This window comes from Pseudomonas sp. SCPG-7, assembly GCF_002156405.1.
GTDB classification, from domain to species: domain Bacteria; phylum Pseudomonadota; class Gammaproteobacteria; order Pseudomonadales; family Pseudomonadaceae; genus Aquipseudomonas; species Aquipseudomonas parakoreensis.
In genome coordinates this window covers 1-57,671 of the sequence record NZ_MVOO01000008.1, presented here as the reverse complement: position 1 = coordinate 57,671, position 57,671 = coordinate 1, and the positions used below count along the sequence as shown (strand labels likewise).

47 protein-coding genes and 1 tRNA gene are annotated in these 57,671 nt (G+C 57.4%); 18 read left to right on the top strand and 30 right to left on the bottom strand.

Annotated features, from left to right (window positions below):
• Positions 1-30 precede the first annotated feature (30 nt).
• Positions 31-360 carry a DUF2790 domain-containing protein gene (locus B1722_RS16335; protein ID WP_033902240.1) on the top strand — a complete coding sequence of 110 codons (330 nt, stop codon included), beginning with the start codon at positions 31-33 and terminating at the stop codon, positions 358-360.
• A 781-nt stretch (positions 361-1,141) separates the two neighbouring features.
• On the opposite strand, the gene B1722_RS16330 is transcribed toward B1722_RS16335, so the two are convergent.
• A complete protein-coding gene (locus B1722_RS16330; RefSeq protein WP_034139959.1) occupies positions 1,142-2,449 on the bottom strand; it encodes an MFS transporter in 1,308 nt (435 codons plus the stop codon).
• A gap of 285 nt (positions 2,450-2,734) precedes the next feature.
• Between B1722_RS16330 and B1722_RS29090 the strand changes: the two genes are divergently transcribed.
• A complete protein-coding gene (locus B1722_RS29090; RefSeq protein ID WP_099169014.1) occupies positions 2,735-2,866 on the top strand; it encodes a YHYH domain-containing protein in 132 nt (43 codons plus the stop codon).
• Positions 2,867-2,970: 104 nt separating this feature from the next.
• On the opposite strand, the gene chrA is transcribed toward B1722_RS29090, so the two are convergent.
• The 5 genes from chrA to B1722_RS16305 form a co-directional block, all read right to left on the bottom strand.
• Entirely contained in the window at positions 2,971-4,329 is a 1,359-nt protein-coding gene (gene chrA, locus B1722_RS16325; RefSeq protein ID WP_033898332.1) for a chromate efflux transporter, read from the bottom strand.
• Positions 4,322-5,266 carry a chromate resistance protein ChrB domain-containing protein gene (locus B1722_RS16320; RefSeq protein WP_044269477.1) on the bottom strand — a complete coding sequence of 315 codons (945 nt, stop codon included), beginning with the start codon at positions 5,264-5,266 and terminating at the stop codon, positions 4,322-4,324. The genes chrA and B1722_RS16320 overlap by 8 nt, the downstream gene beginning before the upstream one ends.
• Positions 5,267-5,398: 132 nt before the next feature.
• A complete protein-coding gene (locus tag B1722_RS16315) occupies positions 5,399-5,875 on the bottom strand; it encodes a hypothetical protein (RefSeq protein ID WP_032894812.1) in 477 nt (158 codons plus the stop codon).
• Positions 5,872-6,081, bottom strand: coding sequence for a hypothetical protein (locus B1722_RS16310; RefSeq protein WP_033898334.1), 210 nt, complete (start codon positions 6,079-6,081; stop codon positions 5,872-5,874). The genes B1722_RS16315 and B1722_RS16310 overlap by 4 nt, the downstream gene beginning before the upstream one ends.
• A 191-nt stretch (positions 6,082-6,272) precedes the next feature.
• Positions 6,273-6,953, bottom strand: a complete 681-nt coding sequence (locus B1722_RS16305) for a competence protein CoiA (RefSeq protein WP_033898335.1) — start codon at positions 6,951-6,953, stop codon at positions 6,273-6,275.
• A gap of 547 nt (positions 6,954-7,500) precedes the next feature.
• Between B1722_RS16305 and B1722_RS16295 the strand changes: the two genes are divergently transcribed.
• From B1722_RS16295 to B1722_RS16285, 4 genes are all read left to right on the top strand, one after another.
• Positions 7,501-7,908: a hypothetical protein gene (locus B1722_RS16295; protein ID WP_140396025.1), complete on the top strand. Its 408-nt coding sequence runs from the start codon at positions 7,501-7,503 to the stop codon at positions 7,906-7,908.
• A gap of 18 nt (positions 7,909-7,926) precedes the next feature.
• Positions 7,927-8,142: a hypothetical protein gene (locus tag B1722_RS29895; RefSeq protein ID WP_007246723.1), complete on the top strand. Its 216-nt coding sequence runs from the start codon at positions 7,927-7,929 to the stop codon at positions 8,140-8,142.
• Between the two features lie 518 nt (positions 8,143-8,660).
• Positions 8,661-8,828, top strand: coding sequence for a hypothetical protein (locus B1722_RS29600; protein WP_010203399.1), 168 nt, complete (start codon positions 8,661-8,663; stop codon positions 8,826-8,828).
• A gap of 94 nt (positions 8,829-8,922) precedes the next feature.
• Positions 8,923-11,136: a hypothetical protein gene (locus tag B1722_RS16285; protein ID WP_010203400.1), complete on the top strand. Its 2,214-nt coding sequence runs from the start codon at positions 8,923-8,925 to the stop codon at positions 11,134-11,136.
• Between the two features lie 336 nt (positions 11,137-11,472).
• Here the strand turns inward: B1722_RS16285 and B1722_RS16280 are convergent, their stop codons facing one another.
• The 11 genes from B1722_RS16280 to rpsU all read right to left on the bottom strand — a co-directional run bounded on the left by B1722_RS16280 (position 11,473) and on the right by rpsU (position 28,895).
• Positions 11,473-12,024, bottom strand: coding sequence for a hypothetical protein (locus tag B1722_RS16280; RefSeq protein WP_086793446.1), 552 nt, complete (start codon positions 12,022-12,024; stop codon positions 11,473-11,475).
• A gap of 115 nt (positions 12,025-12,139) precedes the next feature.
• On the bottom strand, positions 12,140-14,305 hold the full coding sequence (locus B1722_RS16275; protein ID WP_086793444.1) for an AAA family ATPase: 2,166 nt from the start codon (positions 14,303-14,305) through the stop codon (positions 12,140-12,142).
• Positions 14,302-14,775, bottom strand: coding sequence for a hypothetical protein (locus tag B1722_RS16270; RefSeq protein ID WP_086793442.1), 474 nt, complete (start codon positions 14,773-14,775; stop codon positions 14,302-14,304). The genes B1722_RS16275 and B1722_RS16270 overlap by 4 nt, the downstream gene beginning before the upstream one ends.
• Positions 14,762-15,430 carry a hypothetical protein gene (locus tag B1722_RS16265; protein ID WP_034139555.1) on the bottom strand — a complete coding sequence of 223 codons (669 nt, stop codon included), beginning with the start codon at positions 15,428-15,430 and terminating at the stop codon, positions 14,762-14,764. Before B1722_RS16265 ends, B1722_RS16270 begins: the two co-directional genes overlap by 14 nt.
• A complete protein-coding gene (locus B1722_RS16260) occupies positions 15,427-18,663 on the bottom strand; it encodes a hypothetical protein (RefSeq protein WP_086793440.1) in 3,237 nt (1,078 codons plus the stop codon). Before B1722_RS16260 ends, B1722_RS16265 begins: the two co-directional genes overlap by 4 nt.
• Positions 18,656-20,071, bottom strand: coding sequence for a site-specific integrase (locus B1722_RS16255; protein WP_034139553.1), 1,416 nt, complete (start codon positions 20,069-20,071; stop codon positions 18,656-18,658). Before B1722_RS16255 ends, B1722_RS16260 begins: the two co-directional genes overlap by 8 nt.
• 163 nt (positions 20,072-20,234) lie before the next feature.
• Positions 20,235-20,311 (bottom strand) — tRNA-Ile (locus B1722_RS16250).
• 137 nt (positions 20,312-20,448) lie between these two features.
• Positions 20,449-24,195 (bottom strand): bifunctional diguanylate cyclase/phosphodiesterase, encoded by a 3,747-nt coding sequence (locus tag B1722_RS16245; RefSeq protein WP_086793438.1) that lies wholly within the window; start codon positions 24,193-24,195, stop codon positions 20,449-20,451.
• A 126-nt stretch (positions 24,196-24,321) separates the two neighbouring features.
• Positions 24,322-26,169, bottom strand: a complete 1,848-nt coding sequence (gene rpoD, locus B1722_RS16240; RefSeq protein ID WP_041070030.1) for an RNA polymerase sigma factor RpoD — start codon at positions 26,167-26,169, stop codon at positions 24,322-24,324.
• Between the two features lie 67 nt (positions 26,170-26,236).
• On the bottom strand, positions 26,237-28,201 hold the full coding sequence (dnaG, locus tag B1722_RS16230; RefSeq protein WP_041070033.1) for a DNA primase: 1,965 nt from the start codon (positions 28,199-28,201) through the stop codon (positions 26,237-26,239).
• A gap of 478 nt (positions 28,202-28,679) precedes the next feature.
• Entirely contained in the window at positions 28,680-28,895 is a 216-nt protein-coding gene (rpsU, locus tag B1722_RS16225; RefSeq protein ID WP_002551877.1) for a 30S ribosomal protein S21, read from the bottom strand.
• Positions 28,896-29,094: 199 nt separating this feature from the next.
• Here rpsU and tsaD point away from each other — a divergent pair, with 199 nt between their 5' ends.
• The gene (tsaD, locus tag B1722_RS16220; RefSeq protein WP_041070038.1) at positions 29,095-30,120 is read left to right on the top strand and encodes a tRNA (adenosine(37)-N6)-threonylcarbamoyltransferase complex transferase subunit TsaD; all 1,026 of its coding nucleotides are present in this window, start codon (positions 29,095-29,097) and stop codon (positions 30,118-30,120) included.
• 23 nt (positions 30,121-30,143) lie between these two features.
• Here the strand turns inward: tsaD and plsY are convergent, their stop codons facing one another.
• On the bottom strand, positions 30,144-30,713 hold the full coding sequence (gene plsY / locus B1722_RS16215) for a glycerol-3-phosphate 1-O-acyltransferase PlsY (RefSeq protein WP_041070041.1): 570 nt from the start codon (positions 30,711-30,713) through the stop codon (positions 30,144-30,146).
• A gap of 74 nt (positions 30,714-30,787) precedes the next feature.
• Here plsY and folB point away from each other — a divergent pair, with 74 nt between their 5' ends.
• Complete coding sequence (folB, locus tag B1722_RS16210; RefSeq protein ID WP_041070044.1) at positions 30,788-31,144, top strand: dihydroneopterin aldolase; 357 nt, start codon at positions 30,788-30,790, stop codon at positions 31,142-31,144.
• Complete coding sequence (gene folK / locus B1722_RS16205) at positions 31,135-31,650, top strand: 2-amino-4-hydroxy-6-hydroxymethyldihydropteridine diphosphokinase (RefSeq protein ID WP_086793434.1); 516 nt, start codon at positions 31,135-31,137, stop codon at positions 31,648-31,650. The genes folB and folK overlap by 10 nt, the downstream gene beginning before the upstream one ends.
• 91 nt (positions 31,651-31,741) lie before the next feature.
• Here folK and B1722_RS16200 read toward each other — a convergent pair whose 3' ends face one another.
• The 11 genes from B1722_RS16200 to B1722_RS16150 all read right to left on the bottom strand — a co-directional run bounded on the left by B1722_RS16200 (position 31,742) and on the right by B1722_RS16150 (position 45,893).
• Positions 31,742-32,965, bottom strand: a complete 1,224-nt coding sequence (locus B1722_RS16200; protein ID WP_086793432.1) for a multifunctional CCA addition/repair protein — start codon at positions 32,963-32,965, stop codon at positions 31,742-31,744.
• Between the two features lie 64 nt (positions 32,966-33,029).
• Positions 33,030-34,592: a SpoVR family protein gene (locus B1722_RS16195; protein ID WP_041070053.1), complete on the bottom strand. Its 1,563-nt coding sequence runs from the start codon at positions 34,590-34,592 to the stop codon at positions 33,030-33,032.
• Entirely contained in the window at positions 34,589-35,860 is a 1,272-nt protein-coding gene (locus B1722_RS16190) for a YeaH/YhbH family protein (RefSeq protein ID WP_041070055.1), read from the bottom strand. The genes B1722_RS16195 and B1722_RS16190 overlap by 4 nt, the downstream gene beginning before the upstream one ends.
• A 205-nt stretch (positions 35,861-36,065) precedes the next feature.
• Entirely contained in the window at positions 36,066-37,988 is a 1,923-nt protein-coding gene (locus B1722_RS16185) for a PrkA family serine protein kinase (protein WP_003228848.1), read from the bottom strand.
• A gap of 294 nt (positions 37,989-38,282) precedes the next feature.
• Positions 38,283-38,612, bottom strand: coding sequence for a thiosulfate sulfurtransferase GlpE (gene glpE / locus B1722_RS16180; RefSeq protein WP_041070058.1), 330 nt, complete (start codon positions 38,610-38,612; stop codon positions 38,283-38,285).
• Positions 38,613-38,645: 33 nt separating this feature from the next.
• Positions 38,646-39,527: a symmetrical bis(5'-nucleosyl)-tetraphosphatase gene (locus B1722_RS16175; RefSeq protein ID WP_041070062.1), complete on the bottom strand. Its 882-nt coding sequence runs from the start codon at positions 39,525-39,527 to the stop codon at positions 38,646-38,648.
• Positions 39,527-39,907, bottom strand: a complete 381-nt coding sequence (apaG, locus tag B1722_RS16170; RefSeq protein ID WP_041070065.1) for a Co2+/Mg2+ efflux protein ApaG — start codon at positions 39,905-39,907, stop codon at positions 39,527-39,529. Before apaG ends, B1722_RS16175 begins: the two co-directional genes overlap by 1 nt.
• Before the next feature lie 113 nt (positions 39,908-40,020).
• Complete coding sequence (gene rsmA, locus B1722_RS16165; protein WP_086793429.1) at positions 40,021-40,839, bottom strand: 16S rRNA (adenine(1518)-N(6)/adenine(1519)-N(6))-dimethyltransferase RsmA; 819 nt, start codon at positions 40,837-40,839, stop codon at positions 40,021-40,023.
• On the bottom strand, positions 40,836-41,825 hold the full coding sequence (pdxA, locus tag B1722_RS16160) for a 4-hydroxythreonine-4-phosphate dehydrogenase PdxA (RefSeq protein ID WP_086793427.1): 990 nt from the start codon (positions 41,823-41,825) through the stop codon (positions 40,836-40,838). The genes rsmA and pdxA overlap by 4 nt, the downstream gene beginning before the upstream one ends.
• Positions 41,822-43,138, bottom strand: coding sequence for a peptidylprolyl isomerase SurA (gene surA, locus B1722_RS16155; protein ID WP_086793425.1), 1,317 nt, complete (start codon positions 43,136-43,138; stop codon positions 41,822-41,824). Before surA ends, pdxA begins: the two co-directional genes overlap by 4 nt.
• Positions 43,119-45,893: an LPS-assembly protein LptD gene (locus B1722_RS16150; RefSeq protein WP_086793423.1), complete on the bottom strand. Its 2,775-nt coding sequence runs from the start codon at positions 45,891-45,893 to the stop codon at positions 43,119-43,121. Before B1722_RS16150 ends, surA begins: the two co-directional genes overlap by 20 nt.
• 130 nt (positions 45,894-46,023) lie before the next feature.
• Between B1722_RS16150 and B1722_RS16145 the strand changes: the two genes are divergently transcribed.
• The 3 genes from B1722_RS16145 to B1722_RS16135 are packed head-to-tail and all read left to right on the top strand — an operon-like array spanning position 46,024 to position 48,480.
• A complete protein-coding gene (locus tag B1722_RS16145) occupies positions 46,024-47,043 on the top strand; it encodes an aminoglycoside phosphotransferase family protein (protein WP_041070081.1) in 1,020 nt (339 codons plus the stop codon).
• The gene (murU, locus tag B1722_RS16140) at positions 47,040-47,711 is read left to right on the top strand and encodes an N-acetylmuramate alpha-1-phosphate uridylyltransferase MurU (protein WP_086793421.1); all 672 of its coding nucleotides are present in this window, start codon (positions 47,040-47,042) and stop codon (positions 47,709-47,711) included. Before B1722_RS16145 ends, murU begins: the two co-directional genes overlap by 4 nt.
• 1 nt (position 47,712) lies before the next feature.
• The gene (locus B1722_RS16135) at positions 47,713-48,480 is read left to right on the top strand and encodes a TerB family tellurite resistance protein (RefSeq protein WP_041070087.1); all 768 of its coding nucleotides are present in this window, start codon (positions 47,713-47,715) and stop codon (positions 48,478-48,480) included.
• A gap of 101 nt (positions 48,481-48,581) precedes the next feature.
• Here B1722_RS16135 and B1722_RS16130 read toward each other — a convergent pair whose 3' ends face one another.
• Positions 48,582-49,571, bottom strand: coding sequence for an alpha/beta hydrolase family protein (locus B1722_RS16130; protein WP_041070089.1), 990 nt, complete (start codon positions 49,569-49,571; stop codon positions 48,582-48,584).
• Between the two features lie 74 nt (positions 49,572-49,645).
• Here B1722_RS16130 and B1722_RS16125 point away from each other — a divergent pair, with 74 nt between their 5' ends.
• The 6 genes from B1722_RS16125 to B1722_RS16095 all read left to right on the top strand — a co-directional run bounded on the left by B1722_RS16125 (position 49,646) and on the right by B1722_RS16095 (position 57,579).
• Positions 49,646-52,042 (top strand): PAS domain S-box protein, encoded by a 2,397-nt coding sequence (locus B1722_RS16125; RefSeq protein ID WP_086793419.1) that lies wholly within the window; start codon positions 49,646-49,648, stop codon positions 52,040-52,042.
• An 85-nt stretch (positions 52,043-52,127) separates the two neighbouring features.
• Positions 52,128-52,757 carry a response regulator transcription factor gene (locus B1722_RS16120; RefSeq protein ID WP_003228820.1) on the top strand — a complete coding sequence of 210 codons (630 nt, stop codon included), beginning with the start codon at positions 52,128-52,130 and terminating at the stop codon, positions 52,755-52,757.
• Positions 52,758-53,098: 341 nt separating this feature from the next.
• Entirely contained in the window at positions 53,099-54,223 is a 1,125-nt protein-coding gene (locus B1722_RS16115) for an ABC transporter ATP-binding protein (RefSeq protein ID WP_086793416.1), read from the top strand.
• A 49-nt stretch (positions 54,224-54,272) separates the two neighbouring features.
• A complete protein-coding gene (locus B1722_RS16110; RefSeq protein ID WP_041070096.1) occupies positions 54,273-55,316 on the top strand; it encodes an ABC transporter substrate-binding protein in 1,044 nt (347 codons plus the stop codon).
• Between the two features lie 178 nt (positions 55,317-55,494).
• Complete coding sequence (locus tag B1722_RS16100; protein WP_086793411.1) at positions 55,495-56,742, top strand: ABC transporter permease; 1,248 nt, start codon at positions 55,495-55,497, stop codon at positions 56,740-56,742.
• Positions 56,743-56,754: 12 nt separating this feature from the next.
• On the top strand, positions 56,755-57,579 hold the full coding sequence (locus B1722_RS16095; protein ID WP_041070101.1) for an ABC transporter permease: 825 nt from the start codon (positions 56,755-56,757) through the stop codon (positions 57,577-57,579).
• Positions 57,580-57,671: the final 92 nt, after the last annotated feature.

The window sequence follows — 57,671 nt, the reverse complement described above, 5'->3', positions numbered from 1 at the left end:
AAATTCAAACTAAAGGGTGTGGGTTACGACATGAAGACTATTAAGATTTCAGTTTTTATCGCGCTTGCTTTTGCGTCGCAATTTATTAATGCGCAAACGCAATCGAAGACAGACGTTGAAAGGGTTGAGCGCGCCAACAAGGTTGCGCTCGAGAATTATGCCAGCAAAGTCGGCGAACCAGTTCCTGAAGTTAAGGATTATGTGTATGGCATGAAGCTAGACGTTGCCAAGACTATACATGTTTCCCCACCAGTAAAATATTGTGGAAATGTCGATAGCTATATGAGTTATCAGGACTCTCAAGGAAAGCTTCACTCCATTCGATATATCCTGCAGGGCGACTGTCCCCAAAAGCGTTAACGCAATTTTTTACCATGACCCCTCGGCTACGCTTCACTGCCTATTTCGCCGTTATCAGCCTCCATCGCAAATCCTTTCATGGCATGTGGTAGGCCGAGGGTTAGCGGACTGCTCATATGCACGCCGACAGTGCGTTTCTATCGGCTCGCCATATACCGGTTGGCGCTAGTTTGAATTCGAGCATGGAGACGTGAGTTCTCGGCCTTACTGATCCCCCCTAAACACATTCCCCTCTAATTTGATCCTCCCCTACCATCAAATAGACCGTACAAAGAGTAGCACCATTCGCTTGATGCCAATGCTTACTGCCATGTCCGCTGCGTCGAAGCTGATGACGGCCAGTTAAGCCAGCACCAGGCTAGAAGGCTTGCATGCAGCGGGAAGCGGTTTCGTATGTGGTGCTCAACATGATTGGAGGCCTGCCTCGCAACAAGCGCGTCCTTTCGTTTGGTCAAAATTGTGTAGGTTCCTCCGTTCAAGAATAAGCGTGTGTCATTTCTCCGTGTCTACGACAACCGACTTTGCCGGTATAGCACGCACTTTTCGTTTCGCGCCTACCAGGGCTAACGTTTCCAGCAATGCAAGTCGCCGGTAGTGCCGAGCGATGTAGCGGGTACAAAAGAAAATCAAAAAAAACTGTTTCAATCGGGTGAGGTTCATGATCCCCCAAAGCCTCTCGCTTACCTATTTTCTGATCATCATCCAGTTGTATGTGACAGCTCTTGTCGATGCATCACTAAATTTTGCTCTGGACTCGAAGGCTTGAGAACTCTTCGCTCCATCAGCGTGGCCACCGACGATGTAGATCATCAATCACATACGGGTGTTCATGCCTTTCTGCGTTGGTGTCGTCAACATGGGCACGATTGTCTGATAGTTCATCATGAGTGTGCTCGACGATTTCTCGATCATGAGCTGGTCGCCAGATGAGGCTACTCATGATAAGCGAGCCTGCTGCCAAGACCGCTAGCGCAATGAACGATGCGGCCAGGCCGTAGTGTGCTCCCAACCATCCCGCCAGAGGGTAAGTGATTAACCAGCAGGCATGGGATAAGGCGAACTGGGCAGCAAATAATGCTGGACGATCCTCAGCATGTGCTGAGCGACGCAAGATGCGACCGCTAGGAGTCTGGGCAAGGGAGTAGCCAACCCCAAGCACCAACCATAGTGGTAGAAGCAAGTTATAAGTGGTGACGTTAATGCCAACCGCTAAACCCGCGACCAATATCCCTCCGCCGAACAGCATGGCAGTTCGGTCTTTGATGTTTTTCAGCAGCCTGGGCAAGACCAAGGCTGACACCATCGACCCTCCCCCAAACGCTGCCAGGGCCAAAGCAGTGGAACTCTGAGGCAGAGCGAAGCGCGACTGCACCAGAACTACTGTATTGACGATCACCATGGCGCTAGCGGCAGCTACCGTAAGATTGAGCGCCAACAGTCCCCGTAACCGGGGCGTAGCTAGGAATATGCGCATACCACGGGTGGTTCGTTCATAAATGCTGCGTCGTGGTACCTGTTTCGCTTTGGGTAGCAGCACCGTAGCGACTAGAGCCGCAGAAGCAAGGAAACCAATGACCGTACCCGCGAACAGATTATGAAAGCTGATCACGGTCAGCAGTGCAGCGGCGAGCATCGGACTGGCAACACTTTCGAGATCGTAGGCCAGACGCGATAGTGACAAGGCACGGGTGTAGTCATCCTCATCCGGCAGGATGTCTGGAATGGTCGCCTGGAACGTCGGAGTGAACGCTGCCGAAGCGGACTGAAGGACGAAAATCAGCACGTAGATTTGCCAGATTTCCGTTACAAACGGCAGTGCAAGTGCGACCAGTGCTCGCACAAGATCCAGTGAAACCAGCATTGCCCGACGCGGTAGACGTTCTGCAAAAGCCGCTGCAATCGGTGCAACGCCGATGTATGCCGTCATCTTGATTGCTAACGCCGTACCTAGGACGGCGCCGGCTTGGGCTCCTGCGAGGTCGAACGCCAGTAGTCCTAATGCGACAGTGGCAAGACCAGTCCCCACAAGCGCAATCACTTGTGCGAGAAAGAGGTGGCGGTAGGTTCGATTGGCTAAGATTTTCAGCATGAGAAATCTCACATAAGGACACACGCGCCCAGTTGGTTGCCGAGCTTTTCTCGAATTAACAAAGCGACGAGTTGTTCGCTTATCGAGGATTCGTATCCCCCTGGGGGGGATATGAAGTCATCCTAAACTAGAGCCGGCATTAGCTCAAGAAGCAGCCGATCAGTCGCTCATCGAATATTTGCGAAATCAAGCAGGATGCGCTTGCTCGGTGAAGGCACTTAGCCATACGCTGCCGGGCGTGAGACCTCTCACGGATATAAAAATATGAGCAAGGAGCAGACCCTGATGAAGCTGTCCGCCATTTTGATCGCCGCTTTACTTTCGATTACGTCCGTTGCTGCCTTCTCGCACAGCGGCGGTACTGATTCAAAAGGTTGCCATCGAAACCATAAAACCAACGACTACCACTGCCATTAAATGGCAAAAGCCCAGCGTCAGGCTGGGCTTTGGTGTGAGCTGGTCACTTCAGATCTGAAGGGGCCTGGGTGTCTGACGGACGCTGTTTAATCCGCTCGTGATAGCTAGCGCAACAGATGTACTGCTAGACCAGCGAGCGCACAGGCCATCAGTACCTGAATGACGCCGCGCTTGAAGCGGAACAATGCTATTGCCGCTGCGATGGCGATTACTGCTGAAGGCCAGTCGAGGTTGCCGCTGAAGCCTTTCGGCCAAAGCACGTGATACCCGAAGAAGCACGCCAGATTGAGGATCACCCCAACTACGGCGGCGGTGATGGCGGTAAGCGGTGCAGTGAACTTGAGTTCGTTGTGGGTCGACTCAACCAGAGGGCCACCCGCAAGGATGAACAGGAACGAAGGTAAGAAGGTGAACCAGGTCACCAGGGCAGCTGCGACAGCTCCGGCCAGAAACACCTGATCAGCCCCGAACACTTGCGAGACATAGGCCCCGACGAAGCCGACGAAAGCCACCACCATGATCAGCGGCCCTGGCGTGGTTTCCCCCAGCGCAAGGCCGTCGATCATCTGTGTCGGGGTTAGCCAGCCATAGTGACCGACTGCGCCTTGATAGACATACGGCAGTACGGCATAAGCCCCGCCGAAGGTCAGCAATGCAGCTTTGGTAAAGAACCAGCTCATCTGGGTCAGGGTTCCTTCCCACCCAAAGAGCGCGGTCAAAACACCCATCGGCAAAGCCCATAGCACGGCACTAATCAGTGCGAGTGAGGCCAATTTCAACCAGCTGAACCGAGCATGTTCGGGGGACGGCGTGTCGTCATCGATTAAGGCCGGGCCGAAGGATTTTTTGGCGGCGCTATGGCCACCGGCTCTGAATTTTTCGGGTGCCATTCGCCCCCCGAAATAGCCAATCAACGCTGCCCCTAAGACGATCAGCGGGAACGGAACATTGAATGCAAAGATGGCGGCAAATGAAGCCGCTGCTATCGCCCACAGCCAATTATTCTTCAGTGCCCGAGAGCCGATTCTATGCGCCGCCTGCACCACGATGGCCGTCACGGCGGGCTTGATGCCGTAGAAAAGTCCGGCTACCACGGGTACTTCGCCGAACGCGATGTACATCCACGACAGCGCGATCAGGATGAATAGTGAGGGCAGCACAAACAGCGCGCCGGCGACCACGCCTCCCCACGTTCGATGCATCAGCCAACCAATGTAAGTCGCCAGTTGCTGAGCCTCGGGCCCTGGCAACAACATGCAGTAATTGAGGGCATGTAGAAATCTGCGTTCTGAAATCCAGCGTCGCCGCTCCACCAACTCCTGATGCATGATCGAGATCTGGCCCGCAGGCCCGCCGAAGCTAATGAAACCGAGCTTCAACCAGAACCAGAACGCCTCACGCAGACTAATCTGTTCAGGCCTCAACGGATTCGCTTCAACCTCTGGTGCCATAACTTTACTCATTGGGTTGCTCCTCTTTCACAAACCCGGCGAGCAGGCCGTCGAAGATGGCGCTCGCGGCAGCCAGAAGTTGGTCGTCGTCGGAAATGGTCTCTCGCAGCCCAGCAAGCACCCGCTCAATCCCGGCAGCCTCCACCGGCTGAATATCGCCAACATCGAGGTAATGCACAAGGGCAGCAATGCGACCTAGACCTTGTATCTGGATTTGAAAACTGGCCTGTAGGGTTTCAAAGGTGACGCGGTTACCAACATGGCTGAAGGTTGCGTCATCAAAATCAAACCCCAAGGCGTTGACTGGGCAGTCCTGTGGAGTGTTCAGCCAGACGATCTGAGCTTGCGGGTCGATGAAGCGGCGGATCAACCAGGCACAGGCGAGCCGGTCGACCCAGGGACGTTTACGCGTTGCCCAGATACGGCCCTGATAATCGCTGAGATTGAGTACCGATATCGGTTGATTACTGCTGTGCGGCTCATCCGGCGACAGGGCTCTACTGACTGCCGTCTCTAACTCCTGTAGAGCCGCATCAATCTGGTGCTTTGGTTCACCTGGGAAGTAATCGATGCTCGCTATCTGATCGTAGGCTTTGCGCAGCTTGCGGATTTGTTTGGTCGTCGCCAGCGCATTTTCAGCATTCAACTGCTCACGGCAGCCTTCGATCTCTCCACCAAGTTTGGTGTAGTCATCCTTGCGGTCGAAAAACTCGATAAAGCGCTCACCGTTGGGATCAACTACAGGCAGGAGGTAGGCGGTGCCATTGATGGCCAATATGTCTCGTTCGACAGAAGTCAGAGCTTCGCGGCAAGCGCTGGTATCAGGGAGCAGGTAAACACCGTCACGGAGTACAGCGGCACCTGAAGCTTTCAAGGCACGCCAGGCTCGCATGCGCTCGGTGGCGTTGGCGGTGGGTAAGCCAAGGATCAATGCGAGCCAATTTTTCATGTAGGAATATCTACTCGATATGTAGTAATCGCTACGCTACTCCTTGCTGCAAGGCTTGGGAAGCGGTGCTCAACAAAAGCAGTTGTTCAGAGGGCATTCGGAAGAAGGAACAGACACGCAGACTTGCGGTGGTCATTGCGAGCGAAGCCAAGCTTCCATTTTTTGCAACCTTCCTCTACGTAAAAGCACCGGTTTCCCTAAATCCAACATCACCAACAATCCCTGCCTTTCGCATGTTGAAGGGAACCAATCAGCGATTTCGACGTTGCAGCGTTTGGCGTCACCTACCGCCCACTTAATAATCATGTCTGCTGCGGCACGGTAGTGATCCGCCATGAACAGCCTTTTGCCGTCTTCTGACCAGCCTCTCATCGCAAGCTCGTCGGTTACGTCGATGAGTCCAGCGTCTCCAAAGAAATCGGTCGTATCTGGATAATGAATACCTGCCAAGGACACCTTGGCCACGCCGGATTTTCGGTCGAAGTAAGACAGGAAATGCCATCCTCCCGTTGTACTACCTGGATCTGGAAAATTGATCGCAGCTTTGCCAGTGATGTAGTGCGTGCGGGAAACGCGTTTGAGATCAAAATCGAAAAGCGGCTGGTTCATGGGAGTGTTTTGAGCCGGGCCAGCCCCTGTTTGATATGACCAGCGTTCTCACCAATTGTGTAAAGCGCACCACGGACGTTGTCGCCGACTTCCGCATGTCCCTGGGCTTCCACCTGGAGGGTCAGCTCCATGAGCGCAGCCTCAAGGGCCAGCTGGTTTTGGTACATCCTTTCCAGCACATCTGATAGCGAGTATTCACTGGGCATCTACATGGACTCCTTGATGTCGACCCAGCATAGCTCGATGATGAGTCAGCAAGTGTCTTGCGGGTATAGGCATACCCTGAGAGCACCTTATGAGCGTCCCGTCCCTAAGTAGTCTCAAGGTGTTTGATTTGCAAGCTAGAACAGCAAGAAGCCCGAAGGACAGAGATGCCCGCTAGACACTTGGTCGGTTTTTATTGACCCGCCGTACCGGATTTATCAGAGGCCGGGCCTCCATTGAAGCTAAAATCGGTGGTGCCGTTGGTGATCCATTCGACCAGCTTTTCCTTGTGAGTGTAAGCCACCACTCCACGTTTTTGAGTCGGATCGAATCTTAAGACGCGCCATATACCGAAATCGGGGCCGAAGTCGATGAACACGGGTTTGGAAACCCACCAGCGAGCAAAAAGCTTGCTGCGGGAATGCCAGCTAAATGAAGCCAGTCCATTCTCCGACACTTTCGACAAACCCATTCTGAAGTTGTACCTGTCGAACTCAGTCCGCGTGCCATCGATCACCCAGATCATATTTTGATAGTAGTTTTGCCTCGCGATTACCTCTTCAGGATGTATCGTCGATCTCTGAAACTCAATAACCATCCCTGAAGGCGTTCGGACATCTGCTATATGTCTCTCCCCTGAGGACGCTTGCAACACAACTTCCTGCCACTCGGTTGGGAACATATTCTTCCAATCGCGATGCCATGCCGTTTCCGTTTCCCACCACGGATCGCAATTGTCCAAACGTTTATGAGCCCAATGCCAGACGACATGGTTCCCGCATTTAGCGACAGTCTGGGAACCACAAAAACTGCAAACACCACGTGCTTTTGGAGTGGCCTCTACACGAGCGCCTTCAAGCAATGAGTATTTCATTTTCTTCCTTGATGATAAAAATGAGGGGCGGTAGCTCTTAACTTCCTAGTTGTCAGTACCTTGTGACCCACAGGACGAAAGACAAATATCTGAACACGGTAGTCGTCGTGTCGCTCTGGCCTCTTTCAACAATTGCTCAGCGTACATAGCCGGATCATCATCTGGCAGCGGGTAGCCTGCAGCAGATAGAGCTTCGGCGCGCTCTTCAATGAGCAGACGCTCGGGATCGCGAACCGTTTGGTAGGCTCTGCCTGGTACGCGTCGAGTCGTGTCCATTCTCGGCTCCCCAGAAGGCTGATGGCTAAGAGCGACTAAATTACTTTTAGAACGATAACAGAACGCTCTGAATAGCGATGCTCCGCTGCGAGTCACGAGGGAGGGTGCGTTACGATCTATGTTTCACAGAGACGCAAACACCAAGCAAGCGGAGCGCGCAGGCGTGAGGGATGCGAGCCCGCAGGGTCGAGACACGCCTTGGCGGGGCTCGATTTACGGCAGCCTGACGCCGCAGGCGGCACGCCATCAACGCCAACAAGAGGTAACTCAAATGCCCGACGATGAACTCCGCGAACTGGAAGCCAAGAGACGAAAGGCTTTGTGGATGCTTGCGAACACATCTCCTGGCGATTCGAAGGCGTTCGATGCCTTATCCATCCTTGATGACCTTGACCTTCAAGAACGGAAATACTTCCCCAATGCTGACAAGACACTTGAGCTCAACCAGCTTCGGGATTGTGTCACGGTGCAGCATCACCACTCCGGAATCGACATCATTTTGGAGCAGACTATCCCCCAGCCCTGGAGGGAGCGCTTCAATCAGGCGAGTATCGGGTCGACCAGATTGTTAGATGGGCCTTACGCTGCGGACTGGTATAAATTCCTGGCTTGTTGGGAATCAGAGATGCAGCACCTCGAGGCACACAGAACTGCCAGAAGTAAGCCCAAGCTGGATTGATGCAGACGGAGAATAGACGTGGAACGAGACAGCGATGACACCGTGTATTGCGACATCCAAATGCCGGTGGCTCAAGGGCGTGAGCTATTGGCGTTAGTGAATGCCCTGCGAGAGTCGAAAGCTCATCCAAGTCTCGACAGAGTTTTTGAACACATGCAGGACGAGCTCAGCACCTCAATCGACATCGTTAAGAATCCGCCATCGTGGGGCCCATGGGGGCCGACGCATAACTGAGCCTTTAGTCGGCTATCCTTTCCATTCAGACGAGCAAACGCTGACTGGGAGCATGGAAGACTCAAAAAACGTCGCTCCGGCGCCCTATAACGGGGCGAAAATAACGGCAAAATACACTTTAAGTGGGTGATTGCCATATGCCATACTCGGTTATCAACGATTTTTCGCCCAGCTTGGCCACCTCCCTGATGGAGGTTTTAGTCGCTATGGTAACGACTAGCAGGAGAAGAGCCTTAATGGCGTTCCTGAGAAGCGGAGCTGTGACGGGGCTGCCGTTTGCCGAGTTCTGAGGCTGCTTGTTTATTGAACCTTGGGGGCTTTCGCCAAGTCTGAACTATAGTCGTAAAGCCGCTTGTCGGCTGACGGCAGGTACTGCTTGTGAAGCTTGGTGAACGAGCTCGATAATCCGCACCGCTTTTGCTAGCGAGGCAGTATTACGTTTTTTTCCATTGAAAGCAGTGGTCGCGCATTGGAATTCGTTGATGCACCGTGGAACAAAATTCTTAGAGGATGGAGCTATGACTCTTGAGCGTATGATCGAAGAGGCCCGTAACCGTAACGGTTCTCATGAAGCCAGCCTAAAGGCGGCTCGTGATCGCATGGCCGCGACTAACCACCGTCTGGCACGTGAATTCGCTAAACAAGAAGTCACTGCGACGCTGCTTGCCAAGACCTGCAGCCTCTAATAAATCCCTTCATCCGAAAGCAGCCTAATGGGCTGCTTTTTTTTGCGCGATCACAATGACTCCATACCTCATCACCAGCTTCGAAGAGGCGACGATGGCAGCGTTGATTCATGAGCCATACGGCTATGATCACGCTGACATCTTCAAAAAACCTCAGATCAAGTACATCTATAACTACTTGAAGTCCTTCATGCCCGAGATTCCGAAGGGTAAGAAGACGGTAGGAAGCATCCTGCTTGAGCACGAATACATCGACCGAGACTTCCTCGAGGACTACTCGCGTTTTTACCTGGGGCGTTTCGGCAACGATGGCTACAAGTGCGCTCGGCTTCACTTCTTCAGTTGCGATCTGACTCACAAGCGGCTCGACGCTCTACTGGCGGGTGACGTGGGAGAAATGTTAGATGATGCTGAGGATGACAATGCTGTAAAAACTCTAGAGCAACTCCAGTCGCACTACCTCGGTTTCATGGTTATCAAACCTCTCACCAGGACATTCGTGGGGAAAACCTGCCTTCGTGTCAGTGGTGACCGAGGTGTGGGCAAGAAGAAAATTGACAAGCCTTATGATGTGAATCTCTTTGGCATCAAGCTGACAATCGACTCAATTGCATTCCAAGAACAGGACAAGGTGGTTGCCGCGTGTGCTACCACCGCCATTTGGACAGCGTTGCACAGTTCGCCTGGTCGTAGTGTTAAGGACATTAAATCCTGCAGTGAGATCACCACCGCCGCCCTGAATTTTGTGGACGGTTCCAGTAATGGATTCCCAAATAAAGAGCTTACCAATAAGCAGATCCAGCGAACGCTTGATATTGAGGGGCTGCGATATCACAACAATAGCCTTGAGGAATCAACTCCTGAATCTTTCCGAGAGTCCCTCGTTGCTCACATTAATAGCAACCTGCCCGTCATTTTGACGGGAAAAGTATACGGCGTGGAACCCAACGAAGCTGGTGAGTACGTCAAAGCTGGGCACGCAATTACCGCCCTTGGTTATGACTTCCGGGGTGATTCGAAATGGGTATACGTTCATGACGACCGACTCGGGCCGTACGCACGAGCAGAAATGGTCATGCTTGACGAATTTTTCGGGGAATCCACTCCTGAGGCCGTAAAAGGTCGTTGGGGGCTGGCGATGTCCATTCGAGAACCGGATGCCACTAACTGGGTGGCTCCCCATGAGATTATTGTTCCAGATATCTCGATCATCCCGGCAGATAGAAAGACGCGCATCGACTTCAAGTTCGCTCATGGCACAGCAGAGCGTATTCGTGATCAGGTATTGGGATACCTGGAAGATGAAATGTGTCCTCTGCTTGAGATCCCGGTTCCTTCGGTCAGGTACGAGATCAAACTGGCATCGATTGCTCAAGCGCGAGACGATGTCCGTAAACATTACACCCACCGCAAGGTCAATGACGTGTTGGGTACTTACACCCTCGATGAAGAGAGAATGATTCGCTGGCGTAAGGAAAAACTCAGTTTCTTGACTGGCAGCCTCGCACGCTTACAGTGGCAAATTGATGTCTACTGGGATTCCGAGTGTGCTTTCCAGGTGTTCTTGGATGCGACTGACATTCCCTTGGGCAACGCTGTATCTGGCATTTACATTCATGACCCAATTTATGCAGATGCGATGCTGGCCGGCTTCAAGGGGCAGGAGAGCCAGATCGCCGGTCTAGATGATCAGCACTTCTTCCCGGCGTTCACCAGGGCTGTGAAGCAGCGCCGAGATGACTACGAAAGTCATCTCAATAGCATGTATGGGACATTGCGTGCGCCCAACCACATTAAAGAGAACGAGGTCTCGCGGAACGGAAAAGGCACCAACAAGACCGCGAAAAAATTCTGGGATCCGCAACAAATCCGTTTGGTTGATGTTCACGAGGCCTACAAGAAAGTGGCCGATTCAGTGGCTAACGACCCATCCTCTGAGAGTAAGCTTATCTGGGCCATAGGTAAGGACGGCGTGTTATTCGTCGCTGAGGACATTCCAAAACCTGATGAGCTCGGTCACCCAAGTATGACTGGGATGCAGGCCGCTCGGATTGCGGGAGAAATACGGCCAAAGGCTGGCTATTGGGAGGTCAACTTCTTCTCTGGAAGGTACAGCGGTGATTACGCCGATATAGAGAAGACTCAGTTTCTTACAAACGCCGTGTACAAAATTCAGTCACTCTTCCCGTATGACAAGTTTGAAGCTTTTTACCCTTATGCCCCTTCCTCCCAAGGTCTGGTTTCGCCTGATCTAGCGGCACAGGGAGGCGGTGACGATACGGCGGAACCCGCTGCTGTGCTCGCTTAATCCGAATAAACCCGGCTTCAGGGCATCGCCCTCGGTCGGGTTCACTCCTATCAAGCTGTTCACCGCACTGGTGAATGCCCTTTTCTCAGCCTGCATCCAATCTGGGCGTTTATCCCTTCAGAAAGCCAGTGCCAGACTCACGTTTGACTTTTCAATGGATCAGAATGTGCGAGCTACAGGCACTGTCCAGGGAGGAACTGATCTCTGCATACCGCAAGCGGAGCGCGCAGGCGTGCGGGATGAAAGCCCGAAGGGCCGAGACGCAGGCTTTGCCAAGGCTCGGTTCACGACAGCCGCTACCCGCAGGGGCACGCCGTGACCGAAAACTCAGGGTCATCAGAGCTCCGCATTCCATGCATCCATAGCCTCGCTCACAGCCGCGTACCACTGGAGATCATCGAGCTGTAGGGCATTCGCGATTTGCCTGTTGGTATTGCCGTCGACCCAAGTCGGGAGACTCTCCATGGCCTCTCTGAACAGACTGGCTGTAGCGACAGCGAATCGCCCCGTACTTGTAGACTGGAGGCACACGTAGCGCACAGCAGCGCCACTATGGAGCCGACGCCAAGCCACCACCTCAATACAGTCCTGCAGCTCTACAGGGGCCTCAGCAGCGGGGTAAGCCTTCTGCCCCACCTCGTTCTCTGCCACAGGTTGGAATGGCCTGCTTGGCTTTCCTGGCTGGTGGACAAGGTGCTGCAACTGCTCGCGTGCCGCGATTATCTGATCTCGGAGTTCTTCGGGATCGATGGACATTCCGCCCTCTGGTGTCACCTTGAGGGTCTTCAAGGAGTTCGCCGCTAGGATGAACTCGCGTTCACGCGCTTTCTCACGCTCGGGGCGGCGGTCGGGGCGGATGACGCTCCAAAGCGTTGTGAGCAACTTCAATGAATTCTCCTACCTGAGGCATTGGGCGCGGATCCCGCGATCATACAAGCAAGGTAAGGCGCCTGAAGCGAAAGCCCTGCCCACAATATTGTAGGGCTAACAACCTGTTTGGTATTCAAACCGAGAAGCCCACACAGAGGGTGTCACTTCGGTTCGGGCGAGCTACCCCCTGCTGCATGATGTCATGCGTGCTTAGGATCAAGGCCAGCCGCTTAGATCGTGAGACGGCTGTGTAAAGCATGCTTCGTTCCACAAATTCGCTTTGACTCAGAGTGCAAAGGATCGACGTCTCGTACTCGCTGCCTTGCGCCTTATGAATGGATATGGCGTAGGCAAGTTTCATTCCCAGCCCGAACAAGTCCATCCTGGAGAGGGTCACTTCGAGCCCATTGAAGAAAAACACACCTGAAGTCTGGCCATCGATTGACGTAATGCCAGTCATGATCCCGGTGTTGCCGTTGAACAGATTATGCTCGTAGCTATTCTGAGTGACGATGACGGGGTCGTTAACGCGCAGCCAGTATTTGCCCATCCAGATACCCTGCGTCTCGTCTGTATGCTGGAGGGCGCTTTGCAGGTGTTTGTTTATCTTGTGCCCGGAATCCGGCATGCGATCAGACATGTGTGGCGTCAGGATCTGAGCGTCAGGGATGATCTGCTTGATCTTCGCGAGGTGTGTCAGCATGTCCTGCGTGTTTGTGCAGGGGATCAGATAAACCCCATCGCTCTCGCCATTCCAGAATGGCAAGGTGTCCAGGTGACCAGATCTAATCTTCATGGCGATGTTCTGAAGATGACTGTTGCCGGTAGACCTGTGAACCTTGATCAGGTGGGTCGACGGTATCGCCTTCGATTTGGCCAGTGCATGGAAGAAGATTCCATAACCAACCGGAGATAGCTGACCGGTATCGCCTACTAGCAAGAGAGACAGTTCTTTCTTCGCAAAGGCATTCAGCAGTTTCAGCATCAAGGCGATGTCTACCATGCTGGATTCATCGATAATTACCAGAGGGTCGCCTCCAGTGCTGAGCCCTGAGCTTGCAGTGCTGATTTTGATCAAGAAACTGTGGATCGTGTAGGTGTCTCGGCCAACAGACTCCTTGGCCCGCTCCTTGGCTTTTCCGCTCAGTGCTAAGACATGCACAGGGCGGTGCTGAGAGGCTATATCAACGATGGCTTTCAGCACCGTTGTCTTGCCCGTACCGCCAAATCCAGTCAGCGTGCTGATGCGATTAGTAAGCGCCATCAGCACTGCGCTTTTCTGGTCTCGGGTGAGTGAGTGTCCAGGCACGCTCTTACCGTGTGCGCAGTAATCTTCAATCGCTTGCTCCAGTTCCTGCGGAGAACCGTGAAGCAATGAGGCCTGAGCGGACAGTAGACTCGCGACTCGCTGCTCGAGTTTACTTTCGACAAGGGCCGCTCCCAGTGGCTGGATAAGCGTCGTCCCTTGATACTTCTTAACGCATACAGCACGCCTTTGTAGGGCGCATTCGATAGCTTGGTCTACCAGTCTGGCGGATGGAAGCTTCTGCATCAGGGCGGCTTTTAGCTCTTCTATTTCGTATGCGGTATGGCCCTGATCCAAGCGCACATAGAGCAAATTCTCCACAAGGCCGGCCAGCCTGCGTGGGTCATCACGAGGTATGCCTAGCTTGGCTGCTGCGGCGTCTACGATTTTCCACATGTTTGGGTGGATGCCTTGAAACGCAATGAGGCTGTACGGATTAAGCTTCAGGCGCTCTACCGTATCCGTCTGGCAAACCTTGAGAACGCTTTTGGCGAGCCCAGGATCGAAGTCGTGCTCCATGAGAAATTCAATTGTTGAAATCTCATCCTGCAGTGTCCTCCAGGCATCCACGACCTTTTGGGCGAGATCAGGATTAATCAGTTCCGCCAGGTGGCTGACTCTGCCTGCAGTCAATGCCTGAGCAAGGTTTTCTGCGCCAAATGCCCTGACCAGTTTCGAGACTTTCGCTTTGCCGAATGACAGCCCGCGAAATGCAGGATGCTTTATCAGCAATCTTTCCACATATGCCGCTATGGGCAGGTTTACGATGTGACAGCTTTCGATCAGAACGAAATCCCTGTACTGATCGTGCCCTGTGATCGAGCCTTTGAACTGCCAGCACTCACCGGGCTGAGGTATGCGCGTGATGATTTTATAGCTGGCTCTGCATGTGTAAATTTTATTTTGGCCAATGATGCGTCCGGAGAAGACTGCCCCGCCAAAACTGCCTGGCTTCACCGAACTTACCTGGATTATGCTCGACAGATTGGTCATAGGATAAATGACCGCCCGGAGTCGATCATCAAGTCCTGCTGGCTACTGATTTCCTGTGCAGATGTCCGAAGCAACCGCAGCTCGGCAGAGAGTCGCTCAACTTGCTCGCGGAGCAGTTCGTTCTCCTTCGACTTTTGCTCAAGCATTACTCGCAACCGATTCGCTTCGCGACTTTTCGAATCCGCCATATCAATCGCCAGAGACTCAGGATCTTTGGCCGCAACAAACTCACTGCCTATGCGGCGAATGTCCTTCGCGATGACCTGTTCCAGAGTCTGGCCCTCGGAGCAAAAGACCTTCTTTGCGCTTTCAGAAAACCACTGCCTACGATTACCACATTCATCAGCTATTTTGCTGAAGTTGACGGCGCCAAACTGATTCACAGGAAACTTTTTTCCAGCCTGTTCAAGCTGCAGCACATAGTCCCTGTAGCGGTCGTACGGAGAGCGCTTTTGATCACTGGTCGCCATGCGCGCTTCCTTTAGCCTTCATCCAAAGGACGAAAGGTTCGACAAGCTCTTTTGGGACAAGACCCTCCCTAGGTTCAAGGTCGTCAAAACTGCAGCAAATCTTTTTAGCCTGCATGTCAACTGTAAACATCCCATCACTTGCATCGAGCACCAACTTGAGGGCCCGGCAGGTTTTGTCAAACTTCGCCATGAATCCTTGATCCACATGCGTTGTGTCCGGCAGGGTTACTGGCTGAGCACCATGGCTACGAAGGGCTGAGCGCAGAGCTTCGACCTCCTTCCTCAGTTTCTCTGTCTCAGCTTGAAGTTGGTCTGCTCGCTGAACGGCCAGCTTTCCGACAAGCTTGTCCTTCTTGGACTCCATGTTTCCAGCAGCATCCCAGTGCTTGAAGAATATTGGCCCGAGCAGAGTCCAATAGTCAGTGCTCTGTACCAAGGTTCTGTAGCCAATCTTCTTTTCGTTTACAGGAAGCCCATCGTTGTAAAGTTCGGCGCAGAATCTTGAGTAAGGCGTAACCCCATCGAATGATGCTTTTCCTACGAAAGACTTCAGCTTAGGTATTACTTCGTCTTTAATTCGGGAAATTCTATAGTCGCGGTTCAGCTTTTGAGAGCCTGCAAAGCGGTTTTGGCCCTTTTTCGCACCTTTGCTCATGCAGGAACACCTCTTGGGCTCGAAATTAGCTTCAGGATTGCAGTAGGTCGTTCCAAGGCCATGGGCTTACTCATTGCATCATTCAAATCATGCAGTGAAAGACCCAGAACTTCACACGTAGACCGAATCAGGCCCCTAAATTCATCGATCAACGTGAATCCTGTAGGAGCTTCTTGCAGCATGCGGTTAAAGTCTCCAGTGAATGCAAGGAGCTTGTTTCTTGCCACTTTAACCTGCGTGTCTAACTGTGGAGTGAAATACTCCGCATGCGACTTGGCTTCTGCAGTGCGAGCAATCAGGTTGGAAAGCGAGTCTTTCTTGAGCTCTAAGCGCTCCAGGTGCTCTGAGACGATTTCAGGTTTTTCTACCAGGAAGCTTTCACGCGTTTTGATTTCGTTATGCATTTGCTCGAGGCAGTGAGCAGTAACGCTCCATGAAATGATCTCTGCGGCGAGGAATTTGCGACGATTGGCTTTTGGCACAAGGCTTTCAGGCGATGCTCCATTCCTTTTAGACTCAGCGATATAGGCCTCCAGCTCGCTACACTCGTCAGTTAGCACACGAATGTGACCGTATATCCTTGGCAGGTGGTCGACAGTTTTGACCGAGTAATAGCAGCCCCCGCACGGCATACTTATCCCAGGAATGGCACCCAGGTCTTTAACGACGTCCGCTGGGCAGCGATTACCAAATGGGCAGATATGAGTGGGCATGAAGGCCAGCGAGTCGATGGGGCGCTGCCTTGTCTCCCTGACACCCGAAACCACATCATCCTTGGTCTCACGGTCAAATGAGATCGCACCGAAGTCAATCAGAGACTTCTCCTTGTCTCGCCGGAAAGCCTGCTGAAGCTTCGATGCAACGTCTTCTGCTTTGATGTTAGACATTGCTGGGCGGTCAACTAGCCATCCATGCTCAATACTCAATTTTTGATACTGGGCAACCGATTTTAGGTATGCAGGGTCAACTTTTGCGTAATACATTACATGTTCATCACTGGCATGGCCGGTAATAAATGCGCCGATGATGTGTGGCGGCAAAATTGGGATGTATTCAGATACAACTGATACTCGGCAGGAGTGCGGGGTATGTTCGATTAGTTTGCAGGCCTGTCCCTCAAGTTTGATCACGGTGAGATAGTCGTGAGGATCATCAATAGATTCCAGATCCCCCACAGCCTCTGGCATTGCGTTCGTCGCCTCAATGCCCAGCTGAAACCTGCAGAACAAGTCAAAAGAATAAATTAGCCTTTTGAAATATTTCGCATAGGCCTCCGGAGTCAGCACGCCAGGACTTGTTCCCTTCGGAAATAGCGTGATGATTTTGCCATGCTCATTTTCTTCATGGTAGTCATACCAGGTTTCGACATCCATTGCGGGATCGTTAAACCAAGGGATCATGGCTTTTTGACGATCCAGCAGTTCAATTACCGTCTTCGAAACAGTAGCGTCCCAGGGGCCGTTTACTTTGTCAGTGTTGATGCGTAACTTGCAAAGCGCAGGCAGGGGTCTTGAACGATCAATTCGCATATCATAGGTTCGCCTCTCTAGCCAACGTATGTGAATACTACGAACCCCTGTCTCCAGTGCGATGATATTATGTCTGATGTAATTGAGCTGAGGATAGAACACCCACTTCCCTTCGCGTTCAACCGAGTGTTCAATAATTGGCACGACGAACCTTGGAAGAAGTCGCAGCGCCTCATACTTCATGGGGCGATTATCTTCGGATTTAGGCTGCGAAGCGTCAAATGATGGGTTCCGGTAGAACACAATTGGAACGTACCCAAGTTTTTCAGTTTGAACGATTTTTTGGGTGTTGTTCCAGTCCTTTGTTTCAATATCAGCCCTGAATTGCTTGTCGAATAGGTTTATTTGTTCGTGATATACCCTTTCGGCTAGGTGAGTTGTGAAAGACTCTATCGCGTAGCAGTATTGGAGAAGGTATGGGAAATGCTCAGAATGAAATGCAGGCTTATTAGAGCTATTCCTTCTTCGCACGATGGGGAAATCGAGCTCAAGTATGGGGCAAACAAAACCAGAAAGTTTCTCGTCGGCGCTCGAGTGAGCCGTCAAGTAGTTGAAAAAGCTGGTGATGTGGTACATGATCTGCTGGATCGTTGAGTTTGACCTGCCTCTGCGAAGAAAAGTGAGGAAGCCTATGTATCCATCGCCCTCCATGTGCGTCCGATTAAGCTCACTTGGATGAGGAGGAAGCAATCCCGTGGCAGTAGGGTATTCGCCAAACAACCAGGTATTCAGAACTGAGAAGCTCTTGCTGTAAGCGTCGAAAGACTTAATACCCCGAGACTTTTGTAAGCCGGTGTATTTGTCCTGATATTTCAACCACGACTCGACACTTTCCTTGTGCTCATCAGGATAGTCATATTCGCCAGAGGCCAGAGCTTTTCTACTGGCGTGCAAATCATTTTTAGGGCGGACGGCGACCTGGCTACATCTGTCAGAATACAGCCTCTGAACATAGTTCCAAAACGCGGCTGGGGCGATGGGGTACTGGAACCAGTCAACGTCATTTCTTCGCGTTAAGACCAGGTGGTCGGCGAGGTCAGCGATGTCATCTGGATTGATGTCTTCGATTCTATGCCAGTCTGTGCAACGAATCATGCGCCAAGCGTACCATCCAAAGTTTTTGACGGCACTAGGCTTCATTACGGAGGTAATGTCCGGAATGTCTTCGTAGGGAACATGCGAGACAAACGGTTTGCTCACAAATGCAAGCACCTCGGTATAGGATGCTGCAGCAAACTCATAGAAGTTGGTTCCTTCGTCCTGATTGTGAACCGTGGGCTTCCTAAGGTCAGCCGGGAGCAGGACAGCTCGCTCCTGCCAGAGAAAGTGAAGAATTAAGACGCAGTCTTTACTCAGCCTCTCCAAGGAAGACTTGTTGAGCCAGTCAATAGAGGCCTTCGGAACGACCTGCTTCGCAATTTCTATCGGCGCAGTCTTTTTCGTGCAAGCTAAAGCATTACGCACCCACACTTCATCATAAATAGGTGCATTCGACACGTTCAGGTGGTCATCAAACAGGCGCACGATGGACGCGTTGTAATATTCGTTACGAGCGCCGCTTGTTACCTTACTTGGAGAGATATAGTTCGTGCCAAACAGCTCTTTGCAGACGCAAGCCTTGGCTTTCGTGATCGCCTCTTTAATGGAGCTATCAAGAGGCGCTCCAGTTTTGATAATCTGAATATCCTTAGTCAGGTTAATCATGTTGCGTCCCTTGAATGCGATTCGCCTCGTCCTTCAATACTTCGAGCTGGCGCAGATAAAACTCCTCGCGAATTGTGGTAAAGGAGGCATCGCCTCTTTGCATGACGTACTGGTTAGCATGTTGAATGTATGCTTCGATGATGTCGGTGTCGTGCTTCGCGTACTTCATCGTGGATGTAACGCTGGCATGGCCCATCAGGATCTTCACGTAGGTAATGGGTAGACCAGGAAGGGTTTGACCAGGAACTGGCATGTAATTAAGCGTGTAGGTTCCGTACATATGCCTCAGAGAGTGAGTGCTGATGCCTGTGACGTCCGGCAAGCCTGCCTTCAAAGAGTATTTCTTGAAGGTTTTGTCACGGCTGCTCCTGTCGCTTGCGAAGAAGGGCCTGCCGTCAGAGTTCTGAAACAAGAAATCATGTCCAACGCTAGAGTTGTATTCTAGGGTCAGGTACTTCTCAAGGCTCTCCCAGAATATTTTAGCGAATGGTTCAATCATGAAGGTGACCTCGGTCTCCCGACCTTTCCAGGAGAGAAGCTTATGCTCTTCTTCAGTAATACCAGGCGCTTTCCTCGCAAAGGGGTCGCGTAGGAACACTGCAAAATCGTCATCGTCGATGTCGGACATTCGAACTTGTAGCGCCTCGCTTGTACGCGAACCTGTCGCGGCAAGTAGGGCATATAGCGTCATATCCCTGTAAAATGTCGTGGACTTTGCAGGCTTGGCCTGTCTGAGAAAGTCGATGGATCGTTCTATAGGGAATGGAAGGATCTTGAACGGCTGCTTGTCGTGCTTGCTGTTCCTACGCCCTGCTTTAGCAAACAGCTTATCTCTCTTGCGTTTAGGCAAAACTGAGTTCAGCGAGCCACGAATGACTGCTGCCATCCATGAATTAGCTTTTTGGGCCGAAACCTCATATTGACTTCGATATTCGGCCTTGCTCGAGCAGAACCGACTGAACAGATGGTCAGGTGCTGTCATGTTTTTTGACTCGGCTACCTCAAGAAACCATCGAATAGACGACTCTATTGATTCCGCGATTGAGTTTTGACCGGTTAGCCGTGTCTTCCCTAGGCTATGGGCCAGCGTCTTCGCTATCGGGTTCGTGGCGTCCGTACCGAAGAGGAGATAAACCTGGTAGCTGTAGATGACGGTCTCGATAGTGACCTCGACATCTGCAGGAAATTGGGTTTTCGTCGCCTCATATACGTAGTCGATGAAGCGGCCAACGTGCTCCGAGTAGAGCTTATCGGTGTTTCCTGCGTAGCCCTTACGTGCCAGCCACGTCGTGTAGTCGGTGAACGGTTTGAACTCGCGTGCCTCGTCGGGCATGCCAGGGTCGAGATGAAGCAGGATGTAGTTAGCCTCGCTCGTAACGGGCGCTTCGACCAAGATGAAGTTTTTCATGAGCTCTTATTCCAAATACCACACCCTATTAGCTTTGGGTGTCGCACTTGCCTTTGTCAAGGAAAAAGGCTCAAGTGGGTGAATCAGGCCAACGCAGAAAGCTCCGTCAGCATGGCCGTTGGCCGTCTGCGGAGTGCGCTAAGTGCTTGATTGTAAGGGGAGATGGGGCCACCGGCGGGAATCGAACCCGCGACCCACCGATTATGAGTCGGTTGCTCTAACCAATTGAGCTACAGTGGCGCTGAGAAGGTGCAAAGCTATCAAAAATCAGGTTCAAATGCCACACCAACATTCGTACCACATAAGAACCGTGGACCAAAGGATTATGAGTCCTCTGCTCTAACCAACTGAGCTATAGGCCCTCAGTAGGTCGCGGATTATAACGACGGTTTCTCGGCTGTGCTATCCGAATAATCCGATACGGTTACACGAAGAAACGTTGCGGCGAATTCTTCCGGGGGCAGTGGCAGGCTGACGATGTAGCCCTGGATCTGTTCGCAGCCCTCAGCCGCCAGGAATTGTTGTTGCGCCTGGGTTTCCACGCCTTCGGCAATCACGGTGAATTGCATGCTTCGGCCCAGTGCGATGATCGCCCGCACAATCGCCGCGTCGTGCGGGTCGTCGGGCAGCCCGCGAACAAAAGACTGGTCAATCTTGAGGATGTCCAGCGGCAGGCGTTTGAGGTAACTGAGCGAAGAATAACCGGTACCGAAGTCGTCGATCGCCAGTTGTACACCCAGGTGTTTGAGCTGGTGCAGCACCGCCAAGGCCTCTTCGGCCTGACTCATGATGAAGTTTTCGGTAATTTCCAGTTGCAGTAAATCCGGCTGCAAACGGTTGTCCCTGAGCAGTTGTTCGATACGCCCGAGCAGATTCGGCTGGCGCAGTTGCGCGCCGGCGAGATTGACTGACAGCGGGCCGAGGCTGTCGTAGATCTGATTCCACTCGAACATCTGCCGGCAGGCGGTCTCGAGCACCCAATCACCGATCTGCAAGATCATGCCGTTCTCTTCGGCCAGCGGGATGAAGTGCTCGGGCGGCACTTCGCCGAAGGTCGGGTGGCGCCAGCGGATCAGTGCTTCGGCGCCGACCAGGCGATGGTCGTCGAGGCTGATTTTCGGTTGGTAGTAGAGGAACAACTCTTCGCGTTCGATGGCCCGGCGCAGTTCGTGTTCCAGTGCCACGCGTTCGCTGGCTTGGGCGGTGAGATCGCGGGTGTAGCTTTCGACGCGGTTGCGGCCCTTGGCTTTGGAGCGGTACATCGCGGCGTCGGCGTTTTTCACCAGGGTGGCAACGTCGCAGCCATCCCGTGGGTAGAGGCTGGTGCCGATGCTGGCGCTGATGAAAAACTCGTGCTCACCGGCCTGAAACGGTGCGCCAAAGCAGTTGAGCAGTTTGATAGCGATATTGTCGGCATCACTGGCTTGTTGCAGGCCCGGCAGCAGGATAATGAATTCATCCCCGCCCAGTCGGGCGACGGTGTCGATATCGCGCAATTGCTCCTTCAGGCGTACGGCAATGCCTTTGAGCAACAGGTCGCCAACCGGGTGCCCGAGGCTGTCGTTGATGTGTTTGAAACGGTCGAGATCGAGAAACAGCACAGCGCCCTGACCGCCATTTTCCTGCTGACTGTTCAGCGCGGTGAGCAGGCGACTTTCGAACAGGGTGCGATTCGGCAGGCCGGTGAGTGGGTCGTGGTGCGCTTGATAGTCGAGTTTGGCTTGTGCGTGTTTGAGGCTGGAGATGTCAGCAAACACCGCGACGAAGTGGGTGATGAATTTGTCGCGGTTGCGCACGGCGCTAATGGTCAGCCAGCTCGGGTACAGCTCGCCGTTCTTGCGCCGGTTGGAAATCTCGCCTTGCCAGTGACCCTCGTCGGTCAATTGGTGCCACATCGCCGCGTAAAACGCGCTGTCATGCAGTCCCGAGGCGAGCAGGCGCGGGGTGTGGCCGAGGGCTTCGCTTTCGCTGTAGCCGGTAATTTCGGTGAACGCACGGTTCACCGCGCTGATGTGCTGCTGGGTGTCGGTGATCAGCACGCCCTCGGCGGTGCTCTCGAAAACGGTGGCGGCCTGTTGCAGCTTTTCCTGCATCAGATGGCGTTCGGTGATGTCCCGGGCGATGGTCAGCATGCAGTCTTCTTCGCCGATCGGCAGCGGTCGGCTGGACACTTCGCACAGGCGGATCTGCCCGTCGCTGCGGCGGATATGGCAGGTGAAGTCGCGCACGAAGCCGTCGCGGTGCAGCAGGTCGAGCATCTGCTTGCGTTCGTTGAGGTTGACCCAGATCCCCAGGTCCAGCGCCGAGCGATCCACCGACATCGCGCTATTGAATCCGGTGATGCGGCTGAAGCCTTCGTTGACTTCCAGCAGCAGGCCATCGCTCTGACGCGACAGCAGCAAGCCGTCCGGTGAGGCATGAAAAGCCTTGGCGAACTTCTCTTCGGAGGTTTGCAGTTGTTGTTGGGTTTCCTTGAGCTGAGTGATGTCGCGCACCACCACCACCAGCGCTGGAGTGGTGTCGAGGTCGAAGGGTTCGGCGGAGATCAGGCCGGTGAATACCTGGCCGTTGTTGCGGCGAAAGGGCATCTCCAGGTTGCGGATGCTGCCGGCCTGCAAGCGCTGGAGCAGTCCTGGCCCGACCCCGGGAATGCCCCAGATGTTGAGTTCCGTGGCGGTCTGGCCTATGACTTCTTCGGCCTTCAAGCCGATCTGTTCTTCAAAGGCTTCGTTGACCTCCAACAGGCAGCCATCGGACAGCCTCGCGATGACCAGAATGTCCGGGCATTGCTGGAACACTGAAGCGAACTTCTGCTCCGACAGCCGCAATGCTTCTTCTGTCCGTTTGGTCTCGCTGATGTCGATCATCAGCCCGCGCATCACCGGCTCATGGCCGTGCTCGATCAGGCTGACAATATCGCGCACCCACAGGCAGCGCCCGTCTGCGGTAATCACCCGATAATCGAGGGTGTGATCGCGCCCTTCGCGCACCGCCTCATCGCAGATGGCCTGGGCACGCGTCAGGTCGGCGGGGTGGATGATGTTGCGCCAGAAACCCGGAATCAGCCAGTGCGCCTGTGGATAACCGAGCAGATCCTCGGCATGCGGCGACACATAGCTGTAGGTGAAGTCGCTCATGCGCGCTTCCCAGGCGATGGCCGACAGGCTCTCCACCAGTCCGCGGTAGTGGTATTCGCTGCTGCGCAATTCCTGTTCGAGGTCGACGCGGCGGGCAATTTCCGAACTCAGGCGGCGATTGATGCGAATGACCACGGCCAGGATGATCATCAGCAATAACAGGCCCGGCAGGCCGTAAATCAGCAAATCCGACCAGAATGTCCGATGATCGAGGACATTGCCGACCCAATGTTCCTGAATGCTGCTGATTTCCTCCGGGCTCATGTCCGCCAGGACCTTGTCCAGAATGCCCACCAGCATTTTGTTGTCACGGGGCACGCCCATGGCCAACTGGTAGCGATACGGGGTTTCGCCGCTTACGTACAAGCCGTCGAGCTTGAGCTGGCGCAGGCTCCAGACGCTGGAGGCGAGATCGCCGACGACCGCATCTACTTCATCGGTAGCCAGGGCCTGCAAGGCCGAGCTGACATTGGGCATGGCCACCAGATTCAGGTCCGGATGGTGGGTGCGCAGGAGTTCGTGGGGGGCGTAGTTTTCCACCACGGCGATCTTCAGTCCGTACAGGTCTTCGATTTTGCGCGGTTGCGCGCCGCCGATATGGGCGAGGATCACGATCGGGAAATCGAGATAAGGGCGAGTAAACGACAGATAGTTCTGGCGCTCGGGCGTGGACATGATCCCAGGCAGCAGATCGATCTTGCCGGTTTTCACCTGCGCCAGGACCTCAGTCCAGCTCGACGGCTCGACCGGAGTGAGTTTGACGGCCAGGCGCTGGCGGATCACGTCGATGTAATCAGCGGCCAGGCCTTGATAGCGATTCTGTTCATCGCGGAACTCGAACGGCGGCCACGAGGCGTCGACACCCAGGCGCAAGTCCGGGTGAGCCGCGAGCCAGCTACGTTCTTCATCGGTCAGAGTCAGCGCGTTAGCCGTTGCGGTCCAGATCATCAGTGACAGCAAGAAAAGCACGGGCGCCAGTCTGGGCATAACCGTCTCGTTAGGGCACGGGATTGATTGTTTCGAGTGTAGACGGGGTATGCGGGGGAGGGGCGGTGCGAGGGATTTAATCTGCCGTATAAACAAAACCCCCGGCCTGGGCCGGGGGTTCTGGTATCACTCGTCGAGGAAGGAGCGCAGATGCTCGCTTCGCGTCGGGTGGCGCAGCTTGCGCAGCGCCTTGGCTTCGATCTGACGGATCCGCTCGCGCGTTACGTCAAACTGTTTGCCCACTTCTTCGAGTGTGTGGTCGGTGTTCATGTCGATACCGAAGCGCATGCGCAGTACTTTGGCTTCACGGGCAGTGAGGCCGGACAGCACTTCGCGGGTTGCTTCTTTCAGGCTTTCAACGGTTGCCACATCGATTGGCGACTGCATGGTCGAGTCTTCGATGAAGTCACCCAGATGAGAGTCTTCGTCATCACCGATCGGGGTTTCCATGGAGATCGGCTCTTTAGCGATCTTCAACACCTTGCGGATCTTGTCCTCAGGCATTTCCATGCGTTCGCCCAGCTCTTCCGGAGTCGGTTCGCGACCCATTTCCTGCAACATCTGGCGGGAAATGCGGTTGAGCTTGTTGATCGTCTCGATCATGTGCACCGGAATACGGATGGTGCGAGCCTGGTCGGCGATCGAGCGAGTGATCGCCTGACGGATCCACCAGGTGGCATAAGTCGAGAACTTGTAACCACGACGGTATTCGAACTTGTCCACCGCTTTCATCAGACCGATGTTGCCTTCCTGGATCAGATCGAGGAATTGCAGGCCGCGGTTGGTGTACTTCTTGGCGATCGAGATCACCAGACGCAAGTTCGCTTCAACCATCTCTTTCTTCGCGCGGCGGGCCTTGGCCTCACCGATCGACATGCGACGGTTGATATCCTTGATTTCAGCGATGGTCAGACCGGTCTCGGTTTCCAGCGCGATCAGCTTCTGCTGGCAACGGATGATGTCTGGCTGCACGCGACCAATGGCTTCGGCGTATTTGCTCTTGCCTTTGGCCAGGGCGTCGGACCAGCTTTCGTCGACTTCATTGCCCGGGAACTGACGCAGGAAATCGGCGCGTGGCATACGTGCATCACGTACGCACAGTTGCATGATCGCGCGCTCTTGCTGACGCAGACGATCAAGGGCACTGCGAACACGCTCGACCAGGGCTTCGAATTGCTTCGGCACCAGTTTGATCGGCATGAACAGCTCGGCCAGGGCCAGCAACTCGGCAACGGCGGCCTTGTTGTGACGACCGTGCTTTTTCAGGGCCTTGCGGGTGATTTCCATCTGGTCGGACACAGCGCCGAAACGCTGGGCAGCGATGACCGGATCCGGACCGCTTTCGGCTTCTTCTTCGTCATCCGAGGCTTCGGCGTCATCGTCGTCGGTATCGTCGTCAGCCTTGGCGGCTTTCGCGTCGATCGGCGGTGGCACTTCGGCAGCAGGCGGCGCAATGCCGTCGTCCGGGTCGATGTAACCGCTCAGAACGTCGGACAGGCGACCACCTTCGGTGGTGACGCGAGTGTACTCGGAGAGAATGTGGTCAACCGTGCCTGGGAAGTGCGCGATAGCGCTCATCACCTCACGGATGCCTTCTTCGATACGCTTGGCGATTTCGATTTCGCCTTCACGAGTCAGAAGCTCGACCGTACCCATTTCACGCATGTACATGCGCACCGGGTCAGTGGTGCGACCGATATCGGTCTCCACCGCGGCCAACGCGGCGGCTGCTTCTTCCGCAGCGGCCTCGTCGGTATCGGCGTCGGCCAACATAAGGGCGTCCGCATCCGGAGCACTCTCGTGTACGGGGATCCCCATGTCGTTAATCATGCGGATGATGTCTTCCACCTGCTCCGGATCTGAAATATCCTCGGGCAGGTGGTCGTTGACCTCGGCGTAAGTCAGATACTTCTGCTCACGACCCAGTTTGATCAACTCAATAATACGAGACTGCTGTTGCGCTTTTCCGGACATAACACCCTATCCACTGAAGGTCTTGGCGGGCAAAAAACAAGCCGAGGATTATACCTGAGCTATGACCTCACGCGCCAGTTGAGGTCGGGTTTGATGCGGAAACATTGCGACTTAATAGGTCGCGCAGTTGATTTTTCTCTTCGGCGCTCAGTTCGCTTTGACGCGCTTTCCTGAGCAACTGTTCCAGATTTCGCTCGCGTTGGCGGGCTGACAAGCTAGTAATGGTGTCGAAAAACTGTTGTTCAAGGTTTTCTCCGTCAATCAGCCACTCCTTTTCCGCCAGCGCCTTGAGCAAGCGACCCTGTTCAGTGCCATGCCATCGCGCGATCAACTGAAATGAGTTTAGCTTGGGATTCTTCTGTACGGCTTCAAGCAGCGCCACAAGCAACTGGGCATTGGTCTGATTTTCGTCCGCAATGTGCCCGGCGTCTTCGACGCGTTCCGCCAGTTGCGGGTGGTGCAGCAATGTACGCAGGGCGGTCAGCGTCGGGGACTCGACGCCAATCGGCGTGCGCGGGCGCTGTTGATCGCGATCGCCGCCACGCTTGCCGTTCTTGTCCCAGGGTTTCTTGTCCCATTTCTTGCCGCCGGCGCCGGGTTTCTTTGGCGTCCACTCCTGCTGCGGCACATACATGTCCTGTGCCTGCGGCTGATGGTAGTCGCTGTAGTCCGGCATTGCGTCGTAATCGATGCCCGGATCGTAGGCCGGAGGAGCTTCCTGCGGCGCACTTTGCGCGAGCTGGCTGACCGTTTCGCTGCTCAGGCCGGTGATTTCGGTCAGGCGCTGGCGCATCAGAATACGCAGGTTGGCGCCCGGCACTTTGTCGATCAGCGGCGCGGCGAGGGTGGCCATGTGGGCCTTGCCTTCGAGCGAGCGCGGATCGGCTTCCTCGGTCAGTTGCTGGAAGAAATAATCTGCCAGCGGCTGCGCATGCTGATTGATGCGGGCCTTGAAGGCGTCAGTACCTTCGGCGCGAACCAGCGTATCCGGATCTTCGCCTTCGGGCAGGAACAGGAAGCGCGCACGGCGCCCGTCCTGCAGGCACGGCAGTGTCGCTTCCAGTGCCCGCCATGCAGCATTGCGGCCAGCCTGGTCGCCATCGAAGCAGAACAGAACGTTGGGCACGACGCGAAACAGGCGCTTGAGGTGCTCTTCGCTGGTCGCCGTGCCCAAGGTTGCGACGGCATTGCGCAAGCCTTGCTGGGCGAGGGCGATGACGTCCATGTAACCCTCGACGACGATGATTTCGTCGAGGTTGCGGTTGTTCTTGCGTGCTTCATAGAGGCCGTAGAGTTCCTGGCCTTTATGGAAGACCGGGGTTTCCGGCGAGTTCAGGTATTTCGGCTTGTCGTCACCCAGTACCCGGCCACCGAAAGCGATGATCCGGCCACGGGTATCGCGGATCGGGAACATCACGCGATCGCGGAAGCGGTCATAGCGTTTGCCGGTTTCGGCGTTCTCGATCAGCAGGCCGGCGTCGATCATGGCCTTCTGCTGCAAAGTGTCGCTGCTCAAGTGCTTGAACAGATTGTCCCAGCCCGGCGGCGCAAAACCGAGACCGAAGTCCCGGGCGATCTCGCCGGTCAGGCCGCGGCCCTTGAGGTAATCCACCGCAGCCTTGCGCGCCGGATGGCTCTTGAGCGCCTGGCGGTAGAAGTCGGCGGCGGCGGTGAGCAGCGGATACAGCGGCGAGTCGGTTGGCTGTCGCGGTTTGTGCGGACGGCCGCTTTCTTCGCGGGGGACTTCCATGCCGGCGGCTTTGGCCAGATCCTCGACAGCCTGGGGGAAATCCAGGTTGTCGTGGTCCATGAGAAAGCCGAGGGCATTGCCGCCGGCGCCGCAGCCGAAGCAGTAATAGAACTGCTTGTCGGGGCTGACGCTGAACGACGGGGTTTTCTCTTTGTGGAACGGGCAGCAAGCGGTGTAGTTCTTGCCGGCCTTTTTCAGTTGCACGCGCGAGCTGACCACGTCGACGATGTCGGTGCGGTTCAGGAGGTCGTCAATAAAGCTCTGGGGAATCAGCCCGGCCATGGCGTTCTCGTATGCGCTGTAATGAGTCCGATGCGAAGGGCTGCCGGACACAGGTCTTGAGTGAAGCGCACAAAATGGGCGGTTCGACCGGTCGGTGCATATTCACTGTCGGGAAGTGTATCTGCCGAAAATCCACTGACGTTAGTAATCATCAGTTGTCGACTATTTGAAAGTGTTGCGCTGAATCCGCTGACGGCCGAAAAATGGCCTCGGATAGCTCAATAAAGCGGGCACGCATGGAGGTGCCTTGGGCTGATCGTCGTGAGAGGAATCAGTGGGTGTGCTCGTCAGTAGCCTTGAAAGACTCGTCAGAAAAGACGTGCACCGCTGGCAAAAGAGCCAGGTCTGACGCGTGAAGCAGATTTGTCTCGGTCGCGTGTGCGGCTTCGACGGTGAAGCATCAAGCGTTTTACGCAAATGCCATTAGCCCGGCTGAAGGCCGGGCTTAGGCAAGAAGCTTGCTACGAACGTCTGTGTATTAGTACAGACGAACGGCGCGGCGCTGTTCGCGCTGAACTTTCTTGGCGTGACGCTTAACAGCGGCTGCTGCTTTGCGCTTACGCTCAGAAGTTGGCTTCTCGTAAAATTCGCGGCTACGAACTTCAGCCAGTACACCGGCTTTTTCGCAGGAGCGCTTGAAACGACGCAGAGCTACGTCGAAGGGTTCGTTCTCTTTAACTTTGACGGCTGGCATCCAGAGCTACCTTCATTCATTACCGGGGTCAACATCCTCGCGGCAAAAGAGCACTTGAAGACGTCGGTTTTTAAGGGTTGCGGATGTTAACCCCTCATCGCTCGGAATGCAAAGCCTCTGATCGAAAACCGCTAGTCGGGGCATCGCGTGGCGACTATTATGCGCGCCTTCGAATTCAGCCTAAACAAGGCGCAAACCCATGCTAGTACTGGGATTAGAAACCTCCTGCGACGAAACCGGTGTCGCATTATACGACAGTGAACGCGGCCTGCTGGCCGACGCGCTGTTCAGCCAGATCGACCTGCACCGCGTCTATGGCGGCGTGGTGCCGGAGCTGGCCTCGCGTGACCACGTCAAACGCATGCTGCCCTTGATTCGTCAGGTGTTGGCCGAGGCCGACTGCGTGCCGACCGAGATCGATGCGATCGCCTACACCGCAGGCCCGGGCCTGGTCGGCGCGTTGCTGGTCGGTGCTTCGTGCGCTCAGGCGCTGGCGTTTGCCTGGGGCATTCCGGCACTCGGTGTGCACCACATGGAGGGCCACTTGCTGGCGCCGATGCTGGAGCCAAAACCGCCGGAATTCCCGTTCGTCGCTTTGTTGGTGTCCGGTGGGCACACGCAACTGGTTCAGGTCGATGGAATTGGCCAATACAGCCTGCTCGGCGAGACCCTCGACGATGCCGCCGGTGAAGCGTTCGACAAAACCGCGAAGATGATGGGCCTCAATTATCCGGGCGGGCCGGAAATCGCCAAGCTGGCCGAGAAGGGCGTTGCGGGACGTTTCACCTTCCCGCGTCCGATGTGTGATCGCCCGGGCCTGGATTTCAGCTTCAGCGGCTTGAAGACCTTTGCCCTCAACACCTGGCAGCAATGCGTCAGCGCCGGGGACGACAGCGAGCAAGCCCGTTGCGACATTGCGCTGGCGTTCCAGCAGGCCGTGGTGGAGACTTTGACCATCAAATGCAAGCGCGCCCTGAAACACGCAGGCATGAAACGTCTGGTGATCGCTGGCGGCGTCAGCGCCAACAAGGCCTTGCGCGCTTCGCTGGAAAAGATGCTCGGCGATATGAAGGGCGATGTGTTTTACGCCCGTCCCGAGTTCTGCACCGACAATGGCGCGATGATCGCGTTTGCCGGTTGTCAGCGTTTGCAGGCCGGTCAGCAGGAAAGTCTGGCGATCAGCGTGCAGGCGCGCTGGCCGATGGAGCAGTTGTCGGCGCTGTAATGTGCGGCGCTCATGGGCGGTATTTAAAAATGCCGTTCGCGCCCGGCAAACAGGTCGCGTAGATTGCCGCGGTGGCGCCAGACGATCAGAAGCGTCAGCGCGCTCATCGGCAGCAGCGCCTCCGGCTCTTGCCATGCAAGTAGGGGCAAGGTCAGGGGCGTGGCGATCAGCGCTGCCAGCGAGCTGGTACGGGTCAGGTAGAACGTCAGCAGCCAGGCGCACACCGCCAGCAGCGCGGCGGGTGGATACAGGCCCAGCAGCATGCCGGCAGCCGTGGCGACGCCTTTGCCGCCGCGAAAACGGAAATACAGCGGGAACAGGTGACCGATCACGGCGCACACGCCGATCCAGGCCTGATCCTGCAGCGAAAGGCCAGCGGCGGCTGCGATCAGCACCGGCAGCAGGCCTTTGCACAGATCACCGAGCAAGGTCAGGATCGCCAGTTTGCGACCGGCCAGGCGCAGCATGTTGGTGGCGCCGGCATTACCCGAGCCACTCATTCGCGGATCCGGATTTCCGGTCAGGCGGCTGAGCAAAATGGCGAAGGACAGAGAGCCGAGCAGGTAGGCGAGAGTCGCCAGTAACCAAAACATGCTAACTATTCCGGGCGAGGACGCCCTGATTCTAACGGCGCATTGCGCCCTTGTCGTGCAGCGGAGAGAAGTGCTTGGACAGAGTGTTTATCGAGGGCCTGGAAGTCGACACCGTGATCGGTGCCTATGACTGGGAGCGCGGCATCCGTCAGTGCTTGCGTCTTGATCTGAGCTTCGCCTGGGACAATCGTCCGGCTGCGGCCGGTGACGACCTGACTCTGGCGCTCGATTACGCCAGCGTTTCAACGCGCATCCAGGCCTTTGCCGAACAAGCGCAATATCAATTGGTCGAGACCTTTGCCGAGCGTCTGGTCGAAGTGCTGATGACCGAGTTCAAGATTACCTGGGTTCGCCTGAAACTGACCAAGCCGGGCGCCGTGCCGGCCGCCAAGGGTGGCGTGGGTGTGGAGATTGAGCGCGGATGTCGCTGACTCAGGTGTACCTCGGGCTCGGTAGCAATATCGAGCGCGAAACCCATTTGCGCGCCGGGCTCGACGCTTTGGCGACATTTCTGGTGGATATCCGCTGTTCGGCGGTGTTCGAGAGCCAGCCAGTGGGAATCAAGAGCGGACCGTTCTTCAATTTCGTAGTCTCGGCATATACCGATCTGCCGTTGATGGAACTGGATCGACGTCTGAAATTCATCGAGGCCGATAATGGTCGCTACGCCCCTGATCGCAAGGGGTTGCCGCTGGATATCGATGTGCTGCTGTACGGTGATCTGACGGGTAATTTCGACGGTTTGATCCTGCCGCGTGCCGAAATTCTGAAAAACGCCTTTGTGCTGTGGCCGCTGTCGCTGATTGCGCCGGACCGGGTGCATCCGGGGGTGGGAAAAAGCTTCGCGACATTGTGGGCCGAGGCGCAGATTGATCAGGTTTTGGCGCCGGTGGGATTTGAATGGCGGGGCGAGCAATTGACCCCGCCGAGTCTTTAAAAGCAAAAGATCGCAGCCTGCGGCAGCTCCTACACAGGGATTCGCGTTTCCATGTAGGAGCTGCCGCAGGCTGCGATCTTTTGATCTTGTTTCAAGCGTTCTCTTTGTACGCCTTCAACGCCTTGAGTCGCTCGCGTTTAAGCGCTTCGCCAAGTTCCGGGCCTTTGAATCCCTTCTCCAGCAACGGCTGCACTGCCACGCCACGCGCCGCACTGGCAGCGCCGCGTAGATAATCGGCCTGTGGATAACTGCGCTGTTCCAGCCCCTTGCGTCCGCGCGCATCCATCTCGCACGCGACGATGAACTCCTCGAAACGCTGCGGGCGACGATACACGTCAAAGCTCTGCAAAAGCTCCAGCAAGGTCGATGCCTTCAGCTCCAGGGCGCGGTGGCCGTGGGTGTGGTACTGGCCGACCAGCAACGCCAGTTCCTGACAGTCCTTTGGCGCCTTGATGCGTTCGTTGACCGCTTTGATCAGCTTCAACCCCGTGTGTTCATGGGCGATGTGCCGTGGCCAGGCTTCTTCAGGAGTCAGGCCTTTGCCAAGATCGTGCAGCAGGCAGGCCCAGCGTACGGTTAGCGGTTGTTTGTGCAGCGCCGATTGTTCCAGCACGCTGAGTGTGTGGAGCCCAGTATCGATTTCCGGGTGATGCGCTTCCGGTTGCGGCACGCCAAACAGCGCGTCAACTTCCGGCATCAGTACTTTCAGCGCGCCGCAGTCGCGAAGCACCTGAATGAATACCTGTGGCTGATCCTCCATAAGCGCGCGGGAGATTTCTTTCCAGCTACGCTCGGCGGTCAACGCTTCCAGCTCGCCGGATTCGCTGAGCTGACGCATCAATTCCAGCGTTTCTGAGGCAACGGTGAAACCCAGTCCGGCATAACGCGCGGCAAAGCGCGCAACGCGCAGTACCCGGAGCGGATCTTCGGCAAATGCGGGGGAAACGTGACGCAGAATGCGGGCTTCGAGATCGCGCTGGCCATGGTACGGATCCGTCAGGTTCTGCTGATCATCCTCGGCCATTGCATTGATGGTCAGGTCGCGGCGGATCAAGTCCTCTTCAAGGGTGACTTCGGGGCTGGCGTGAAAGGTGAAGCCGCCATAGCCGCGACCGCTTTTGCGTTCGGTGCGGGCGAGAGCGTATTCCTCGCCGGTTTGCGGGTGCAGGAATACCGGAAAATCCGCGCCAACCGGGCGATACCCCTTGGCGAGCATCTCCTCCGCCGTGGCGCCGACCACTACCCAATCAATATCGGTCACCGGTAACCCGAGCAAGCGATCGCGTACCGCACCGCCAACCTTGAAAATCTGCATAAAAAACCTCCGTTAGCCCGACAGGATAAACCTTGTGCCGGACTTTCGGAGGTCAGAACCGCAACTAGAGATGAATCACGGCCAGGTCGAGCCGACCGTAATCACCCTCGCTGTGTTCACTGCGGGGCGGCACGTGGTGGGTTTTCATGATCTGGTCGCCCTGCAGGGTTTCCAGATGAATGTCGAAGCCCCACAGCCGGTGCAGATGCTTGAGTACCTCATCGGTGGAGTCGCCCAGCGGTTTACGGTCGTGTTGCTGGTGACGCAAGGTCAGCGAGCGGTCGCCGCGTCGGTCGATGCTGTAGATCTGCACGTTTGGCTCACGGTTGCCGAGGTTGTACTGCGCAGCCAGGGTTTCACGGATGATCCGGTAACCGGTTTCGTCGTGGATCGCCGGCACCAGCAAATCGTCCTTCTGGTCGTCATCGAGGATGCTGAACAGCTTGAGGTCGCGGATGACCTTGGGTGACAAGTACTGCAGGATGAAGCTTTCGTCCTTGAAGCTGCTCATGGCGAACTTGATGGTCGAGAGCCAGTCGGAACCGGCAATGTCCGGGAACCAGCGCCGGTCTTCCTCGGTAGGGTTTTCGCACATACGGCGAATGTCGCGATACATCGCAAAGCCCAGTGCGTAGGGGTTGATTCCGCTGTAATACGGGCTGTCGAAACCTGGCTGGAACACCACGCTGGTGTGCGAGGTAAGGAATTCCATCATGAAGCCGTCGGTTACCAGGCCTTCGTCATACAGATCGTTCATCAGCGTGTAGTGCCAGAACGTGGCCCAGCCTTCGTTCATCACCTGCGTCTGACGCTGTGGATAAAAATACTGGGCGATCTTGCGCACGATGCGCACGATCTCCCGTTGCCACGGCTCCAGCAACGGCGCGTGCTTCTCGATGAAATACAGGATGTTTTCCTGCGGCTCGGCCGGGAAGCGGGCGTTGTCCTTGTCGCTGTATTTGTCTGCGCCTTTGGGAATGGTGCGCCACAGATCGTTGATCTGCTTCTGCAGGTGCTCTTCGCGGTCCTTCTGCCGCCGACGTTCCTCTTCAGCAGAAATCGGATAAGGACGTTTGTAGCGGTCGACGCCATAGTTCATCAGCGCATGGCAGGAGTCGAGCAGGTCCTCCACCGCATCGATACCGTGGCGCTCCTCGCACTGCATGATGTACTGCTTGGCGAACACCAGGTAATCGATGATCGAGCTGGCGTCGGTCCAGGTGCGGAACAGATAGTTGCCCTTGAAGAAGCTGTTGTGGCCATAGCACGCGTGCGCCACAACCAGGGCCTGCATGCAGATGGTGTTTTCCTCCATCAGATAGGCGATGCAAGGGTCGGAGTTGATCACGATCTCGTAAGCCAGCCCCATTTGCCCGCGGCTGTAGGATTTCTCGGTGCTGAGGAAGTGTTTGCCGTAGGACCAGTGGTGATAGCCCAGTGGCATGCCAACCGAGGCATAGGCGTCCATCATCTGCTCGGCGGTGATCACTTCGATCTGGTTGGGGTAAGTATCCAGAGCATACCGGGCCGCAATCCGGGCGATCTCGCGGTCGTAGGCCTGAATCAGCTCGAACGTCCATTCGGAGCCGGTGGAAATGGGTTGGCGCTTCTGCTCTTTGGCGGTCATGTCACTAACCTGCGCTGGAAGAGTTCACGGAAGACCGGATAAATATCCCCGGCCGAGACCAGCTGCTGCTGGGCAAACGTGTCGGAAAAGGCTTCGGCGATGCGTTCGTATTCGTACCAGAGGGCCTGGTGTTCGCGTGGGGTGATCTCCACATAAGTGTAGTACTGCACAAACGGCATGATCTGGTTGATCAGGATGTCGCGGCAGATCGGTGAGTCGTCGTTCCAGTTGTCGCCGTCGGAAGCCTGCGCGGCGTAGATGTTCCACTCGTTGCTCGGATAACGCTCGGCCATGATCTCCTGCATCAGTTTCAGGGCGCTGGAGACGATGGTGCCGCCGGTTTCCCGCGAGTAGAAGAACTCTTCCTCGTCCACTTCCCGGGCGCTGGTGTGGTGGCGGATGAACACCACGTCGATCTTGTCGTAGTTACGTTTGAGGAACAGGTACAGAAGGATGAAAAAGCGTTTGGCAATGTCCTTGGTGGCCTGGGTCATCGAACCGGATACGTCCATCAGGCAGAACATCACCGCTTTGGAGCTGGGGTTGGGCTGCTTGACCAGCAGGTTGTATTTGAGGTCGAACGTATCGAGAAACGGCACGCGGTGGATGCGCGCGCTGAGTTTTTCGATTTCTGCCTCGAGTTCCTGAATATCGCCGAAGTTGTCCGGCTCTTCGCGTTTTAATCGCGCCAGTTCCTCTTTGGCCTCGCGCAGCTTGGCGCGGCTGCTGCCGGACAGGGCAATGCGCCGGGCATGGGCCGAGCGCAGGGTGCGGATGATGTTGATCCGCGACGGGTTGCCTTCGTTGCTGATCCCGGCGCGCACGGTCTTGAACGTGTCAGTCCCGCTGAGATTGCGTTTCACCAGATTCGGCAGTTCGAGGTCTTCGAACATGAATTCGAGGAATTCTTCCTGAGTGATCTGGAAAACGAATTCGTCCATGCCCTCGCCGGAATTGCCAGCCTTGCCGGGACCGCGTCCGCCGCCCCCTCCCGGTGGTCGGGCGATGTGTTCGCCGGCAGTGAATTCCTTGTTGCCGGGGTGAACCACGGTCTGTTTGCCGCCGCGACCGTGGTGAAGCACCGGTTCGTCGATGTCGCGACCGGGAATGCTGATCTGCTCACCGTGTTCCATGTCAGTGATGGAACGCCGGCTGACCGCCTCTTCGACAGCCTTCTTGATGTGATCACGGTAACGCCGCAGGAAGCGCTGGCGGTTCACCGTGCTCTTGTTCTTGCCATTGAGACGTCGGTCGATCACATAGCTCATGACTGCTCCTTAGAAGCTGTCCTGCTAAGGCGGGAGCGGTCATGCAGCATTGAGCCGAATGCCAGGGGACGTACACGCTCCCCCAAGCGCTCTGGATGCTGCCTGTACCTCGCTACCGACTTGCGAACACCTTCCAGAGGCCTGTGTAGCAGAAAATGCAGGCACAGGCCTCGGGCTGACGACAACCGGTCTGACCGGCCGCGGTTTACTGTGACTTTCTGACCCGCAGGTACCACTCGGACAGCAGTCGTACCTGTTTGTCGGTGTAGCCGCGTTCGACCATTCGAGTAACGAAGTCGTTGTGTTTCTGTTGATCCTCTTTGCTGGCCTTGGCATTGAAGCTGATGACTGGCAGCAGGTCTTCGGTGTTGGAGAACATTTTCTTCTCGATGACCACTCGCAGTTTTTCGTAGCTGAGCCAGGTCGGGTTCTTGCCGTTGTTGTTGGCCCGGGCGCGCAATACGAAGTTGACGATCTCGTTGCGGAAATCCTTCGGATTGCTGATGCCGGCCGGTTTCTCGATTTTCTCCAGTTCTTCGTTCAAGGCGACGCGGTTGAGAATCTCGCCGGTTTCCGGATCGCGGTATTCCTGATCCTGAATCCAGAAGTCCGCATACAGCACGTAGCGGTCGAAGATGTTCTGCCCGTACTCGCTGTAAGACTCCAGGTAAGCGGTCTGGATCTCCTTGCCGATGAATTCGATATAACGCGGCGCCAGGTACTCCTTGAGGTAGCGCAGGTAGCGTTCACGGGTTTCAGCCTGGAACTGTTCCTGTTCGATCTGCTGTTCCAGCACGTACAGCAGGTGTACCGGGTTGGCGGCGATTTCATGCGGATCGAAGTTGAACACTTTGGACAGGATCTTGAAGGCAAAGCGGGTCGACAGACCGTTCATGCCTTCGTCGACGCCGGCCGAATCGCGGTATTCCTGAATCGACTTGGCCTTCGGATCGGTGTCTTTTAGGTTTTCCCCGTCGTAGACACGCATCTTCGAATAGATGTTGGAGTTTTCCGGCTCCTTGAGGCGCGACAGCACAGTGAACTGCGCCAGCATCTTCAGGGTATCGGGTGCGCAGTGGGCCTTCGCCAGCGAACTGTTGAACAGCAACTTGTCGTAGATCTTCACTTCGTCACTGACCCGCAGGCAGTACGGCACTTTGACGATATAGATCCGGTCGATGAAGGCTTCGTTGTTCTTGTTGTTGCGGAAGGTGTGCCATTCCGATTCGTTGGAGTGCGCGAGCAGGATCCCGGTGAACGGAATCGCACCGAGGCCTTCGGTACTGTTGTAGTTGCCTTCCTGGGTGGCGGTCAGCAATGGGTGCAGCACCTTGATCGGTGCCTTGAACATTTCGACGAATTCCATCAGGCCCTGGTTGGCCCGGCACAGCGCGCCGGAGTAGCTGTAGGCGTCAGCGTCGTTCTGTGGGTATTCCTCGAGTTTGCGGATGTCGACCTTGCCCACCAGTGCGGAGATGTCCTGGTTGTTCTCGTCGCCCGGTTCGGTCTTGGCCACGGCGATCTGATTGAGGATCGACGGGTACAGCTTGACCACGCGGAACTGGCTGATGTCACCGCCGAATTCAGCCAGGCGTTTGGTCGCCCACGGCGACATGATGGTGTTCAGGTAGCGCCGTGGGATGCCGAAGTCTTCCTCGAGGATCGCGCCATCTTCGGTGGCGTTGAACAGACCCAGAGGTGATTCGAATACCGGCGAGCCCTTGATCGCATAGAAGGGCACTTTTTCCATCAACTGTTTCAGCTTCTCGGCCAGGGACGATTTACCGCCACCTACGGGGCCGAGCAGGTAGAGAATCTGTTTCTTCTCTTCCAGGCCTTGGGCGGCATGGCGGAAATACGAGACGATCTGGTCGATGCATTCTTCCATCCCGTGGAAGTCTTCAAAGGCCGGATAGCGACGAATCACCTTGTTGGAGAAGATCCGCGACAGCCGCGAGTTGGTCGACGTATCGAGCAGCTCGGGTTCGCCAATAGCCATCAGTAGACGCTCGGCGGCGGAAACGTAAGCGCTGCGATCCTTTTTGCACAGCTCCAGGTACTCCTGCAGCGAGAGTTCTTCCTGGCGTGTGGACTCGAAGCGTTGTTGGAAGTGGCTAAAGATACTCATGACGTCACCTCGCTCGATACGTGGAGCCGACGCCGGATCACTCAGTCGATGCTGGCAAGCAGCCGCGGTGGCCGCTTGTTTACCCCCCAGAACACTTTCGCGGTCGACAACCTTGAAAGTCACTCCCGATGACCCGTGCGCCGGTGTACCGGCTCTCCCCTGTTTTGGATGGCCTGGGCTTAAGGATAGTTGGGAATTCGAGAGGTAAAGGCGAGATACGTAATTAGTTGTGGCAGACCGTTCGTCTGTCACGCGCAGGCCCGCGTGAGCCGGGGCCTGCGCGTGACAAAAAAATTATTCGGCGCCGCCTTGCGCGGTTTCCGCAGGATAAGTCGTACGCCACAGCTCGAAGCCGCCGTCCATGCTGTAGACGTCGGAGAAGCCCTGGCTGATCAGGTAAGCCGCAGCGTTCTGGCTGGAGTTGCCGTGATAGCAGACCACCACTAGCGGTGCGTCGAGATCGGCGTTACGGATGAATTCCGAGATCGAGTGGTTATCCAGATGGGTCGAGCCGGCGATGTGCAGCGCGGCATAGGTTTGCGGGTCGCGGATGTCGACCACCACTGCGCCTTGTTCACGCAGGGCCTGGGCCTGTTCCGGGGGGATTCGTTTGAATTCGCTCATGGCGGGTTCCTGTAGCTCGGCAGAATGCGCAGTCTAACGCGGGACGCTGACTGGCGACGTTTCGGGGATAAGTGGGGCGACGGTCGGGGCAAGTCCGCCGTGCTCATCGCATTTGCACGACACGCGCTCGCCGCTGTCGACGTTCATCAGGGTCAGGCTGCCGCCCCAGACACAACCGGTGTCCAGTGCCGAGACGCCCGGTTCACGGACATCGCCTTCCAGTGCGGCCCAGTGGCCGAAAATGATCCGCAGGCCACGGGTTTTACGCTCTTTGTGCTGGAACCACGGTTTGTAGCCCGGTGGCGCGGTGTCGAGGCCTTCCTTGCTCTTGAGGTCGAGCTTGCCGTCGGCGGTGCAGAAGCGCATGCGGGTGAAATAGTTGGTGATCACGCGCAGCCGGGTCACGCCGGTGAGATCACTGTCCCACTTCGCCGGCTCGTTGCCGTACATGCCATCGAGGTACAACGGAAACAGGTTGTCGTCACGCAGCGCGGCTTCGGCTTCGGCGGCGTACTTCAAGGCCTTGCGCAACGACCACTGCGGGGGGATGCCCGCGTGCACCATGGCGACTTCGCGCTGTTCGTCGTAGTGCATGAGTTTCTGTTGGCGCAGCCATTCGAGCAGGTCAGCCGCATCGGGGGCTTCGAGAATCTCGCGCAGGGTGTCGGATTTCTTCAGGCGCTCGATGTTGTTGGCGGCGGCGAGCAGATGCAGATCGTGGTTGCCGAGTACGCAGACCAGTGAGTCGCGCATGCCGTAGAGAAACCGCAGGGTTTCCAGCGATTGAGGGCCACGGTTGACCAGATCGCCGACCAGCCACAGCCGATCAAGCCTGGGGTCGAACGCGACTTGCTTGAGCAGGCATTTGAGCGGTGCAAGGCAGCCTTGCAGGTCGCCGACGGCGTACGTCGTCATCAGTGCAGGGCTCCAGGCACGGCGAGGCGAAAAGGCTTGATGATTGCGTCGAAATGCTTGCCATCGTCGGCGACCATTTCGTAGGTGCCCTGCATGGTGCCGACCTTGGTGGTCATCACTGTGCCGCTGCTGTAGGTGTGGCTTTTGCCGACCTCGATCAGCGGTTGCTGGCCGACAACGCCGGCGCCGCGAACCTCTTCGACATGCCCGTCACCGTCGGTGATCACCCAGTGCCGTGACATCAGGCGGGCGGGCTTTTCGCCATTGTTCTGTACGGTGATGGTGTAGGCGAAGGCGAAGCGGTCATGCTCGGGTTGCGACTGGTCTGCCAGATAATGGGTAACGACGCTGACATCGACCTGATAACGGGAATCGGACATGCAAAAGGGCCTTAACGAAGCGGAACGCGTGGCGTAGCTGATGAAGAGTCAGTCTAGGCAAGTATCGGGCAGTAAACCAGAGTGGCGTCCTGCCCGATAGCGTTCATCGCCGGTCAGTCGGCGACAGGAGTTTGCGGGGCTTGTTCGCTGAGCTTGTCGGCCAGGCGCACGAATGCGGCCAGGTCCAGTTGCTCGGGGCGCAGGCTGCCATCGACACCGGTGGCTTCGATCTCGGCAGCGGTCATCAATTGCTTGAGGGTGTTGCGCAGGGTCTTGCGACGCTGGTTGAAGGCTTCGCGAACGACGCGCTCCAGCAGGCGATGATCCTTGGCCGGGTGCGGCAGCACCGCGTGCGGCACCAGACGGACGATGGCCGAGTCGACCTTCGGCGGCGGATTGAACGCGCCCGGGCCGACGTTGAACAGGTGCTCCACGCGGCAGTGGTACTGAACCATGATCGACAGACGCCCCCAGTCGCCGCCGCCCGGGCCTGCGGCCAGACGCTCGACCACTTCCTTTTGCAGCATGAAGTGCATGTCGCGAATGATGCCGGCATTGTTCAGCAGATGGAAAATCAGCGGCGTGGAAATGTTGTAAGGCAGGTTGCCCACCACACGCAGACTGTTCGGCGCGGCGTTGAGGGTGTTGAAGTCGAACTTCAGCGCATCGCCCTGATGCAGGTTGAAGTTGCTCTTGCCGGCGAACTGCTGGTTGAGGATCGGGATCAGATCCTTGTCCAGTTCCACCACGTCGAGTTGTGCACCGGAGTTGAGGATGCCGGCGGTCAGTGCGCCCTGGCCCGGGCCGATTTCCAGCATGCGGTCGTCAGGCTTGGCGCTGATGGAGCGCAGGATGCGGTCGATGACGCCGGCATCGTGCAGGAAGTTCTGGCCAAAGCGTTTGCGCGCCTTGTGTTGGTATTGCTCGGTCATAAACGGGTCTCGGCCATCTGGTAGGCGGTTTCCAGGGCGACCTGCAGGCTGCCGGTGTCGATCTTGCCGCTGCCGGCCAGATCCAGGGCAGTGCCGTGGTCGACCGACGTGCGGATGATCGGCAGGCCGAGGGTCACGTTGACCGCCGCGCCGAAGCCTTTGTACTTCAGCACGGGCAGGCCCTGGTCGTGGTACATCGCCAGCACTGCGTCGCAGTGCTCCAGATATTTGGGGGTAAACAGAGTGTCGGCAGGCAGCGGGCCACGGAGGTCCATGCCCTCGCCGCGCAGGCGCTCCAATGTCGGTTCGATGATGTCGATTTCTTCATGGCCCAGGTGTCCGCCTTCACCGGCGTGCGGGTTGAGTCCGCAGACCAGAATGCGTGGCCGGGCGATGCCGAATTTGTCTTGCAGGTCGGCGTGCAGAATTCGCGTGACCCGCTCCAGCCGCTCCGGGGTGATTGCATCGGCAATCTCGCGCAGGGGCAGGTGAGTGGTCACCAGGGCCACGCGCAAACCGCGAGTAGCGAGCATCATCACCACTTGGTCGGTGTGGGTCAGGTCGGCCAGGAATTCCGTGTGTCCGGAGAACGGGATACCGGATTCGTTGATCACGCCCTTGTGTACCGGAGCGGTGATCATCCCGGCGAAGTCGCCGTTCAGGCAGCCGTTGCCGGCACGGGTCAGGGTTTCGAGGACGAAGGCGGCGTTAGCCTTGTTCAGTTGTCCAGCGAACACGGGAGTGCTGAGTGGAGTGTCCCAGACATACAGGCTACCAGCGGGGGCTGGAACAGCCGGCCAGTTGTCAGGCGCAACCTCAAGCAAAGTGACGGCCAGCCCCAGCTGCGCGGCCCGCTCGGTGAGCAGGTCGCGGCTGGTGATGGCAATCAGGGGATGTGGCTGGGCTTGCGAGGCGAGCAGCAGGCACAGGTCGGGACCGATGCCGGCTGGTTCGCCGGGTGTCAGCGCGAAACGCTTGGGTTTCACTGCGCTGCCTGGTCTGCACCAGGGAGTTTGATTTCTACGTAGGCTTCTTCACGAATCTGACGCAGCCAGTTTTGCAGCTCTTCATCGTATTTTTTATTACGCAGAACATTCATTGCCTGTTGCTCGCGTGCCGATTCGGTGCTGTCGGTGGCGCGGCGGCCAAGGACTTCCAGCACGTGCCAGCCGTACTGGGTCTGGAACGGCTTGGACAGCTGACCTTGTGGGGTCTTGGCCATCACTTCGCGGAATTCCGGTACCAGTGCGTTCGGGTCGATCCAGTTCAGGTCGCCGCCGTTGAGCGCCGAACCCGGGTCTTCGGAGTAGTTCTTCGCCAGTTCAGCGAAGTCTTCACCGGCGAGGATGCGCTCGTACAGCGATTGCACCAGGGCTTTGGTCTTGGCTTCGTCGCGGATCGGGCTTGGCTTGACCAGAATGTGGCGCACATGCACCTCATCACGCATCTGGGTTTCGCCACCCCGTTTGGCCAGCAGCTTGAGAATGATGAAACCACTCGGCGTGCGCGCAGGCTGAGTGATGTCGCCCACCGCCATGCTGCTCAACTCGCGGTCGAACGGCGGTGGCAGTTGCGCGGCTTTACGCCAGCCCATGTCGCCGCCTTCCAGCGCGTTGTCGCTGCCGGATTTGGCCACGGCCAGTTGACCGAAGTCAGCGCCTTGCTTGAGTTGCTGGTAAACGTCCATCGCCTGACGGTAAGCGCTCTGAATCGCTTCAGAACTGGCGCTTTCCGGCGTCGGGATCAGGATGTTGGCCAGGTGCAGCTCTTCGGACAGTTGCATCTTGCCCAGGTCGGAAGCGAGGAAGTTCTTCACTTCCTGCTCGGAGACCTGAATGCGTTCTGCCACGCGGCGCTGGCGCACTCGGCTGATGATCATCTCGCGCTTGATCTGGTCACGGGCGTCGTCATAGGACAAACCGTCGTGAGCCAGGGCGGCGCGGAATTGATCCACGGTCATGTTGTTGCGCTGGGCGATGGTGCCGACTGCCTGGTTCAGCTCTTCGTCGGTAATGCGGATCCCGGAACGCTCGCCGATCTGCAGTTGCAGGTTTTCGACGATCAGGCGCTCGAGCACCTGCTGATCCAGCACGCCCGGCGGCGGCATGCCGCCGCCGCGCTTGGCGATGGTCTGCTGAACTTCATGGACACGCTGGTCCAGCTGGCTCTGCATGACCACGTCGTTATCAACGATCGCAACCACTTTATCGATGGACTGTACTGCGGCGTTGGCCGCAGTACCCAGGAACAGCGCGCCCAGCAACAGCGGGCGCAGAGAATCAGAAAGCTTGATCTTCACGTTGACGATAACCTTGGATGCCTTTGTCGAGGAAGCTCTCTACCTTGGCGCCAGTCAGGCCGCCGAGTCCCTTCAGAACAATTTGGAGGAAGACGCCGTGGTCGCCTTTTTCGTTTTGCGGAGCTTCCTGACTGAATTCGTCGTAGGAAACCCAGTAACGGTTGATCAGGCGCAGTTTCCAGCAGCAGTTGTCGTACTCGAAACCACCGAAGGCTTCCAGTGTACGGTTGCGGTTGTAGTCGTACTGCCAGCGGCTGATCGCGCTCCACTGCGGAACGATCGGCCAGATGACCGAGAAGTCATGCTGCTGGATCTTGTAGTAGTCCTTCACGTAGCCAGGCTGACCCGGGGTGCCGTAGTCGCCGCCCCCCACCGACCATTTGCCGGTGGTCTGATCGTAACGAACCTGGTCGTTGCGATAGCGATAACCGACGTTGACCACCTTGTTCGGGTTGTCTTCAGGCTGGTAGTGGAACATCGCGCTGCCGGAACGTGGGCTGCGGCTGTCCGGGTCCCAGTTGTAATCGGCCGTGGTGCGCCAGTCGCGGTTCCAGCGGTATTCGTATTCCAGCGCGTATGGCGACACGTCGGACTGGGCATCCTTGCGATCCTTGAACACAATGCCTGGCAGTTGGACTTCACGATCCTTGAAGTAGTAAGCCTGACCGACGCTGATACGTTGACGCTCGAAACCGTCGTCTTCGATCCAGCGGCTGGTCACACCCAGCGACAGCTTGTTCTCGTCGCCGACACGGTCGGCACCGGAGAAGCGGTTGTCACGGAACAGCGACGCGTAGTTGAAGGTGTATTCGCTGGTGTCGAATACCGGAATGTCTTCCTGATCAACCTTGGGTACATAGAGGTAGAACAGGCGCGGTTCCAGGGTCTGGCGATAGTTCTTGCCGAAGTACGACGTGTTGCGGTCGAAGTACAGGCCGCTGTCGACGCTGGCGATCGGTACGCCACGGCTCTGATTACGACTATAGTTTTCGCCGGCCAGCAGGGTGTCTTTCCCACGCTGATCCAGATCAAGGTCGTACTGGGTGTACTGGTACTTGAGCGATGGCTTCAGGAAACCATAGGTCCAGTTCATCGGCAGGCTGACGCCTGGTTTCAGATTCAGACGGTCGCCATTGGCGCGCGCCAGACCCTGTACGTTGGTATCGAGGCGTGGCGATACGTTGCCGTCTTCATCCGTAAAGCTTCCTGTTTTCAGATCACGATCAAACCGCACAAGCTCGGTCTCGTAATCGAAATTCAAACCTTCCGGGTGATACGGCAGTTGACCATTGAAGGTGATCTGCGGCAGACGACCGTACGGCGTAATGTTCGAAACGGTCGCGAGTTGGTACTGCTGAGCGTTCAACATGGCGGTGTACGAGTCGCCACGGTAGGTCACCGAACCCTGCTGGTTCACATAGTCAGCGCTCTTCACACCGATCTGATCGGTGCTCAGGTCCTGGAAGTAGTACGGATCGCTGATCTTGGTGTAGTCAACCTGGGTGAACACGCGGGAGTCGAGACCGCCCTTGTGCTGCCAGTTGTACATGTAGCGATTTTTTTCGTAATCGGTCTGCTTGCTGCGATCGGTATCTTCGTCGTTCAGATACGCCGCACCGAACTGGCCTTCGCTGGACTTGGTCAGGTAACGGAACTCGCCTTCGACCAGCATGCCGCGCTTGCTCATATAGCGCGGGTACAACGTGGCATCGTAATTCGGCGCCAGGTTGAAGTAGTACGGAGTCACCAGCATGAAGCCGGTGTCGCTGCCGGTGCCGATGGTCGGCGGCAGGAAACCCGACTGACGACGGTCGTCGATCGGGAAGTAGATGTACGGCGTGTACAGGATCGGAATGTCCTTGACCCGCAGTGTCACGTTGGTCGCGGTACCGAAGCCGGTGGCCGGGTTCAGGGTGATGTTGTTGCCCTTGAGCTGCCACGCGTTGCTGTTCGGCTCACACGTGGTGTACGTGCCGTCCTTCAAGCGGATGATCGCGTTCTCGGCACGCTTGGCGTACAGCGCGTTACCGCGGATGCGCGATTTGTGCATCACGTATTCGGCGTTGTCGACCTTGGCTTCACCGGTGTCGAGCTGCACATCGGCGTGGTCGCCGACGATCAGTGCACCGTTGTCGCGAATGCGCACGTCGCCATTGAGTTCGGCACGGCTCTCGGCCTGATACAGGCTGGCCTCGTCGGACTCGACCTGCATGCTGCCCTGACGCAGGACCACGTCGCCGGCCAGCGTACCCACCTGATCTTCGGTGTTGTAGCGCGAGGCCTTGGCGCCGATAAAGGTCGGTGCGTCACTTTTATTCGTCTTGTCATTCATGCCAGGACGAATCGGTTCGATATAGGAACCAGAGCAGTAAGGACCGGTCTCGGCCAATTGGGCGGCGGTGAGCTTCTCGCGCGGAACCCAGTCGAGGTGACTGTAGTCTTCGCTACGTGATTTCAGGCCGCGGCCCTTGGCTTCGGTGACCAGCACAGGCTTGGCGCCGCTGTCGGCAGTCGAACCGTTCTGGGCCGGGGCTTCGCCGGCGGCGCTGACGGCGCTGCCGTCATGCACCGGACGCGGCGGCAATGCAGCTGCCGGCGTCTTGGGCGCACACGCCCAGCCACCCGTTGCCGAGACGGCGCAGTCATACTGCTCGGCGGCAACAACGAATTGACTGGCCAGAGGTTGCATAGCCAGCAGACTGCCGGTTACCAACAACGGAAATTTTTTACGAAACGCGGGGGATTTCAATGCCATCTTATTAGTCCGGGCTTCCTGCGTGCCATCTGCCCGCGGTGTGGGCCGCACGCCTCTCGATGGTCTGAAAAAGATGCTGGATAATAAAGCATGACCCGCTTGACGGCTAGCGCCGTCGGAGACCCTTGCAATGCCTGACCAAGATGTACGCTTGCAACACCTGAAAGTTTGGCTCGATGAGCAGTTGGCAATCCTGTTTGCAGATCAAGGCTGGGGCACCGTGCCCCCGGCCACGTTGACCGCGGCCAGCAGCGACGCGAGTTTCCGCCGGTATTTCCGTTGGGAAGGCGCGGGCCGCAGTTTCGTCGTGATGGACGCGCCACCGCCCCAGGAAAACTGCAAACCGTTCGTGGATATCGCCTTTTTGCTGGCGAAATCCGGAATTAACGTGCCGAAAATTTATGCAGAAGACCTCGAACGCGGTTTTCTTTTGCTCAATGACCTGGGCAACAAGACCTATCTCGACGTGATCGACGGCGAAAATGCCGATGCTTTGTTCAGCGATGCCTTGCAGGCACTGTTGGCTTTTCAGCAATTGCCGATGGTTGCACCGCTGCCGAGCTACGACGTCGCGCTGCTGCGCCGTGAGCTGGAACTGTTCCCCGAGTGGTACGTGAAGCGCGAACTCGGCATCGAGTTCGACGCGGCACAGCAGCAACAATGGCAGTCCGTCAGCGAGCTGCTGATCGACAGCGCACTGGCCCAGCCGAAAGTCCTGGTGCACCGCGACTACATGCCGCGCAACCTGATGCTCAGCGAGCCGAATCCCGGCGTGCTGGACTTTCAGGATGCGGTCTACGGCCCGGTCACCTACGACGTCACCTGCCTGTTCAAGGACGCCTTCCTCAGCTGGCCTGAAGAGCGCGTGCGCGGCTGGCTGGAAAGTTACTGGCAGCAAGCCTCGGCGCTGGACATTCCGGTGCACGCCGACTTCGAAGACTTCCTGCGTGCCAGCGACCTGATGGGCGTACAACGCCACCTGAAAGTCATCGGCATCTTTGCGCGCATCTGCCATCGCGATGGCAAACCGCGCTACCTGGCCGACGTGCCGCGTTTCTTCGCCTATATAGAAGCGGTGATTGTGCGTCGTCCTGAACTGGCGGATCTGCAGGCATTGCTCGCCAGTCTGCGTGGCGGAGTGGCCGCATGAAGGCGATGATTCTGGCGGCAGGCAAGGGCGAGCGCATGCGCCCGCTGACCCTGAGCACCCCGAAACCGCTGGTGCGTGCCGGCGGCGTGCCATTGATCGAATACCATCTGCGCGCACTGGCGGCGGCTGGTTTCAGTGAAATCGTGATCAACCATGCCTGGCTCGGTCAGCAGATCGAGGATTACCTGGGCGACGGTTCGCAGTTTGGCGTGAGCATCCAGTACTCGCCGGAAGGTGAGCCGCTGGAAACCGGCGGCGGCATTTTCCGTGCTTTGCCGTTGCTCGGTGACGACGCCTTTTTGGTGGTCAACGGCGATATCTGGACCGACTATGACTTCAGCGTACTGCACCAACCGATCAGCGGTCTGGCGCATCTGGTGCTGGCGGACAACCCGGCCCACCACCCGCAAGGCGATTTCACCTTGACCAACGGTCAGGTGATCGATGGCCAACCGGACGCGGCAACCCTGACCTACAGCGGCATCGCCGTCCTGCATCCGCAGTTGTTCGATGGCTGCACGCAAGGAGCCTTCAAGCTTGCACCGTTGCTGCGCAAAGCCATGGCAGACGGGCAGGTCAGCGGTGAACGTCTGAAAGGCCATTGGGTGGATGTCGGCACGCATGAGCGTCTGGCCGAAGCCGAAGCATTGATAGAAGCGAGTCGTTGATATGTTGTGGCCAGGGACTCTGATTGGAGCCGGAGCGGGTTTTGCGATCGCCAGCATTCCGGGGGCCATGCTTGGGGCATTGTTGGGACAGGCGCTGGATCGGCGCCTGCACCTGCAAAGCTGGGGGCACTTGCGGGAAAAACTCGGCGGACGGCCGATGTTGCGCAACGACGAATTGTTGTTCGTGTTGCTCGGGCGTCTGGCCAAGAGTGACGGGCGAGTGACGGACGGCCATATCCAGCAGGCGCGCAATGAAATGAACGCGCTGGAAATGAGCGAGCCGGCGCGGCGGCGGGCGATTGCTGCGTTCAATCGTGGCAAGTCCGGCGGCGACCGCCTGCGCGGTTATCTGCGGCGCCTGAGTGCTCAGCCGCATGCCGCCGAAGGTGTGTTGCGCGCCTGCTGGCGGATGGTCTGGGCCGACGGTCGTGCGGGCGTCAGTGAGCGCGAATTATTGGCGCAGTGGGGCAAGTGGCTGGGCTGGACGACGCACCAGATCCAGGCGCTGGCCAATGATTACGAGCCGAATAAACGGCCGATTGTCAGTGCGGCGGTGAGTTATCAGGAAGCGATGCGCCTGCTCGGCGTGTCGGCGACCAGCGAGCCGGCACAGATCAAACGCGCCTACCGACGGCTGCTCAGTCGTCATCACCCGGACAAGATCGCCGGCAGCGGAGCGACGCCTGAGCAGGTGCGCGAGGCGACCGAGAAAACCCGTGAGCTGCACAACGCATTTACCCTGATTCGGGCGCGGCGGGATTTTCGCTAGCGATCAAAAGAGCAAAAGATCGCAGCCTGCGGCAGCTCCTACAGGAAAGGCATTCCGAGGTAGGAGCTGCCGCAGGCTGCGATCTTTTGCTTTTGTTTCTATCAGTCAGTCTTCTGCGGATTCAACCAGCCACGCACCCGCCGAAACAGCTGTTCCTGCTCAGCCTTTTTATCCGGCAACGCCTTGAGCGCCACCTGGCTGAACGCCGAAGTCTTCAGGCGCTTGCTGGCCTGCATGCGCTCCAGTGCCGCGTTGCGATCCAGCGCCTTGTCCATGTAGAAAATATCCGCCGTCGGCAACTTCAGGGTCGGCGTCAGCTCGGCCAATTGTGGCTTGGCCTTGCTCGGCGTTTGCGCATCGACCATCAGCAGTTTCTCGACTTGAGCAGTCTGCCGCTCGCTGAGGAAGCGTGCGGCCCAGTAGGCACCTGTGCCGTGACCGAGGACCACGACCCGGCGTGCGCTTTGTTGCTCGGCGTAGGCAATGGCCGCGTCGATCCGCGCAAAGATTCGCTCGGCATCGGCCTTGGATTGTTCTTCAGTCGTTTCGGCCACGACCTGATCCGCCACGTCCGCTTCGCCGCCCGCGGCCTGTTCGATCGGTTGCGCGGTGGTGGCATCCTTGCTGCCACTTTCCGCGGCTTTCGGCGCGGCGGCGGGCGCAATCACGCGTGGGGCGATGACATCGCTTTGCAGATCCGGCAGGGTGATACTCAGGCTGCTCCACTCGACGTCAGGCAATTTGTTGCGCAGCGGGCCGATCACTTGCGGCCAGTCAGCGGTTTCGCCGGCGCCAGGGACAATAATCACTGCACCTTTGGGTTCGGCAGTGTTGGCCGGTTTCCACAGGGCGAGGAAAGTGTCGGCGCCGGCCTGCAGTTGCTGTTGTTCTTGTGCCGGGACTTTGCGTTCGAGTGCTGCGGCTTCTTCCTGACTACGCTCAAGCAGTGGCTGGCGTTCGGCGGGTTTTTCGGCGGCCGGTTGCTCGACGGAGGAGGCGGGCGCCGGATCGGCGGCTTCGACGGAAAACGCACAAGGCAGGATCAGCGACAGGCACAATGCTGGCATTGCCAGGCGATAGACAGAGGGCATCGGTTATTCCAGGCCAGAAAAGTATCCCGGCAGCCTAATGGGTTGGTCAGAATTTGTCAGTGTACGAGACTTCAATGATGCGTTTTTGCTGCCTGTGGGTTATCGGCGGGTTGTGTTTTCCCTTGATGGGCTGGGCGGCGTCTGCGCCGGCGGCGCATGCAGCGCTGTTGACGCCCGCCGAGCAGCAATGGCTGGCGCAGCACCGTGAGTTGCGTGTGGGCCTGGTGCTGCAGGCGCCGTACGCGCAATACGACCGACGTCTGCAGCGCTTGTCCGGGGCCAATGTCGAATTGATGAAGTCACTGGCCAAGACCTTGAACGTCGAGTTGAGCTGGCGCAATTTTCAGGATCTGGCGCAACTGGAGGAGGCCGCCCGCGACGGCGAAATCGACATCGCCCCGGGCCTGACCCAGACCCCGGGTGCACTGCGTCTGTGGCAGTTTTCCGATCCCTACATGCGGGTGCCGCAACTGGTGGTCAGCGACCAGAAGAGCGGCGGCGTGGTCGAGCTGGAAAAACTCGACAGCCTGTCGCGCGTCGCCGTGCGCATGCCCAGCGTGACGGCAGACTATTTGCGCAGCACCTATCCCCATCTGAATCTGCAAGGCGTGCCGCTGGAGCGTCAGGCGCTACAACTGCTGTTGACCCAGCAGGCGTCCTACGCCGTGGTGGATGAAGCGCAACTCGGACGGTTGTCTGCCGAACCTGAGTTCGCCGGGTTGGTGGTGGTCGGCGATATCGGCTTGCCGCAGCTGTTGCGGATTGCCACACGGCGCGACTGGCCGGCGTTGGCCGGCATTGTTGAAAGTGCTCTGCGGGCGATTCCTGCGAAGGATCTGGAACGCCTGCACACGCAATGGCTGCAACCCAAATACCCGCGTCTGTCGGAGTCGCCGGGGTTCTGGCAGAACCTCAGTTTGCTGTTTGCGGTGTTGTTGCTCAGTTGTGTGGCCATTGTGGTCTGGCAACGACGCCAGCAACACAGTCTCGAACACCGCCTGCTGGCCGCCCGGGAAGACATCGCCCTGCGCGCGGCCAGCGAAGAAGCCTTGCGCCTGACCCAGTTTTCCATCGATCAAAGTACTGTCGGCATTCTTTGGGTCAACTGGGACAGCCATGTGCGTTACGCCAACCGCGCGGCGGAAAGCATGCTCGGTTATCCACAGGGCGCGTTGATCGAACGGCCGCTGATCGATTTCGAACCCGGTCTGCACATGGACCGCTGGCTCAACCTGTGGAAACGCGCGCGGGCCAGTGAAGAAGGACCGCTGAGCTTTGAAACCAGCTGCGTGCGCGCTGATGGCAGCGTCCTGCCGGCGGACGTTTCGCTGAGTTTTCTGCGCTTTCGCGACAGCGAGTATCTGGTGGTTTATCTCACCGACGTCACCGAGCGTCGCCGCGCGCTGGCCGCGTTACAGGAAAGTGAAGCGCGCCTGCAAGGCATCGCCGCCAACGTACCGGGGCTGGTGTTTCGCCTGGAGCGGGCGCCAGTGACCGGGCAGATCGATTTCGCCTACATCAGCGAGGGCAGCGAGAGTCTGGTCGGCTACGCGCCGGCCGCCATTGCGCACCGTGATATGGGCTTGCGCAGCCTGGTGCACCCGGACGACAAGGCCAGTTACCACCAGACCCAGGACCAGGCACTGGACACCGACAGTGACTGGTCGTGGCAGGGCCGCATCCTCACCCGTCAGGGTGAACAGCGCTGGGCCGAGATCAAGGCAATCACCCGCCAGCTGGAGGATGGCGCCTATGTCTGGGATGGCATCGTCTGGGACATCAGCGAAAGCAAGCGCATCGAACTGGAACTGGCGGCGTCCCGCGAGCAGCTGCGCGAGCTGTCGGCGCACCTGGAAAGCGTGCGTGAAGAAGAGAAGGCTCGCATCGCCCGCGAAGTGCACGATGAGCTGGGGCAGATGCTCACGGTGCTGAAACTGGAAACCTCGATGTGCGAGCTGGCCTACGCGCAACTCGATCCGGGCCTGCACGAACGGTTGAACAGCATGAAACGCCTGATCGCCCAGTTGTTCCAGCTGGTGCGCGATGTGGCGACGGCGCTGCGCCCGCCGATCCTCGATGCCGGGATCGCTTCGGCGATCGAGTGGCAGGCGCGGCGATTCGAGGCGCGCACGCAGATTCCATGTCTGGTGCAGGTACCGGACAATCTGCCGGTGCTCAGCGACGCCAAGGCGATCGGGCTGTTCCGCATCCTGCAGGAGGCGCTGACCAATGTGATGCGCCACGCCCAAGCGCATACTGTGGAGCTGACGCTGGCGCTGAAAGGCGACGAGTTGTGTCTGACGGTCAGCGACGATGGCGCAGGCTTTGTCGCGACGGCGCAGCGGCCGACATCCTTTGGCCTGGTCGGCATGCGCGAGCGGGTGTTGATCATGGGCGGGCGGCTGGTGCTTGAGAGTGAGCCGGGTGAGGGCACCAGTCTGAAGGTGTGGGTGCCGGTGAGTGAGGTTTGAAGGTTTGTGGTGCTTGAGCTGACGCTATCGCGAGCAGGCTCGCTCCCACAGGGTTTGGTGTGTACCTGAAATCTGGAGAGAAAATTTGATCCGTGTACTGGTAGCCGAAGACCACACCATCGTCCGGGAAGGCATCAAGCAATTGATCGGCCTGGCCAAGGACCTACAAGTGGTGGGGGAGGCGAGCAATGGCGAGCAGCTCCTCGAAACCCTGCGCAGTGTGCCGTGCGAGGTGGTGCTGCTGGACATCTCTATGCCTGGCGTCAACGGCCTGGAGGCGATCCCGCGGATTCGCGCGTTGAACAATCCACCGGCGATTCTGGTGCTGTCGATGCACGATGAAGCGCAAATGGCCGCCCGCGCGCTGAAGGTCGGCGCTGCTGGCTATGCGACCAAAGACAGTGATCCGGCGTTGCTGCTGACGGCGATTCGCAAGGTCGCGGCGGGTGGGCGCTACATTGACCCGGAGCTGGCCGACCGGATGGTCTTCGAGGTCGGCCTGACCGACACGCGACCGTTGCATTCGCTGCTGTCCGAGCGCGAATTCTCGGTGTTCGAACGCCTGGCCCAGGGCGCCAACGTCAATGACATCGCCCAGCAACTGGCGCTGAGCAGCAAGACCATCAGCACCCACAAGGCGCGGCTGATGCAGAAGCTCAACATCACCTCGCTGGCCGAACTGGTCAAATACGCGATGGAGCACAAACTCCTTTAGCAACACTGTAGAAACTTGTGGGAGCTGGCTTGCCAGCGATGACGGACTGTCTGCTAATTCAATGCCGACTGACCCACCGCTACCGCTGGCAAGCCAGCTCCCACAGGTTCAGTGTCAGCATGCCCATTAGCGACAGCCTGTAAATCCGCTAAAGCCTTTACTTGCAGCTTGCAGCCCATCGCTTGCCGCTGTGCTTGCCAAAACGCGCCATCCTTGTAGGGCAATCCCTACCCCCAACCTTCCATCCGGCTGAGGCGATTCTCTCCTGCGCCCCGATTTGCGTGGCTGGCGCCAACCACTAGGCTTAATCCACAGCAGTTACCAATAACAAAGGTGTGGGTATGAGCCAGGTCGATTCAAACGCAGGGGCCAGTGACGTGCTGGTCAGCTTTCGTGGAGTGCAGAAGAGCTACGACGGCGAGAACCTGATCGTCAAAGACCTCAACCTGGACATTCGCAAAGGCGAGTTCCTGACCCTGCTCGGGCCGTCCGGCTCGGGCAAGACCACCAGCCTGATGATGCTCGCCGGGTTCGAAACGCCGACCGCTGGCGAAATCCTCCTGGCCGGCCGTGCCATCAACAACGTGCCGCCGCACAAGCGCGACATCGGCATGGTGTTCCAGAACTACGCGCTGTTCCCGCACATGACTGTGGCCGAGAACCTGGCCTTCCCGCTGACCGTGCGCGGCTTGAACAAGAGCGACGTCAGCGACAAGGTCAAGAAAGTCCTGAGCATGGTCCAGCTCGACGCGTTCGCCTCACGTTATCCGGCGCAACTCTCCGGCGGTCAGCAGCAGCGTGTAGCGCTGGCGCGGGCGCTGGTGTTCGAACCGCAACTGGTGCTGATGGACGAACCGCTGGGCGCGCTCGACAAGCAATTGCGCGAACACATGCAGATGGAGATCAAGCACCTGCACCAGCGCCTCGGCGTGACCGTGGTCTACGTGACCCACGACCAGGGTGAAGCGCTGACCATGTCCGACCGCGTCGCCGTGTTCCATCAGGGCGAAATCCAGCAGATCGCGCCGCCGCGCACCCTCTACGAAGAACCGAAAAACACCTTCGTCGCCAACTTCATCGGCGAGAACAACCGCCTCAACGGCCGCCTGCTCAGCCAGAGCGGCGAGCGTTGCGTGGTCGAGCTGGGTCGGGGTGAGAAGGTCGAGGCGCTGGCGGTCAACGTCGGCCAGACCGGCGAACCGGTGACCCTGTCGATCCGCCCGGAGCGCGTCAGCCTCAATGGCTCGAGCGACCAATGCGTCAACCGCTTCTCAGGGAGGGTGGCGGAATTCATCTATCTGGGCGACCACGTCCGGGTGCGCCTGGAAGTCTGCTGCAAGACCGACTTCTTCGTGAAACAGCCGATTGCCGAGCTCGATCCCGCGCTCGCGGTCGGGGACGTGGTACCGCTTGGCTGGCAGGTCGAGCACGTTCGCGCGCTCGATCCACTTCTAGAGGCGCACTAAAACGCCCCCGCAATACCAACACCAACCCTGCACGTGGAGAGAACAATAAATGTTGAGATCCCTGAAGTTCACCGCCCTGACCCTGGGCCTGATGGGTGCGGCCAGCGCGATGGCCGCCGGTCCCGATTTGACTGTGGTGTCGTTTGGCGGGGCGAACAAGGCGGCGCAAGTCAAAGCCTTCTACGCACCGTGGGAAGCAGCGGGTAACGGCAAGATCGTTGCCGGCGAGTACAACGGCGAAATGGCCAAGGTCAAAGCCATGGTCGATACCAAGAGTGTGTCGTGGGATCTGGTGGAAGTTGAATCGCCGGAGCTGTCCCGTGGTTGCGACGAAGACATGTTCGAACAACTCGACCCGGCGCTGTTCGGCAAGACCGAAGACTACGTCAAAGGCGCGATTCAGCCTTGCGGCGTGGGCTTCTTCGTCTGGTCGACCGTGCTCGCGTACAACGCTGACAAGCTGAAAACCGCGCCAACCAGCTGGGCCGATTTCTGGGACACCAAGAAATTCCCGGGCAAACGCGGCCTGCGCAAAGGCGCCAAGTACACCCTGGAATTCGCGCTGATGGCCGACGGTGTGGCGCCGAAAGACGTCTACAAAGAACTGGCGAGCAAGGGTGGTCAGGATCGTGCGTTCAAGAAACTGGATGAGCTGAAACCGAACATTCAGTGGTGGGAAGCCGGCGCCCAGCCACCGCAGTACCTCGCTTCCGGTGACGTGGTGATGAGCTCGGCCTACAACGGTCGCATCGCCGCCGTGCAGAAAGAATCCAACCTGAAAGTGGTGTGGAACGGCGGCATCTACGACTTCGACGCCTGGGCGATCCCGAAAGGTCTGGACAAGACCCGCGCCGATGCAGCGAAGAAATTCATCGCCTATTCGGTCCAGCCGCAACAGCAGAAGACCTACTCGGAAAACATCGCTTACGGCCCGGCCAACACTCAGGCAGTCCCACTGCTGAGCAAGGACGTGCTGAAAGACATGCCGACCACTCCGGAAAACATCGCCAACCAGGTGCAGATCGACGTCAGCTTCTGGGCTGACAACGGCGAGCAACTGGAGCAGCGCTTCAATTCCTGGGCTGCGAAGTAACCAAAACTCCAACTTCGGGAGCGAACTGTTGTGGCGAGGGAGCTTGCTCCCGCTGGGTTGCGAAGCAGCCCCAAAATACTTGTGAGTGCTGCGCACTCAAGCGGGAGCAAGCTCCCTCGCCACACGGCCAATTTCCACAAGTTGCATGAATTAGAAAGATCGATTTGCGGAGTACGTCATGGCCATCGCCGTTCCCCTGAACGAGGGCGCCAGCCCCACCTTGAAGCAGAAGCTCAAGCACGCCGAGCGGGTCAACCGCTGGAAGGCCCAGGCGTTGATTGCGCCGCTGGTGCTGTTTCTGTTGCTGGTGTTCCTGGTGCCGATCGTGGCGCTGCTCTATAAAAGCGTCGGTAACCCGGAAGTGGTCGGCGGCATGCCGCGCACCGTGGCGGCCATCGCCAGTTGGGACGGCCGCGGCCTGCCTGCTGAGCCAGTGTACAAAGCGGCTGGCGAAGACCTCGCCGAAGCCCGCAAGAACCAGACGCTGGGCGATCTGTCCAAGCGCTTGAACATGGAGTTGGCCGGCTATCGCAGCCTGCTGACCAAAACCGCCCGGGCGCTGCCTTTCGCCAGCGAACCGGTCTCCTATAAAGAAGCCCTCGAAGCGCTCGACGAGCGCTGGGGCGATCCGGCCTATTGGCAAGCGGTCAAACGCAACACCAGCAGCATCACCCCGTATTACCTGCTGGCGGCGGTCGATCACCGTATCGATGATCTCGGCGAACTGGCCCCGGCCACCCCGGATCAGGCGATCTACCTCGACATCTTCGCCCGCACCTTCTGGATGGGCCTGATCATCACCGTGATCTGCCTGTTCCTCGCTTATCCACTGGCTTACCTGCTGGCCAACTTGCCATCGCGGCAGAGCAACCTGCTGATGATTCTGGTGTTGCTGCCGTTCTGGACCTCGATTCTGGTGCGGGTTGCGGCGTGGATCGTGTTGCTGCAGTCGGGCGGGCTGATCAACAGCGCGCTGATGGCGATGGGCATCATCGATAAACCGCTGGAGCTGGTGTTCAACCGCACCGGGGTCTACATCTCGATGGTGCACATTCTGCTGCCGTTCATGATCCTGCCGATCTACAGCGTGATGAAAGGCATCTCGCCGACCTACATGCGCGCCGCCATATCGTTGGGCTGCCATCCGTTCGCCAGTTTCTGGCGGGTGTATTTCCCGCAGACCTACGCCGGTGTCGGCGCCGGTTGCCTGTTGGTGTTCATCCTCGCCATCGGCTACTACATCACCCCGGCGCTGCTCGGTAGTCCGAACGATCAGATGGTCAGCTACTTCGTAGCGTTTTACACCAACACCAGCATCAACTGGGGCATGGCCACTGCGCTGGGCGGCTTGTTGCTGCTGGCGACCGTGGTGCTTTATCTGATCTACAGCTGGCTGGTGGGCGCCAGTCGCCTGCGCCTGAGCTAAGGGGAATTTGAAATGCTGAGTCCTTATATGTCGCCCATTGAACGGGTGTGGTTCTACAGCTTGCGGATCCTCTGCGGCCTGATCCTGCTGTTCCTGATTCTGCCGGTGCTGGTCATCGTGCCGCTGTCGTTCAACTCGGGCAGTTTCCTGGTGTATCCGCTGCAAGGTTTCTCGCTGCACTGGTATCAGGACTTCTTCGCCTCGGCGGAATGGATGCGTTCGTTGAAGAACAGCATCATCGTCGCTCCCGCGGCCACGGTGCTGGCGATGGTCTTCGGAACCCTGGCCGCGATCGGCCTGACCCGCGGCGATTTCCCCGGCAAGGCGCTGGTGATGGCGCTGGTGATTTCGCCGATGGTGGTGCCGGTGGTGATCATTGGTGTGGCGAGTTACCTGTTCTTCGCGCCGCTGGGGCTGGGTAACAGCTTCTTCTCGCTGATCGTGGTGCACGCGGTGCTCGGCGTGCCGTTCGTGATCATTACCGTGTCGGCGACGTTGCAGGGTTTCAACCACAATCTGGTGCGGGCGGCGGCCAGCCTTGGCGCATCGCCGCTGACCACCTTCCGCCGGGTGACTCTGCCGTTGATCGCACCGGGGGTGATTTCCGGGGCGCTGTTCGCTTTCGCCACGTCGTTCGATGAAGTGGTGGTGACGCTGTTCCTCGCCGGCCCCGAGCAAGCGACGCTGCCTCGGCAGATGTTCAGCGGCATTCGCGAGAACCTCAGTCCGACGATTGCGGCGGCGGCAACCTTGCTGATCGCCTTCTCCGTCATCCTGTTGCTGACCCTTGAATGGTTGCGTGGCCGTAGCGAGAAACTGCGTACCGCCCAGGTCTGACGCTGATCCCCTGTAGGAGCTGCCGAAGGCTCGGGCCGCGATCGGACGTGAAGGGATCAACCACATAGGTAACAGAAGAGTTCAGACACATA

Excerpts from the sequence above, each read along its gene's own strand:
- B1722_RS16335 (WP_033902240.1), top strand. The coding sequence starts at position 31 with ATGAAGACTATTAAGATTTCAGTTTTTATCGCGCTTGCTTTTGCGTCG.
- B1722_RS16330 (WP_034139959.1), bottom strand. The coding sequence starts at position 2,449 with ATGCTGAAAATCTTAGCCAATCGAACCTACCGCCACCTCTTTCTCGCA.
- B1722_RS29090 (WP_099169014.1), top strand. The coding sequence starts at position 2,735 with ATGAAGCTGTCCGCCATTTTGATCGCCGCTTTACTTTCGATTACGTCC.
- chrA (WP_033898332.1), bottom strand. The coding sequence starts at position 4,329 with ATGAGTAAAGTTATGGCACCAGAGGTTGAAGCGAATCCGTTGAGGCCT.
- B1722_RS16320 (WP_044269477.1), bottom strand. The coding sequence starts at position 5,266 with ATGAAAAATTGGCTCGCATTGATCCTTGGCTTACCCACCGCCAACGCC.
- B1722_RS16315 (WP_032894812.1), bottom strand. The coding sequence starts at position 5,875 with ATGAACCAGCCGCTTTTCGATTTTGATCTCAAACGCGTTTCCCGCACG.
- B1722_RS16310 (WP_033898334.1), bottom strand. The coding sequence starts at position 6,081 with ATGCCCAGTGAATACTCGCTATCAGATGTGCTGGAAAGGATGTACCAA.
- B1722_RS16305 (WP_033898335.1), bottom strand. The coding sequence starts at position 6,953 with ATGAAATACTCATTGCTTGAAGGCGCTCGTGTAGAGGCCACTCCAAAA.
- B1722_RS16295 (WP_140396025.1), top strand. The coding sequence starts at position 7,501 with ATGCCCGACGATGAACTCCGCGAACTGGAAGCCAAGAGACGAAAGGCT.
- B1722_RS29600 (WP_010203399.1), top strand. The coding sequence starts at position 8,661 with ATGACTCTTGAGCGTATGATCGAAGAGGCCCGTAACCGTAACGGTTCT.
- B1722_RS16285 (WP_010203400.1), top strand. The coding sequence starts at position 8,923 with ATGGCAGCGTTGATTCATGAGCCATACGGCTATGATCACGCTGACATC.
- B1722_RS16275 (WP_086793444.1), bottom strand. The coding sequence starts at position 14,305 with ATGACCAATCTGTCGAGCATAATCCAGGTAAGTTCGGTGAAGCCAGGC.
- B1722_RS16270 (WP_086793442.1), bottom strand. The coding sequence starts at position 14,775 with ATGGCGACCAGTGATCAAAAGCGCTCTCCGTACGACCGCTACAGGGAC.
- B1722_RS16265 (WP_034139555.1), bottom strand. The coding sequence starts at position 15,430 with ATGAGCAAAGGTGCGAAAAAGGGCCAAAACCGCTTTGCAGGCTCTCAA.
- B1722_RS16260 (WP_086793440.1), bottom strand. The coding sequence starts at position 18,663 with ATGATTAACCTGACTAAGGATATTCAGATTATCAAAACTGGAGCGCCT.
- B1722_RS16255 (WP_034139553.1), bottom strand. The coding sequence starts at position 20,071 with ATGAAAAACTTCATCTTGGTCGAAGCGCCCGTTACGAGCGAGGCTAAC.
- B1722_RS16245 (WP_086793438.1), bottom strand. The coding sequence starts at position 24,195 with ATGCCCAGACTGGCGCCCGTGCTTTTCTTGCTGTCACTGATGATCTGG.
- rpoD (WP_041070030.1), bottom strand. The coding sequence starts at position 26,169 with ATGTCCGGAAAAGCGCAACAGCAGTCTCGTATTATTGAGTTGATCAAA.
- dnaG (WP_041070033.1), bottom strand. The coding sequence starts at position 28,201 with ATGGCCGGGCTGATTCCCCAGAGCTTTATTGACGACCTCCTGAACCGC.
- rpsU (WP_002551877.1), bottom strand. The coding sequence starts at position 28,895 with ATGCCAGCCGTCAAAGTTAAAGAGAACGAACCCTTCGACGTAGCTCTG.
- tsaD (WP_041070038.1), top strand. The coding sequence starts at position 29,095 with ATGCTAGTACTGGGATTAGAAACCTCCTGCGACGAAACCGGTGTCGCA.
- plsY (WP_041070041.1), bottom strand. The coding sequence starts at position 30,713 with ATGTTTTGGTTACTGGCGACTCTCGCCTACCTGCTCGGCTCTCTGTCC.
- folK (WP_086793434.1), top strand. The coding sequence starts at position 31,135 with ATGTCGCTGACTCAGGTGTACCTCGGGCTCGGTAGCAATATCGAGCGC.
- B1722_RS16200 (WP_086793432.1), bottom strand. The coding sequence starts at position 32,965 with ATGCAGATTTTCAAGGTTGGCGGTGCGGTACGCGATCGCTTGCTCGGG.
- B1722_RS16195 (WP_041070053.1), bottom strand. The coding sequence starts at position 34,592 with ATGACCGCCAAAGAGCAGAAGCGCCAACCCATTTCCACCGGCTCCGAA.
- B1722_RS16190 (WP_041070055.1), bottom strand. The coding sequence starts at position 35,860 with ATGAGCTATGTGATCGACCGACGTCTCAATGGCAAGAACAAGAGCACG.
- B1722_RS16185 (WP_003228848.1), bottom strand. The coding sequence starts at position 37,988 with ATGAGTATCTTTAGCCACTTCCAACAACGCTTCGAGTCCACACGCCAG.
- glpE (WP_041070058.1), bottom strand. The coding sequence starts at position 38,612 with ATGAGCGAATTCAAACGAATCCCCCCGGAACAGGCCCAGGCCCTGCGT.
- B1722_RS16175 (WP_041070062.1), bottom strand. The coding sequence starts at position 39,527 with ATGACGACGTACGCCGTCGGCGACCTGCAAGGCTGCCTTGCACCGCTC.
- apaG (WP_041070065.1), bottom strand. The coding sequence starts at position 39,907 with ATGTCCGATTCCCGTTATCAGGTCGATGTCAGCGTCGTTACCCATTAT.
- rsmA (WP_086793429.1), bottom strand. The coding sequence starts at position 40,839 with ATGACCGAGCAATACCAACACAAGGCGCGCAAACGCTTTGGCCAGAAC.
- B1722_RS16150 (WP_086793423.1), bottom strand. The coding sequence starts at position 45,893 with ATGGCATTGAAATCCCCCGCGTTTCGTAAAAAATTTCCGTTGTTGGTA.
- B1722_RS16145 (WP_041070081.1), top strand. The coding sequence starts at position 46,024 with ATGCCTGACCAAGATGTACGCTTGCAACACCTGAAAGTTTGGCTCGAT.
- murU (WP_086793421.1), top strand. The coding sequence starts at position 47,040 with ATGAAGGCGATGATTCTGGCGGCAGGCAAGGGCGAGCGCATGCGCCCG.
- B1722_RS16135 (WP_041070087.1), top strand. The coding sequence starts at position 47,713 with ATGTTGTGGCCAGGGACTCTGATTGGAGCCGGAGCGGGTTTTGCGATC.
- B1722_RS16130 (WP_041070089.1), bottom strand. The coding sequence starts at position 49,571 with ATGCCCTCTGTCTATCGCCTGGCAATGCCAGCATTGTGCCTGTCGCTG.
- B1722_RS16125 (WP_086793419.1), top strand. The coding sequence starts at position 49,646 with ATGATGCGTTTTTGCTGCCTGTGGGTTATCGGCGGGTTGTGTTTTCCC.
- B1722_RS16115 (WP_086793416.1), top strand. The coding sequence starts at position 53,099 with ATGAGCCAGGTCGATTCAAACGCAGGGGCCAGTGACGTGCTGGTCAGC.
- B1722_RS16110 (WP_041070096.1), top strand. The coding sequence starts at position 54,273 with ATGTTGAGATCCCTGAAGTTCACCGCCCTGACCCTGGGCCTGATGGGT.
- B1722_RS16100 (WP_086793411.1), top strand. The coding sequence starts at position 55,495 with ATGGCCATCGCCGTTCCCCTGAACGAGGGCGCCAGCCCCACCTTGAAG.
- B1722_RS16095 (WP_041070101.1), top strand. The coding sequence starts at position 56,755 with ATGCTGAGTCCTTATATGTCGCCCATTGAACGGGTGTGGTTCTACAGC.